Genomic DNA, 42059 nt, shown 5'->3' with positions numbered 1-42059 from the left:
CTCCCATTGAAGCTAGAAAAATCCCCTCATAAATATTGTCCAGTTTTATGTTGACAATCCAGTATTTATTATTGAATAAACAAAGCGGAGGAGCATCTTGTGCTATTCACAGTGGTCCCCTACGTGTGACAACAAAATCGCACGTAACTCCTCTATTTCGGTAATCACTGCTAGAGGGTGAGGCTCTTGAGGTACTTGATAATTCTTCTTATTTAACCATATAGCTTTCAACCCTTCTTGTATTGGAGCAGCAACATCATTTGTCCAAGAGTCGCCCACGACAAGTACCTGTTCTGGTGGTAAAGAAGTCATACTTAGAACATAATGATAAATTTCTGGGCTTGGTTTTTCATAGCCGATAACTTCGGATATGAACACATACTCTTTTGGAATGATACCCTTTAATCCGATTGCCTCCAATTTATCATTCTGCCACCCTTTGCTTCCATTCGTCAATACTCCTATTTGATAATAATTACTGAGATCCTTAATGGTTTTGTTTATCATCACATTAGGCTTCATATGCTTTTTACTTATTGATTGGTAGAACATTTCAAAGTTAATTGCCGTTTCTACATCCGTTGTTTTCCCCATTTGATCCATCGAATAGAGAAAACGTTTAGTCCGATATTCGTCAAAAGAAATTTGTTTGCTATCTAATTTCTTTACTAAGAATTGTTCTACATTATTAAAGACTTCAAATAAATCGTTAATATTTATTTCACTGGTGAAAAAATGATTTCCGAACGCTTCCTTAACACTATTTTCCCAATAGTCGTCAAAGTGTAAAAGTGTATCATCTAGATCAAACAAAACCAATTTAATTGGATACATAAACTCTCCCATCCATTATGTGATGATAAAGTTAATTATACTCTACGGAACCCTGACTCAGGCATTTTAGTTACACTCCTTTCCCTTTTTCAAAGTACAACCGAACATCTTCCTGAATATAATTTTTCCAACTATATCCTTCCACTCAGCTGCATGCAACACTTATTTTTAAACATTCTTTTAATTTGTTACTACTCTAACGAGTTGAAGTTACCGATGGATACTGTAGCTCAACTTTTTTGCCCGTCCCTCGGCATCTCAAAAGTACTGTCACTCACTATTCTCCTGCTCTTTAGTTTAATGAAATGAGCAGGCTGCAAGGCACCTGCTCATTAATAATTTATATTCAACTATAGTTATCCGTTAGCTTAACGAAAATGGCTTAGAAGTTGTAAAATATACTATCCCCAGATAAAAAAGGTAGACAGTGTTTAGAACATAATAGCGGCATCCGTTCACGAATCCAACGATGTACCTCTTCATTTTCCATATGAAAAGCATAATACCCCAAAATACCCGTTAACATAAATCCTTCCATTTTGGCAAAAACATCTGCAGGAACTTCGTTAACCCCATAATATCCCTTAACAAATTGTCTTCTATTTTTCGACGGTACCATTAAAGCCCCTGTTGAAACATCTAATAAATAATAGCCGAATCCGAATAACCCAAAATCAATGAAGCTAATTTCACCTTTACTAGTTACGATGATATTGCCCATGTTTAAGTCAGCATGGATGATTCCCCATGAGTCTGGTGACTTGCCTATACTTTCGAGGCGAGAGTTAATCAATCGGATCGTCTGCTCAACAATATGGAAATCTGACGGGAGAATTAATCCCAGCTCAACGCCGCGTTCAATTTGCGAAAGCATTTGATTATTCCGCTCAATGCCTTGATTAGGTCGAGTATTAAAATGGGCGCGATTATTATAATTACGAAAAAAGCGGTGAAGTTCAGCGAGTTGAGCCCCTAGGTTTGTAACAAATCCCTCGACCAATACGTCTTCCTTTTGCAGATCCTTTCCTTCTATCCATGTAAGTAATGAACTATTTATAGTCTTTCCATCGAGTTCTATTCTCGTAATGAACTCCCCGTAACAATTACGTACAGGCTTTTGAACTAAAAGATCTGTTTGGTTTGCTATTTCCTCTAACAGTTGTAACTCGCTTAATAAACCATTGTAGGTATGTTGAAGTCCTTCTATATTTACTGTAATTGATTGATGAATACGTAACAAATATGAGTTTCCTGTGACTAGATCGTTGACCTTATAAGTCCTATTTTCATTATGTCTAATAAATTTAATATCAGGTTGTTTAATTCCATATTTACAAAGAATCCCGATTAGAGTTTCTTCATTCATATAATGGGTTACCTTCCTTTGCACAATAATTATAGAAGATTTCATATTCGTTTATTTTATCTATTATCCTGCCCGTTAACTTCAATAAATCTAAAGAGGAGCTGCTGCATAGCAAACTCCTCCACTAACGTTATCCGTTAGCTTAATCAAATTTGGCCTGTTTTTCGTTAAGTAATCTTCTCTTATAACCTTCTGTAGTACATACCCTCCCTTGATCACTCCACCAAAGAAAGTCTTTCTTTTATAGTATTAGTAGGCGATACCCACACGTGATTTTATAAAATCGCTACTTTTTATCTGGCTATATGTAAATTCTGCTGTATCCGACACGGATATTTCAACACCACCTTCCGGCAAAAAATTACGGTCTACACGATATTTACCTACACTTTCTCCATCCGGCAAATACGTAGGACAGACAATAGTCCATTCGAGTGTTGATTGTTTTAGCATATCGTAAACTTTATGATGTTCTTTTGCTGCACGGACTGACTTACGCTTTGATTCACTTGACTGATAACGCAGTGAAAAAGACCTTGGTGCATCACAGATTGTCGCTCCTTTACAGGAAGCACTCATGGGAGATTAATCCTACTCTGGCTTTTGCACCAGCCTCTTTTCTAATTTAGCCGTAGAGAGGATGTTTTTAAGATGGAAGTCGTCATCGAACGAGCATGCGGTATGGATATATTCACAAGGACAACATTACAGCATGTATTCTAACGTCAAAGGGAAAGGAGATTCAAACGTTTTCAACGAAAACAGTGTTTCTATTACAACTCATCGATTGGATTAAACAACATGAATGTACTCACGTTGCCATGGAAAGTACAGGCGTATTTTGGAAGCCTATTGTCAACTTACTTGAAGCTGAAGGCATTGAATTTTTAGTGGTCAATGCCCAGCATATGAAAGCACTACCCGGACGCAAAACAGATGTCAAAGATTCGGAATGGATTGCCAAACTTCTTCGTCATGGACTCCTCAGAGCAAGTTTCATCCCAGACCGAAATCAACGGGAGCTTCGAGAACTCGTTCGGTACCGTCGAAGAAAGAGCCAGACAGCACAATCGAATTCAAAAAGTACTTGAAGGAGCAAATAATAAGCTTAGCTCTGTTGTGTCAGATATTATGGGCGTTTCTTCTCGTGATATGCTGCGTGCCATTGCAGATGGTGAAGATGATCCCGAAAAACTAGCAAACTTCGCTAGACGCACCATGAAGCGAAAAAAGGATGATCTTCAACTCGCTCTTCAAGGCTATGTAAACCCTCACCAACGCCTGATGATCAAGACCATTTTAACTCACATCGATTTCTTAAGTGAACAGATCGAGATGCTAGATCAAGAAGTCGCTGTAAGAGTAACCCCTTTCCATGACGACGTCGAACGTTTAGATTCGATTCCTGGTATAGCCACTCGAATGGCGGAACAAATCTTAGCTGAAATCGGGACGGATATTAAAAAGCAGTTTCCGAGCGCTGCGCATTTCTGTTCGTGGGCAGGACTCGTACCTGGACATAACGAAAATGCAGGAAAAAGGAAGTCTGCCAAAGCCAAGAATGGAAACAAATATCTGAAATCTGCCTTAGTTGAAGCAGCCCATTCTGTTGCAGCGTCAAAAAACTATCTCGGCACCCTGTATAGACGTACAGCAGCACGAAAAGGAAAAAAACGAGCAGCCATCCAAGTGGCTCATGCGATGTTGAGAACTGCCTTCTATCTTTTAACCCGCAAGGAAATGTACGTAGACTTAGGTGAAGATTATTTTGACAAACAAAAGCAACAATCTATTGTAAAATACGCAGTTCGACGACTAGAAAACTTAGGTTATTCTGTGACCATTTCAGAAGTCTCCTAATTCTTTTAAGAAATAAATATCTCTTTATTTCGGGCGCTCCACACTTTTTAAAAAATGAATGAGCCGCGTCTTCTTTACTATTGTCTTTTTCAGTGACTGCCGTTTTAATTTTCATGGGAGTTCAGCGAATGATCTGGTTAGGACCAGTTTCTTAATGTAGCTTCGGCAAGATTACCAAACTCCTGAATATCCGAAATATAATCAAATTCATTTTTTCCACCAAAAGTCCAAAGGCTATTTGTCATCCTTACAACAACTGCATTATGTTTGGGAATTACAGTACATGAACATCCCGATGCCCCGAGAATCTGAAAAGTTTGTTCCGGTAAACTTGGTCCAATTTCACAATTCTCCACATTTGAATTTTGAATCCACCAGAAGAAGCCAAGTTTGGGTAAATGAACTGGCAATGCGTCTGGGGTCTGAACCGAAGTAACAATATCGAAGACTTCTTTCGGAAGGAGTTGCTTTCCTTCATGCATTCCCTTGTTTAAATGCAAATTTCCCCAGTGAGCCAGTTCTCTCGCAGATACATAAAGATTACGATCGCTACCCTCATTAGATTCTAATCTCAAAGTAGGAAAACTGTGGGGATCATTAATATCGCATACCAGTGTTTCTTTTCCCTCTGTTCTCCATTCACTCTGTGTCAAATTCACAAGCGGCTTATTTGTTTGAGTCCTCATGGAAGAAAAATACACAGACAGGGTAATTTGCAAGATTTTGGCTAAATATTCAAAGGAGGCCAATTTATCTCAAAACCTTTCTCCTCATAAACTACGTCACTTTCTATTAACCTGGCTAAGAAAGCAGGGCATTGATGATGCACTTATTCAACCTTATTCCGGACATGAAATCAGAAAATCTTTGGAAGTATACTCAAAGTTGGCAATTACCGATGCTCAAAATGAGTATAACGAGGTTATTAATAAATTCCTAATTTAATCCATGCGTTTGCGGGTGGTGTCAGCTACGCTGGTACTACCCCTAATTGAAGTAAATAACTGCAGTTTTCTTAATGTAGGTCACATATATTCACTTCCTACTACTTATTTGTGATCCGCATTTACCCATGCTTTTCTGTATTCGGTATATATATTTATGTTAGCAATCTGCTATCGTCATGAACGATAGCGCCCATGCTGGGCGCACAAAGCAAAAAGCCCGAACCGGGTTCGGGCTTCTTCGAAATGCTCTTTAACGAAATGGACGGAATGCCATGCGGAGCTCATCGGAGAACAGCATCGGCACTTGCCACGCGGCAAAGTGTCCTCCCCTCGCGACCCGTTTGTAATAGAATAGCTTCGGGTACGCTTCCTTCGCCCAACTAAGAGGAGCCTGATAGAGCTCGTCGGGAAAGACGCTGATGGCGATCGGGATATTATTGACTCCTTTGACCGAAAAGAACGGGAGCTTGTTTTCCCAATAGAGGCGTGCCGCAGAGATAGCCGTGTTCGTCAACCAATAGAGCGTGATGTTATCGAGGAAATCGTCTCGCGAAATGCCCCCGGGGTGACCAAAGAAAGCTCCCGAAATGAGATCCAGGCTTTTCGCGTCATGGTCGAGATTGAATGCCGCGAGACCCGCCGGCGAATCCGCCAGCCCGGTCAGCGTTTGCGGGCGCTTCCCCATGATCTGGGAGTAACCGACATGCTGATAGAAGAAATCCAGCTGCATCCAGGCGTTCTTCTGATCTTGCGTCAAATCGGTGGGCATCGGATCCCCGTTAATGATCGCCGTTTCGTAGGCAGGAGGCACCGTTCCGGGCATGTTGCTGTGAATGGCGAACAACCCCGGAACCTGTTGCACCCCCATCATATCCGAGACGAGTGCGCCCCAATCGCCCCCTTGGGCCGCGTATTTCGTATAGCCTAACCGGTTCATCAGCACCGCCCAGGCCCGGGCGATTCGAGGAATATCCCAACCGGGCTTGGTCGGCTTGCTAGAGAATCCGTAACCCGGCAGTGAAGGAATTACGACGTGGAACGCGTCCGAGGCCGGCGCTCCGTACGCCGTCGGCCGGGTCAGCGGATCGATGACTTTCAGCAGTTCGACGATCGAGCCCGACCATCCGTGCGTCAGAATCATCGGGATCGCTCCCTCGTGACTCGACCGAACGTGAATGAATTGAATGTCCAAGCCATCGATTTCCGTAACGAATTGCGGGATGGCGTTCAGCCATGCTTCGAATTTGCGCCAATCGTATTCGGTTGCCCAATAGCGCGCGATAGTTTGAATCGTCTCAAGCGGCACGCCTTGCGACTTACCCGGCGCGGTTTCCTTGTCGGGCCATCTCGTTGCGGCGACTCGCCGGCGCAGGTCCATAAGCGCCGACTCCGGAGTGACTCCGGGTCGAAACGGTCGAACGGCGGTATTGTCTCTCATCGGTAATCTCCTTTTTTTCCAATGGTAGCCTTTCCCCCTATTGATACGATGGTAAAACCCGAATTATTCTCGATATCCGGATATAAGCCGATTAAGAAGTCTACGAGTTCACCACTTCATATTTTTAATTAAAGTTGAACTATCTTCCCTCCCCGATAGCATTCCTGTAGATGGATTAATTTCGTCTTTGTAAAAAGAAAAGCGCCTCGGTACGATGGGAGTACGCATCGGGTCATAGCATGAGTTACGGTAGGGTGAACAGCACCGGGAAGAACACTGCGAATGGTAGGTCAAATCAAATTGCTTATATTCTGGGTTTATAAAAAATTCAACTGGTTGTTTCAACTCCATATCAATCGAATGCTTAAAAGCCATTTCCGATTAGAGTAGAGTTCCAGAGTTTATCAGCAACACTACTAATCCTAAAATTAATAAAAAAATTGGCATCATCATTTGTTTTACATTGTCACTAATTTTTAAATGAGTAAAAATCGCCCCGATCATCGTTATAACAATTATTAAACTACCCCAAGCGGCTAATGTCCCATTCCAAATACCTGTAATAACCAAAATTCCTGAAATGACTTCTACTATTCCTGTGAATGTTCTAAACCAACCCGGATAACCATATTGCTTAAATCCTTCCACCATTTGTTTCGATCCGAACTTCATAAACCCAAACATTAAAAAACCTAATCCTAAAATAACTTGAAGAATAATTGATAAAATATTCATTACTTTCTCTCCTTATTTCTTAATTTTTTATCCTAAGCGTTAGATATCCTTGTTATAGCTTTTCTACGCGTCCCTCATTGTCGACTTCCCATCTTGCAACCTCTTCCCGAACTCGTGGTGCGACTTCCTTACCCAATAGTTCAATGGATTTCATAACATCCTCATGTGGCATGCTGCCGGCAGGTAAATGTAGGAAAAATCGTGAGAAACCTAAATGTTTTTGCATATAAATAATTTTGTTGGCCACCGTTTCGGGATCGCCTACGTAGAATGCGCCTTCTGGGCTGCATGAGTCATCGAATTGTGAACGGCTATAATGTCCCCAACCACGCTCTTTACTCATTGAATTAAACACTGCCTGAGTGGGAGGGAAATACTTTTCCATCGCTAGTGAGGTACTCTCCGCAACGAACCCGAGTGAGTGTACGGCTATCTTTAATTTCGATGCATCATGTCCTGCACGAGTAGCAGCGTTCTTATAGAGCGGCACGAGCGGAGCAAATTGTAAGGGGCTCCCGCCAATGATCGCCAAAACAAGAGGCAGTCCCAGTTCCCCTGCTCGTATGACCGATTGCGCATTACCCCCACTGCCAAGCCAAACCGGTAAAGGGTCCTGAACTGGACGCGGATACACACCCAGATTCGTAAGGGCAGGTCGATGCTTTCCTTTCCAGGATATCTTCTCCGAGTCCCTTAATTTTAATAATAGTTCCAATTTTTCCGCGTAAAGCTCATCATAGTCTTTTAAATCATAACCAAATAATGGAAATGCATCAACCATAGAGCCTCGACCCGCGATAATCTCAGCACGACCATTTGAAATACCATCGAGCGTGGCAAATTGCTGAAATAAACGTACTGGATCAACTGCAGAGAGCACGGTAACCGAACTGGTTAAGCGTATCCTTTTGGTCATGGACGCCGCTGCAGCCAGCACAACGACAGTAGCGGAATCCGCAAATTCCTTACGATGATGCTCACCGACCCCAAATATATCCAGCCCAACCTGATCGGCAAGGACGATTTCTTCAACAACCTCACGCAACCGCTCCGCATGACTTATTGTCTTGCCCGTTATAACATCCGGAGTTGTTTCAACAAATGTATCTATACCTATTTCCATTTTCAAATCCCCCTACATACAAAATTTAAGTAAAATCCTTTTTTCAAAAAGAATCTATCCATCATTATTGGTATTGCCTTCACAATTCTTGATACCATACCCAATTTTCTTCAGCACGTGAATAAGTTCGAGCTTCTCCCTGTCCGTTGCGAAGGACAAATTATCGGAGATCGTTTGAACATGCCTTGGGAAGATATTATCAAAGTAGCTTCGCCCTTCAGCAGTCAATGTCACATTCGCTTTTCGTCGATCACCAGGGATGGGGAGTCGTTCCACGAACCCCTTCTTCTCAAGCTTATCGACCACGTAGGTGATACTTCCGCTTGGAATCGAGAAGGTGTCGCTTATTTTCTGGATGGGCTGTGGTCCTTTATTATAGAGAAACTCCAAAATTTGAAAAGTCTCCCCACTGAGGCCATAGCTGACAATGTCACGTTCTAAGCTCCCGTATAACTCTTTCACCATGTTTCTTATTACGCGTATTAGTTTTAAATCAAGTTCCTTACCCTCAGCATCGCGTTCAGTCATTCTCCATCCCCCTTATCTAGCCTTATCAACCTCAGCTTTTCTCCTGAATCGCGTATGTTGATTTCTTCTTTTTGTTCGGATTAAACGATGGCAAATTCTTTATTCTTGAATGATGTTGGTTCTTGGCCGGATACCCAGATGGAACCACCTGTACCTCTAATCGACAATCCTGCAAGTATCCGGTTTGGCAGGTGAAGGACGAGCGAGCCTTCGCCCAATATCGGCTTTACGTTTACCCCATCCTGGCCTGTCTGAGGAAACTTCTCATTGCTTGAACAGTGAATAGGTCGCTCCAAATAAAATGGATAAAAACCGCAGATTCCCCCGACCGCAGCAATCGAGTCCACAGAAAAGATATCTTATTAATATTATTACTATAATTAGATATCCTAATATTAGTTATTATAATAATAGAGTTTATATCTGTCAACCTGTAAAGAAGGAGCATCTGCGAAGAGAACGTAAACCAAATTTGCCTAAACCAAGGGTTCCTACGCTCTCCTCGCAGCTGAGCATCTATCTGTGTAGTAGAAGCTTTTTCATGTCCAAGCATACCTTGTATAAATTCTAGTGGTGCACCGTTATCGAGCAATTGACAGGCATAGGTGTGACGGAATCGATGAGGATATACATTGGCACTCATTTTTCCGTGTTGTGCTAGCAAAGAGAATTCTTCAATCTCCACATTACCAATTTCGCGAATCAACATATTTAGTTGTAGGAAACTTGCTTTCATTGTATGCGTGCTGTATCCCAGGATACGTTTGTCAGCCTCATACAACAACCATAAGTCCTTTAAAACCCTCCCAAGTATAAGTTATCTCTAGCTTTGCTAGAACTGGGAGGGTTTAATTTTTGTTGCTTATTGTTGTGCTAGCGTACCCGTTAGCGGAATGACATTTCTTAATGGGGGCGTCAAATACAGTACCTACCACCGTGAGAAAAGTAAGACATGGCAAAAGGATATTTGAAGTTAAAGTCAGCCTGAACTACTTGCGTTTGAAAAAAACAATCCCGTGAAAAGCTCTGGAGCGAAGACGGATACGCCCTTGCGATTCGGCGTATGATCGAGCCAGAGCCTGTGTTTGGTGATATGAAGAATAACCGTGGTTTCAAAAGATTTCTGCTTCGATGCTTACTAAAAGTAAGTCTCGAAGTCGGGTGGCTTTCCCTCGCCCATAATCTGCTCAAGAAAGCAGCAGTAGACACCAAAAACAAAGGAGCTAAGCAGGTACAAGCCGCTTAGCTCCTTTTTCATCCCATATTTACCTTTTCCAACCAATGGATCTGTCCCGATCATCAACAATAGTTACTTTTGGGACAGCCTCTTTTTCGAGTCTATGATAGGCAGGAAATTACTTCTTCACTGCAATGATACGATCTTCGATTGTTGGATTTACTGTCTTCATGTTAATCAGTGATTCTTCCAATATGTCGTAGATTTGAATACCAGTATTGAATACGCCTGGCTGCTTCAAGGTTTCATAGCCGTCGCCGCCAGCGATAAGGTAGTCATTTGCCGCCACTTTGTACTTTTTGTTCGAATCAAGCTCTTTACCGCCAACTTTTACTTTAAGTACACGGGAACCTGCTGGCAGAGAAGGATCATAGGTAAAGGACATGCCACTGATTTGCGGGAAGCGTCCGCCGCCTTTTTCCACTTGACTTACACCATTCTCAAGAGAAGCTTTCAATTCTGTGCCTGTTACTTCTACCACTGCAAGTGTATTCGGGAAAGGGAATGCTGTTTGCAGTATTTTTTTCGTGATATCACCAGCTTGGATGTTGTCACGGATATCGCCGCCGCCTATAATGGCAACGTCAGCTTCATAACCCGCAATGCTTCGCGTGCGTTCACGCATGATATCCGCAGCCAGGTTACCCAGATTTGTTTCGCGAGAACGAACTTGCGTCCGCTCGCCATCCAAGTTCACTTCGGCTTTTGCGATCACAACGTTTAGCGCTCCTTCTACTTTTTTCGCAACTTCTTCTACCAATTTTTTTACTTCAGGATCTGCCACTACCGACTCGTCATATTCTTTCAAGCCGCCAGAGAATTGGACCAATTCACCATTATAGTAGAACAAATCTGCACGCCCCAAGGATTTACCATATTCCCAATCCTGTACAATGTAAGTACCATTCACCACTTCTGGTGTCTTAAGAGGTGTATGTGAGTGTCCGCCAATGATCAAATCGATACCTGAAACATTCTTCGCGATTTCACGGTCAACATCCACACCAACGTGGGAGACAACGATGATATGATCCGCTTGTTTTTTCAATTCAGGCACTAATTTTTTTGCAATTTCAACTGGATTTTTGAACGTTAGACCTACTACGTTGTTAGGGTGTGTAACAACTGGTGTTTCTTCGGTGACAAAACCAAGGAACGCAAACTTTTTGCCACTGACTTCAACAAAGTGTACTGGCTCTAGGAACTCAGAACCATCTTTGTTGAAAATGTTGGAGCTAATTATTGGATAGTCCATTTGATCACGTAAATGAAGCAATTGCTTCATGCCGTAATCAAAATCATGATTGCCCGCAGCCATGGTTTCATAAGCAAGGTGATTGAGGATCGGTAGAATCGATTCCCCTTGGAATGAGTTCGTATAGGTTGTGCCCTGGAATGTATCCCCGGCATCCAGAAGCATGAAATTCGTATTTTCTTTACGCCATTCGTTGATGAGTGTTGCCATTTTCGCATAGCCAAATTCTTTACCATCTTTATTCTCGACAATGTGACCATGTACGTCGTTCGTGTGACCAATTGTGATGTGTTTGGTAATGGAGCTACCAAGCGCCTCAATGAATTCGGATCGAGTTACCGTTTGACCACCAGACAACTTCAGCTCAACACCTAATTTACCAGCAATTTCAGCTACGCGGCTTGCTATTGGAGTTGCATTCGGTTTCAAAGCTTCTTCATTCGTAATGGCACCAGCTGTTAGACTTGCGTCAATGACTCCTGCTGCCCAGTGTTCACCCACAGATGCTTTCTTTACTTCCTTGCCATTGATCCTTGTAATTAAAACTACAGTTTCCGCTAATGTTACAGAACGTTTCAAGGCAAGATCTCCGCCTTGATCACCAACAACGATTGCTTTTTTTTGCATCCAGTCCGTATGTGTAACGGGTTGTAGCGGAGCGGCGTATACGCTGCCAACTGCGAGTGCCGAAGCGAGTACCCCAGCAGAAATCAGAACACCCAGTTTTTTCTTCATAATATTGAAATTCTCCTCTCGTTGATACGTTGTGGTTCAATATTTTACTCTTCACCGTATCCGTACCATAGAATAGCTGCCTTAATGGAATTCAGTTGATACATAATGGTCATAGACAAGTAAATCATTGCCGTTGGGCTGTTGCCTTGAACAATAATATAAATCTGCAGAGCTAAGTTAATAAAGTTAGCAAGAATCCAACCGATCCAAGAAATAGCTTTTCCTTCTACCATCAAATATTGGGAAATAACTTGGACTAAGAAAACCAAAACGTTAAGCACGATGACCCACATGGGTGCATCACCTGGCAGAATCGTACCGCCATAGAAGTAGAGAACAACAGAACCAACCAAGGCAATGATGACTGAAATATATAAATTGGACTTCGTTACTTTCGTGACTTGAATTTCTTTTTCCATCGTGAAGAAGCCTTTTAAGTACAGAACAGTACAATAGATACCTACGAAAACATTCCCTAACAAGCCAAATCTATAGTTATTAAACGTATCGAATAGAGCTCCAACTACACCCAAACCACTGGCAGTTTTCCCATATTGATTAGCGAAGAGCAACACGATCACCATACCTAGAATACCTCCAATAAAAGAGGTGACGAGAAGGAGATTAATGGTTCCGCTATAACTGTAATAAGTACTAGCAATCACCAAAGCGATCCCAAGAATGAGCCATAATCTGTCCCACGTTTTGCTTTTTAAAACTTTATTAATTCCTTGTTTCATGCACCTATTCATCCTCCGTTAGAACTGCTAATGCCAATTTAATAGACTGCAATTCTCCAATTTTCATTTGCGTTTCTCCTGAAACCAATTCATTGACTCCAAATGCCAGAGATTCCATATAAGGCACTATGTTATTGAGAATCGATAAGGTTTGAAGTCCTCTTAAACCGCCAACAACATAGAGGGTACTTGTTTCCATATCTGCACCTAAAACTTGTTTATGCGACCAGAAATCTTCTACTTCCATGTTGTTGTCCATATAAAAACCATCATGGCTTCTTGCGATTCCAGACTTCACTGGAATTTTAGTTTGCTTTATTGCTCGGATCAGAAGCTCACTTGATGGAATCGCCGGAAAAAACTTTGGAACGTATTTTTCAGTTAAGCCTTCATCACGAACAGCGCCCGTTACGACCATAATTTCACCAACCTTGAAGCTACGGTCCATCGCACCACAGCTTCCTGCACGAATCACTTTTTCGACGCCAATCGCTTTTAGCTCCTCCAAAGCAATGGCCATTGAAGGTGCTCCAATACCGGTCGATAGGACTAAAATCTTTTGCCCTTTAAAGGTACCGATCGCAGATTTGAACTCTCGATTGTATGTAATATCTTTTGGATTTTCCAAAACCGATTTCACAATATCTACTCGGGCTGGATCCCCTACCACTATCGCTTTTTTGATAGCCAACGATCCATCCAACTGAATATGGGGTTGCATTCCCATCATTTCCACTCCTTTGAACCCATCTCAATCAATAATCTGGGGTTCCGTATTTTGATAACTCCATCTTCCATTTCAATCAACTCTAAATCCTTCATCTCTTTTAAAACGCGATCGACACTGCGTGGGGTAGAACTAATCCTTTGTAAAAGCGTCTTTCTTTCTATATAATCGATCTTGCTTAAAGAACTTAACACCGCAACAACTTGACGTTTCGTGGAAAACAAACTATACGACTCGATTCTTTTGCTTAAATGATAGATTTGTTCACATAATGATTCTGTCAAATTTCTGGCAAAGCCTCGGTCTAATTCCATCCATTCCATAAAAGAATCCCGAGACAATTTTAATAACACCACATCACTTAATGACTGCACAGAAGAGCTAAAGGGAATTTTCTGAAGGAGCTCATGCTCGCCAATAAAATTTCCTGGTCCATAGATGTCCAACGTTATCTTTCGACCCGAATCACTTAAAATAAAAATGTCTATTTTCCCTTGAACAATGATGTAGAGTTCAGAATATATGGTTCCTTGCTCAAGATTAAACCTTCCTCTTGCGTACTCTTTAACTTTAAATTTCTTAAGAACCGAATATGGGCAGTGTTTTAGCAGCTCTTCAATTTCTGGAGAACTTTCTATAATCTCAATCAGCCTGTTCACACATCTCTTCCTTTCTTCAGTAGTGGCAAAGTAGGGACCCAGAAATTGATTTTCAAGTTCGTTCTACTTTTCACTAACATTGTATCAAGGAATACATGTGAATTAAACGACAATTATCTTCATTACGAATAAAAACGGAAGCGTTTTCATATTTTTAGGTAGACAAATGTCTACATTGTCGTGATTGCGAAACAATGGAGCGCCTTTTCAACCTCGTAATACATTCACCCTGTTCGTTTGCCGAAGAAATTATTTGGTTTGACCGCATAATCAAACAAAAAAACTTCGGATATCCATAATTAATTTTAATTGTTGCACCAAAACCGTCATTTCGATTGTAATATATAATTTCTTCTCTATGATCATGGATTGAGGTTATCGTATACGACCCAGACTTCTGTCCTTTAATAGCCATTAAAAAATGCACCCCCTAGATGTCATCGGAATAACCAAGGGGTTTTCCAATATCTAGGGGGTGCACATGATGAAGAGGTCATTGAAGAACTGGTGAGTTTGGTCTACGTGACTGTCCTCTTCCTTATTACGAGTTCCTTGCGGTAATCACCGGGTTTAACCTAAATACAATTTCAATATTATTGGCCTTGCTGGACTATTTGGATGCAATCATCTCGCGCGCAGCACGTGCGATGCTTTCCGCAAAAAGCGGCGTTTCGCGTCCGTTGTGATCCTCTACGATTTTTTGTCGGTCCTTCGCGACCTGTTCGAACGTTAGTCCTTGACTCTCGATGATGTTCAAAAAATCCTTGGTAGGATGTGATCTTACAGAATTCGTAAATTCTGTCTGATTGTCATTGACAGCCTTTACGCTAAGCTCCCATATGACTTGCATTTGTGTTTTTCCATTTGTAAGGAAGATGTCGGATGTAGAGACCATCCGGCAAAAATCTTTATTGACAACTTCTCCGACATAATGCTGTACAGCGAGACTTGTACCGATTGTCTCTACGTTGATGGACATTGGACGACCGTCTTCCGTTTTAGTAACGCCTACTGCAATATGGTCAGGGGGACAGCATCGTTGATATTCAGCGTCCGAAAGCGAAAATAGCCACTTCCCAATATCGACTTTTTCAACAGGAACGTTGATAACATGGTTACAGACTGATTGAGTTAGCGTAAGGTCTTGGCGTATCACGGGCATTCAAAAAGCCTCCTTCTTTTATTTAATTTTTCTTTATTATTCGACTACTTAGACGGGTTTATTCTAGAAAAATGAGAATATGATAGCGATTATTCTTACGGTATCAGAAGAATGATTGCTGCAATGATGTCATTCAGAATCGCAACTATTAAATCGATTCTTATGTTTGGCAAGAAGTACTTCTGTTGTGAGTATAGCATGGGCAAATGTAGGGCCGTTAATTTCATGCCGCATGCAGAGCCTCTTTTGTAAAAGAGGATGTCGCATCTTTTGCTAGCGTAGCATTGTAGCCGAGCTCCATTCCCAATTTTCAGGGCAGGTCGTTTTTCGTTACTAAGCAAGGCCTGTACGGCTGGCTTATTACTTCAACAGTTTCATAATTCGCTTTAAATTAACGGCGAATATAGCCATCGCTCCTTGGAGCTCAATACCTAATAGACCCGAGGAAGTGGTTACATCATACCCGTGTCTATGCTTGAGTTCACTATTCTTTGCTTCTAATTTGTAGCGTTCCTTTGCCTTCTTTTTGAAGTACTCACTTTCTTGAAACGCCATTTGTTCACAATGTTCTGCAGATTTAATACTCACCGAGTAGGTTTTACTTTTCGCTCCTTCCGTGTAGCATCCTTCTTTAAGCGGAACGGATATCGCTTACATTTTTCCACATCGAAATAATAGGTATGCGTTTGGTTGTTGTTAACCCCTTTTTTTCCTTGCCGCGCTTTTCGTACCGCCATATGCCCGGCCTTACACACGTACATGCCTGCATCTTTATTAAATTGAAACTCATCTTCTTTTTGCGAGCGCCATGTGTAATAAGGGGATTGAGTTTGGCGATAAGTTCAATTTCATTGTCTTTGGTGTAAACAATGTTGTCTTTCTCAGAGTAAGCTGTATCTCCAATTATGGATCTGACTTCCATACCTGTTGCCTTACTTTTTTCGATCAGCGTTTGCAACTGCTTACCGTCATTTTTTCGCCCGTCGTAACAATGGTTAACCCGTTCCTCCGTCATGGCAATATGGGTTTTGTAACCAAAGGAAACTTGGCTTTCAAGGATTCATCCGCCCTATAGTCCGTTTTTCTCAACTTTCGGGGTGTGCAGCAAATTCATATCTTTCAGCCGCAGCTTCCGGAACTTGGTTAGCGAACTGGCATCGATCACTGAATCTTCAGGTGCCATATCCAGAAAATATTTAAACGACAAGTCGTACTTCGAACGCTCGACATGTCCATGTCAGACAGCTCGAAAATCGCCTTTAAGAGCAAATACTTACTTAAACATTCGAATGGGGTCTATCGCATTTCGACCATTATCCAGGCAGTAACGTTCTTTCAGTTCTTCATAAACAAAAGAAACGTCCACAAGTTCGTCGCAGCATATTATCTTGGGGAATCACTAAGTTATACAGTTCTATATAGGGCTCAAAGCCAAGGATTGTTGTTGTTTAATCATCACATTCACCGACTCGGTTTAGTACCTTAATTATACAGAAAAAAGCATAACTCTCCTCAAATTTGAGAAGAAGGTATGCTTTTTTACATAATAAGGACTTTTTCAGTTGCCTCGACGATACCCGTGTCTGTCTCTTATATTCTATACTTACACCCACTGGGTCACTTGATCCGAAGTACGGCGTGTTTTCTCACGCGGTTCATTCAGCCGGTAGCCGAAGGCTACCATACAGGAGATTCCAAAATGCTCAGAGTCCATAATCCCCTCTGCAGCTAAAATCTCTTCGATCTTCTCCTTACTGAACCCTTCTATCGGGCAGGAGTCGATACCTATCTGTGCTGCGGCTGTCGTCATATTGCCCAAGGCAATATAAGACTGTCTACAGCCCCACTCAAACAGTGCACGGTCATTACCCTCAAGGGTGAAGTCATACTTTAAGAACTTTTCATACCTTCTCTCTCTTCCTTCTATAACGTCAGTCGGCAGTTTCTGAACATTTCGCATGAGATCCTGAATGTAATCGGAGTTGGCATGCAAATCCTGTGGCAATCTGGACAGAATCACTACAAAGTGACTGGAAGTCGGTAGCTGTTTTTGCCCTCCCCAAGTAAATGTCAGCAGCTTTTCCCGCATTTCAGGGTTTTGTATGACCACGAATTTCCACGGCTCATAGCCGAAAGAGCTTGGGGATAGCCGGCCTACTTCCAGAATAAAGTTAAAGTCTGCTTCGCTGATTTTTTTAGTATCGTCAAATACTTTCGTGGCATGTCTGTATTCTAAAGCCGACAAGATGGCATCCTTTGTAGATACTGTTGTTTCCATTGAATGATTCCTCTTTTCTGTTTAGTGAATTGACGGTTAACCGTTGACAGGACTAATATTAGAGGAAATATAACCCTTTTTGACAGTGTGTACATTGGGAAGTCTATCATCAGGTTCCGCCCAAAGTCGAAGTAGACTGACACCGATCATTATCGAGAAAGCTCTGTTTAACGAGATGTACGCTCAAAATCAGAAAAGCCATAGGAGTTGAATCTCTTTGACTCTTATGCTCATAATATCTAATGCACTTCACCTAGTGCAGCACGTGCGATACTTTCTGCGAAAAGAGGAGCCTCTCGTCTGTTGTGATCTTCCGATATTTTTTAACGGAACGCGGCCGCCTGCTCAAACATGAGTCCCTGACTCTCGAAAATACTCAATAAATGTTCCGACGGATGGGTTACCACGAAATTCGTAAATTTGGTTTGATTGGCGTTGACGGGTTTTACACAAGCTCCCATACGACTTGCATTTGTGTACTTCCGTTTGTAAGGAAGATGTCGGATGTAGAGACCATTCGGCAAAAATCTTAATTGACGACTTCTCCGACATAATGCTGTACAGCGAGACTTGTACCGATTGTCTCTACGTTGATGGACATTGGACGACCGTCTTCCGTTTTAGTAACGCCTACTGCAATATGGTCAGGGGGACAGCATCGTTGATATTCAGCGTCCGAAAGCGAAAATAGCCACTTCCCAATATCGACTTTTTCAACAGGAACGTCGATAACATGGCTACAGACTGATTGAGTTAGCGTAAGGTCTTGGCATATCCCGGACATTTGAAAACCTCCTTCTTTATTTTTAGGTCATCGCTATTATGAGGTCACTAGATGGGTTTATTCAAGACTATAGTTCAAATCTCGTCACACTCTCGGATGCTGAATAAGTTCTAGTTATATACTGGAGTAAAGACTGATTTAGTTCCTTTGCTCAACTCAATTGTCGGCAAGCTGCTCGATAGCTGCAATCCAGAAGGATCGTTATTATTCCAAATTTCCAACATGCTGACCTAAGTGAAGCTCGAAATCACCTGGTTTGCCAAGACCGCGTGCAAAAGCAGTCGACACTTTTTTCTGTGTGTTTGCTGACATCGCTCCCGTAAAAAAGGCTGTTCGAGATTCCAGCATTTCCGCAGTTTCAGGAACTCCGGTCCGATTAAGGAGTTTCTTCGCTTCATTTAGCGTCTGTTTATCAAATGACGATATTCTGCGAGCCAAGTTTTCCACAAAACTGTTTAATTCAGCATCAGGAATAACTCTGTTAATCCATCCATAACGTTCTGCTGTTTCAGCATCGAAATCATCGGCGCTAAGAACAATTTCAAGTGCCCGAGCACGTCCCACCAAACGAGCCAAAGCCTCATTGGCACCTCCCCCGGGTACGACGCCGACACCGACTTCAGGCTGTCCAAAGATTGCCTTCTCCTTACTTGCGAACCGCATATCGCAGGCCAACGCAAACTCGCTACCGATTCCCCGTGCCCGTCCTCGAATTTCAGCAATGGTAACAACCGAGGTTCTATATAATCGCGTGGCGAAATCAATCCAGGCCGGAAGCTCGATTTCCTTTGGTGTTTGTTGTTTTTCACCGGCTCGGGCCATATCGAAGTGTGCAATGAAATATTCAGGATCGGCGCTATCGAAAACAACGACCTTCAAATCAGGGTCTGTCTCGATTTGATTCATGAGTGTTAATAATTCAAAGATGGTATCAGGATCAATGAGATTTATAGGCGGATTATGAAAAGTAATTCGCCAAAAAGCAGGTGTTTTTTGATTGACTGTAAATTGGTTGTATGTGTGCATGCTCACTTCTCCATTTTTCTATTTATAGTTCTGTATCAACTTCTCATTCTCGTCTTAGGTGCTTCTTGCCTCATTGTCAGGCAAGGAGGCTGCTCGGTTATTCGACAGCAAATACCGAAACAGTAAAAATAACGAGCAAATACTTACTGCTATCAAGACGGCATACACAGTTTCATATGCATGGACGAGTGAATCTTTTTTTTGATAGTCCAGCAGCATGCCGCAAAATGCAACGGAAAACGAACCGCCGAAAAACTGAATGAGTTGCATGAAACCCATGCCGGAACCAATCAAGTTGGAAGGCAAAATGCGAGATGTTTCATTATTTAATGATGATAACGATGCAGAAGCCGCAGGCGAGAAGAATAAATACCCAAACAAGATTACGGCCGGCGATGTGCCTAGCATCGCCCAAAATACAATCAAAACCAAGGTTAAAATGACATGTCCTAGAATGAGAACGCGGATATTACCGTACCGATCAATCCAACGCCCGACAAAGCGCGTTAGAAAGGCAGATAAAACAGCTCCAGGCGCAATTATTAGACCGATGATCAGTGGTGAATCTCTGAATAGATTGGCAAGTACCAGCGGCATAATAAACAAATTTCCGAGATTCAGCATCAGGATACTGAAGCCGACAAGAAGGAGTTTCCGATACTTCGGTTCTGCAAAGAGTTTCGGGTTGATGAAAGATTCATTTTTTCGATTTAGATGCCAGATATGGGCAGCGACCGATAGGATTCCGACTGCTAGCCAGAAGAATGATCTCTGTGTGACGGCAGTTAGGATCGCCACAGCGTTGACAATGGTCAGGACGGCACCCAGCATATCAAACCGGAATGGCTTTGGCTGCTCTTTGGGAAGCAGCCGCAGTAAAACCGGAAGAATCACAAGCACAAGGACCGTGAAGCCGAATAACCCGTTCCAGCCGATATACTCCGTGATCAGCCCTCCGACGATCGGCCCCAGACCGAATGCCATGGCAGCTCCTGCCGAAATCATAGAGATTGCTCGGCCTCGTCTTTCATAAGGAATATACCGGCTGGCGATAACAAGACCGAGTCCCGCCGTCACACCTGCGCCGGCAGACTGCGCAATTCTAGCAAACAATAGTGCTTGAAAATTCGTAACAAAGATGCCGAAGACAGATGCGAGACCCAATATTATTAGTCCAACCGTCAATAGTCTTCGGATCGGCAGTACGTCGGAAAGCCTACTGTAGATCATGGTCGATAAGGCATAACCAATCGAGTAGCTTGAAATAATCCATGAACCGAGTGACGCCGAAACGTCAATATCCCGAATAATGCTCGGAATAGAGACATTAAACATCGTCGTGTTCATTAGCACAATAAACAGCCCGAAAGTCCATACCGGCATTACAACTTTGTCATTCATGTTGAGACACTTCCTTATCTATTCCTACACTTTGGTTTGTACATTATCCGCCGTTTTTTTTTGTTAATTCTTGAAAAGCCAGTAATTTTATAGTTTGGCAAGAAGTTCTTCCGTTGTGAGTATTGCATGGGCAAATGTAGGACCGTTAATTTCATGTGCCGCATGTAACGCCTCTTTTGTAAAAGCCGAAGTCGCATCTTTGACGAGCGTAACATTGTAGCCGAGTTCCATGCCGAATCTCGCGGTTGCTTCGATGCAAGTATTGGCTAACATGCCGACAACGATAATTTTTTGCACACCATGCATCTTTAGCTGATGATCCAGATCTGTGTTCGCGAATCCACTGCTGCCCCAATGCTCTTTAATAATCACATCGCCTTGTTGAGGCTGGAAATCTTGATGGAATTCCCCTCCCCATGAATCTTTAGCAAACACCTGACCTTGTTTTGCTTTAAGTTGATAAGGCGTCGGATGCAGCCAAGTATCAAAATCATTCTGCTCAGATCTGTGATGAGGCACATAAAAAACGCGAATGCCGGCCTTACGAGCAGCTTCAACGGTCTCTTTTAAATGTTTGATCATGTTTACGGATTCCGATACTTCTTTCGTACGAGGATAGAGCTTGCCCTCCTCTGACAAAAAATCATTATACGGATCAACCAATAGAAGTCCTGTCGTTGTTTTATCATACACTTTTGTCATGAGTATGCACTCCTTTTTGTAGTTATCAATAGTATTTAATCACTTAATGGTGTATAGGCGCTCCTAGCGAGTTGATGAAAACTCTCCATCAACGACGGTTTCTGTTTCCTAGCTGTAGCGAATCATCCAAAAGCCAGCCATTAGGTGGCAGTTTTGTACCGTCGAAAAAACTTAGGTTATGTTTACCTTGAGCACAAATTATTTCAAATCTGCCGAAGGTTTAACTGCATTAGACACCTCCCGTTTATGCCTTATCCTTCTCATTTCAATAATGTGAATGTTTCCCTGTCAGTTATCTTTTTATCCATTACATGAAGGCCAATTAATGTATTATTTTAAATAACTTGCAAGCTGATCAGCGTCAAGCGTTTTAGCAAACTCTCCTGCTTACTTTCCTTTCACTATCAAAATATGGTTTATTCCTTCTACACGCGCCCTGCGATAATCGGCCATCATCATGTCCAAGTAGTTTTGGAAGATAATGTATCGGCCATGCAACACTGCATTTTAAAGAAATTCATTTGTCATACCCTGCATGACGCAATTATTGACCACGATTTAGATCATGTTATTTTCCCATGCTCCTCTAATTTCCACATCGGTTGACTTCGCGGCTCGTTCCAGATCTTCGATTTCATTATTTGTCAACTTGACCTCAATGGCAGAAACAGCGCTGTTGACATGCGATGATTTCGTCACCCCAATAATCGGTACCGTTCCTTTGGCGATTGCCCATGCAATAGCAATTTCAGCAGGTTCGACGTGGTGCCGGAAGCCGATTTCTTTCATTAACTCTATAAAGCTTTCAAGCTTTACAAGTACCTCTTTATGAAAGGCGTCTCCTCTTCGCGTTCCCGCCTTAAAAGGATTTTGAGCATGGTATTTTCCAGTTAATGCCCCTTGCTCCAAGACCATATAGGAGAAGAAGAGCAAATCATTGGCTTTGCAATACTCAATTATGCCTGCTTCCTCTGAGTTACGGTAGAGCAGGCTGTAATGATTTTGAACAGCTGAGAGCTGTAGCCCTTCTTGAGCTAAAATGTCCACCGCGAGTTTAATTTCTTCCAAATTATGATTGGATACGCCTGCGTATTTGACTTTTCCGCTTTTCATCAACGGGATCAGTTTGGAAGTCCAACGCTGAACGTCTTTCGGATTGTGGATCCAATAAATATGGACTTGATCTGTTTCAAGGCGCTGTAAACTTCCTGCGAGAGACTCTTCAACAGCATCGTCTGACTGATCACTCAGGGGTGTGAATTTCGTTGAGATCAGGACGTCATCCCTCCCGTGAATAAATTTTCCAAGAATCGATTCCGAAGCGCCCATTCCATAAACCGCGGCTGTGTCCCAAAGATTCAATCCAGCATTCATTGCCGCATTAAATATGGGCTTTAAATCCTCGGATATCAGATCATTACCAAAAACTGCGTCCCCTCCGTTGGCTCCGGTTCCCCAAGACCAGGTACCGAGAGCAACAGCCGGGATATGGGTATTTTTTAGCCGGACGGTTTTCATGGTACATCTCTCCTTTTAAAGTAAGGTCATGCGCGCAAAACGATCTCTATCATTGATTAACCCCAGCAATCAAAGCGATGGCCAAATTCCATACTTGAAGATGCTAGGAAGGGTACAACATTACGATTTTTCATTCATGTTAGTATTGTCATATCCGAAGCTACATCATCTATTGGTTTTCTCTATACGCTCTTATATGGCTGCAAGAAGTTCTTCTGTTGTTAAAATGGCATGTGCAAATGTTGGGCCATTAATTTCATGCGCCGCATGCATCGCCTCTTTACTGAAAGCAGCTGTTGCATCTTTAACCAGGGTGACATGGTAACCAAGCTCCATGCCAAAGCGGGCAGTTGCTTCGATGCACGTATTGGCTAACATACCAACAACAATAATGTTTTGTACACCATGCATTTTAAGCTGATGATCCAAGTCAGTGTTCGCGAACCCGCTGCTGGCCCAATGCTCTTTAATAATCACATCGTTCTTCTGAGGTTGAAAATCTGGATGAAATTCTCCACCCCATGAACCTTTAGCAAATACCTGTCTTTGTTTCGTAAGAAGCTGATACGGAGTTGGATGTATCCAATTTTGGAAATCATCTGGTTCAGATCTATGATGAGGAACAAAAAAGACTTGAATGCCAGCTTCCCGGACAGCATTAAGGATTTCTTTTAAATGTTCAAGCAAGTTTACGGAGTCTGCTACTTCTTTAGCACGTGAGAAACTCTTGCCATCCGGTGATAAGAAATCATTATAAGGGTCAACCAAAAGCAGCCCTGTTGTTGTTTGATGGTATGTCTTCGTCATGAATATGCATTCCCTTCCGTTTTCTTAGATTAATTTGAATGATTGTTTAATAATCAACCGTACTCATTGATATTGTTCGCAAATATAACCCATAACACTCATCGTTATAAAATCATAAAAATATCATCATTTTAATACAGACATATTCATTTCAATAATTTGACGTAATTTTTCCCTGTCTGTTATAGTTTTGACCATAACACGAAGTCCTATCAGTGCATTGTTAAAATATTGAGAAAGCCATTCCGCGTTGAGTGTCTTGGAAAGTTCACCCGATTGTTGACCTTCTATGATAAGGTCACGTATTAACTGTTCCGTATAGTCCCAGGACTGATGAACACACTCTCTTGCCTCTGAATCATGTTTGGCCAACTCAACCGCGGTATTCACTATGAAGCAGCCCATAGGAGACTCCTCCCCCGGATGAATTGCCCTTTCAAACAGCATTCGGATTGCTTCTTTGGCAGAAAGACCAGCTATGCGAAGTTTATACGATTGCTCGAGCCTTCCACTATAGCGTTTCAATGCTTGGATATACAAGGATTTCTTATCGCCAAAGGTATCATACATGCTCCCTTTATGAACCCCCATATGTGATACTAGTTCCTGAATGGATGTTTTCTCAAACCCTTGGTCCCAGAATAACAGCATGCCTTTAAGCAAAACGGCATCTTCATCAAACTCCTTTGTCCTGACCATCCATAACCCTTCTTTCAAAGAAAATTCAGCAAATAAAGAACGACCGGTCAAGAATAATTTGGAACGAACGTTCTTAAAGGTGTGTGTCCTTCCAGAAACAACTTTAGCACATTAAGAACGATCGGTCAATAATAAATTTGAACGTTCGTTCTTGAATGAGTGTTGTCCTCCTTTAGATCGTACGAATCTTCGAAATACCCGAGCCGTTCAGCAATCGCTGGCGGCTTGACTAATAACTGGGCTCACGCTCCCGGCCGTTGACAAGCCGTGATTTCTCATGTTGCAAAAATCTTTGAGTCTATGCCAGACCAGACGTCCGTTTTCAATTGAATGGACCCAGCGCCGACGCTTTCGAAGAACCCCAGGAAATTAATTAAAGAGCATAGCTTGTGAGTTGAGTGGTCAGTCGTAGGCCGATCCCATCTTCAAGCAATATAAAGCGAACAGTAGCCAAATAGTCCTTTGCAAACTTAGTGCTCAAGAAGGCAAAGGGCTATTCGCTATCGATTACTACTTTCGACTTAAAATACAGCTGGCTTGTTAGTATCTTAAACTGATTAAGGGAAATCAGCCACAGACTCAGGACCCCTAATTATTTCTCGAGGCTGATAAAAAAATATGGGCTCTTCCAGATAGAGACCCGGTTCCTTAATCAATTAAAAAAACGATATTTTTGCAATCATTTCAGGCTTTGCAAACCGTGCACAGAAATTAACTTACCACGTTCGTAATGACTTCGATATTACCGCGGGTTGCTCGGGAATAAGGGCAAACATCGTGCGCTTCCTCGACGATTTGTTTCGCGACGCTCGTTTCTACACCCTTAATAGAGATGTCCATAAATACTGACAAGACCAAGTCATCGTTTACATCCTTGCCAATCGTAACACGCGACGTTATTTTTGTGCCTTCCGATTTGATTTTCTTTTTTCTCAGAACAACGCCCATCGCACCTTCAAAACATGCGGCAAATCCGGCTGCAAACAGTTGCTCCGGGTTGGTTCCATGTCCGCCAGGTCCTCCTAATTCCTGGGGAACTTTTAGGTCCATATCAAGGGCACCATCGCTGGATACCACTTTGCCTGCCCTTCCGCCTTCTACTAATACGGTAGCTGTGTACAATTTCTTTTCCATTTTAATCATTTTCGCAGCTCTCCTTTGCAATATAGGACCTTACATTATTTTCGGGCAAACCTTTGTTTCCTATGCAACATGATCATATTGCATGTCATTAAGAAAGCAAGATCGGCCGTTAACGACTTCTCTGTTCCAACCGGCCCGCTTAAAATCGCACCTTTGGAGACCGCCGACGTCTATCGGCTCGGCTGAGGGTCATACCGATTTGATACAGTAAAAGCCACTCTAGTTTCTCCACACGTCCGTCACTTCCATCCATACGCATAAAGTAAAGTCAATTAACGAAAACTATAACGAAATTTACTTCCGACAGGAAAGTGAGGAATGTTGCCTTAATGACAAAAACCTACGATAAAGGAATTACAGGCTTATTATTGGTTGACCCCTATAATGATTTCTTATCTACGGAAGGTAAAGCTTATCCTCGTCACAAAGAAATATCGGAATCCGTAAACCTGCTCGAACATCTAAAAGCGATCGTTGATAGGGTTCGAAAAGTCGGCATCCGTGTTTTTTTTGTTCCCCATCACCGATCTGAACCGGATGATTTCGATACTTGGTTGTATCCAAATCCCAATCAGGTCAGAGCCAAAAAATCACAAATATTTGCAAAAGGTACTTGGGGTGGGGAATTTCATCCTGACTTTCAACCTCAAAAGGGCGACGTGATTATCAAAGAACATTGGTCTAGCAGCGGATTTGCGAACACAGACTTGGATCATCAGCTGAAAATGCACGGGTTACAAAAGGTTATCATTATCGGTTTGTTAGCCAATACCTGCATCGAAGCGACTGCACGCTTCGGCTCGGAGTTGGGTTACCATGTTACTCTGGTTAAAGATGCTACAGCGGCTTATAGCAAAGAGGCTATGCACTCGGCGCATGAAGTTAATGGGCCTACGTTTGCTCACGTTATTGTAACAACGGAAGAACTTCTTGCTCAACTGTAAACAATTCGACGAAGTACTGCGCACTCCATAATGATCAGGCAGGACTTACGAAGCTGGCAACGTGGATAAAGGAGTTTAGCCTCATTCCTGTAAGATCAGACATGTCGTCGTTGTCAAATCCACAATCATGTCAACAAGACGAAAGAATTGGAAGACAACCCTCAAACGAAGAGTGACATTACTTTAAAGTAGGAGGCTTACTTATGTCCAAGATTCGCGAAGACCTAACTCTCGCAAAATCGAGCTTTAGTCACATCATCGACGTTCCGGTAGAAAAAGTCGATATCGGACAATGGATATTTTCCCTTTCCGAAACCGAATATCAACGTTGCTGTCCCCCGGACCATATTGCGGTAGGAACAACCAAGACGGAAGACGGACGTCCAATGTCGATAAACGTGGAGAAAATCGGCACCAGTCTCTCGATCCAGCATTATATTGGAGAGGTCGTCGAAAAACACAAATGCCGGATGGTCTCCACGACCGATATCTTTATTTCGAACGAGCAACGAACCCAAATGAAAGTGATTTGGGAGCTTAGCGTAAAACCCGTCAACGCCGATCAAACCGAATTTACGAATTCCGTGGTAACCCATCCGTCAGAACATTTATTGAGTATTTTCGAGAATCAGGGACTCACGTTTGAGCAGGCATCCGTTTCCCGTCAAAAAATATCGGAAGATCACAACAGACGAGAGGCGCCTCTTTTTGCAGAAAGTATCGCACGCGCTGCACGTGTGGAAGTGCATTAGATATTAGGAGCATAAGAGCCAAGGGATTCAACTCCCATGGCTTTTCTGATTTTCAACGTGCTTTCCGTTAGAAAGAGCCTTCTCGACTGGTAACTCCGTCGGGAATGAGATAAAGTTCTTGTCATTTGGTTTTAACAAGAACTTTATCCATTTCCGCCAAAAAACCATCGTCAGTGGAATTTGACGATGGTTTTTTGGGGCTTTTATTAAATAGTTAATTCTCTAACGATTAAGGTGACTTCGCTGGTATTATAGGAATTATTTATTTGGGCGTTTTCCCATCCTTAGGCTCTTTTGTCTTTTGGAATCAAGGGATTAAGCTGCTTGGGGCAGGTATTGCAGGAATATGAAGGGACCGATCAATTTGAAACCATTGATGGGGCTTCTTTTTTCAAAATTGCATAAAAATACATCATTCAAGAGATAATATGGAAAACTTACTGGAGTTGTGTGAAGATGAATGCTACGCTGAATTCGGTTTCCTACCCTCAAGAAATAATTAGCAACAATATAGCGGAGAACGAAGCGTTGCTTCGGCATGTTTTTAAAGACTGTTTCGATGTCGTCTTTCAACGGGTTGATTTGTCTGATGAATGTTCAATTCTCATGGTTTATGTCGACGGAATGATCGACAAGAATGTATTCAAATCAACGTTATTCCAATCATGGCTTGTGGAAAAAACCGGGGTAGGCAAGGAGGAAAAAGTCGACTATCCGACTCTGAAAGATCATTTTGCAGCAATACGGCCAATCCAAAATGAAAATCGTTTACAGGTAATCATCGAATCCGTCTTGCGAGCCTATCTGGCTGTCTTCGTCGATGGTCAACCGAAAGCAATTCTCCTGGAAACGTCTGACTGGGAACACCGGGGAGTCGAAGAGCCGGCCTCCGAGATAACCATACGTGGACCTAGAGAGAGCTTTACCGAGATGCTTCAAACGAATACGAGCTTAATTCGCCGAAGAATTCAAACGCCAAAACTAAAGCTTGAATCCGTCGTCCTCGGCACTATTTCCAAAACGAGAGTCGCTATCGTCTACGTGGAAGGACAAGCACCTCGAGACTTAGTCGAACTCATCAAACATCGAATATCCGGTATTCGAATGGACATGGTGTTGGATTCCGGCTACATTGAAGAATTCATCGAAGACAATTCATTCACCCCTTTCCCTCAAGTCATGAATACCGAGCGTCCAGATATTGTAGCCGCTAACCTCGTTGAAGGAAAAGTCGCTATATTAACAGACGGAACACCTCAAGCCCTTATCGTACCGATGACGTTCTGGATGACATTTCAAGCTGCCGAGGATTATTTCGAACGATTTTTATATTCCACTCTGATTAGATGGACCCGTTTCATTCTGTTCTCTATTTCCTTATACCTTCCTTCGATGTACGTGGCGATTACGACGTTCCATCCGTCGCTGCTTCCAACGAACTTCTTGCTAAGCATCACGTCGGCTCGCGAAGGCGTTCCTTTCCCGGCCGTCGTCGAGGCACTGTTGATGGAGTTTCTGTTCGAAGGCTTACGCGAGGCTGGAATTCGCTTGCCAAGAGCCGCCGGCTCAGCTGTCAGCATTGTCGGCGCCTTAGTTATCGGGGAAGCCGCAGTCCAAGCGGGAATCGTTTCCGCTCCAATGGTCATCATTGTCTCTCTAACTGGGATAGCATCGTTTGCGATTCCCCGTTACAACATGGGTATCGCCTTCCGAATTCTTCGTTTTCCAATCCTTATTATTTCAGGAGCGCTTGGCTTATTCGGAATCACCATGATGAGCATCATTATCTTGATCCACTTGGTCAGGTTAGAGTCGTTCGGAATCCCTTATTTAACACCGATTGCTCCTTTTCAACCCAACCAAATCAAAGATGTTCTCATACGCGCTCCCTGGTGGAAAATGATTTCTCATAAAGCCTTAATTATTGGAAAACCTAGGCGGAGGTAATATGCGAATCAAAAAAACTGGCTTGCTATTCGCGGCCATCCTTCTTCTACTTCCGTTAACTGGATGTTGGGATCGGCGCGAATTGAACGACCGATTATTTGATTTGGGTTCTGGTATCGATAGTCTCGATGACGGAAAAATATTGCTAATCGGACAATTCATGATTCCGCTAGAATCCAAAGGAACTGGTGCCGGAGAGAAAAAATCCTATTTCATCGAGACGGGGACCGGGAAGACCCTACCTGAAAGTATCTTTGATTTGCAGGTAAAGTTATCGCGAAATATAACCCGTGGTCACCGGCGTAACATCTATTTTGGAGAAGACACGGCAAAGGCAGGTATCTCTGATATCATGGACTCGATCACCAGGGACCCCGATAGCCGGCTCAAAACAGATATTTGGGTCGTGAAGGGGAAGAACGCCCTTGATTTTATGCAAATGTCTTATCCGCTCGAAAAAATGCCTGTCATCGCTACTTCAAAAATTAGAGAGAACATCGGCAAGCAAATCGGCAATTCGCTTCTTGAGTTTTTAATCGAGTCAAACGCTGAAGGGAGCGGTCCTACGCTTCCTGCCATCGATATCCAATACGATCCGAAACTCAAAAAAAACACATTTAGTATTTACGGCCGGGCAATTCTTAACCATAAGCAGCAATTAGTCGGCTATTTCGATGCGATGGAATCTGCTTATCGGTTATGGGTAGTTAAAGAAACAAACCGCATGCCGATAACAGTGCCCATGTCGTCAAACAGAAAAGAAACGTTCAGTGTCGAAATCCAACAAACGAGATGCAAGGTACACACTGAAGTTGAGGGCGACCGGGTAGAAATTGACGTCAAATTAAATGGCAACGCTACTATACAAGAGAGCAATACGACGTTGGAACTTCGAAATAACGAAAATCTGCGAAAATACGAAGAGAAGTTGAACAGCCATATCGAAAAGGCCATGTTGAGTATGATTCAAAAAGCGCAAAAGCAGTTTCATATTGATGTGTTCCATTTCGGAAGAGCGATCAGCCGACAGCACCCTAGAGAGTGGAAAGATCTGAGCTCCCGATGGGAGCAAGAGTTTACAGATGCACAAATTACCGTTCATTCACGCGTGAAGATAAAGCGAATTGGACTCCAAGGGCCACCTCCATATATCCAATAAACAGTTAAGGAGCTAGAGATGAAGCTGACGAAATATCAATATTTTTGGCTATTACTTTCGATGGAAATCACAACATTGCTGCTAACACCCAGCATTACATTCAAAGAAGCTAAACAAGGCGCACCAGTGGCCATGCTTTTCGCTGGTGCGGCATCCATGCTGGTTGCCTATATCGCGATTAAGTTAAGCCTTCTCTATCCAGAGGAAACGTTTGTAGAATACGTCCCCAAAATCATAGGCAAATGGTTGGGCAAAACGATCATCTTCGCGTATCTGCTTCTTTGGATTTTCACAGCCGGCATAATCTTGCGACAATATGCGGATTTTGTTCATTCCGCCTTATTTATGGCTACTCCATTTTGGCTCGTCGTCCTATTCATGGCGTTTGTTATGGTATACGCAGTGTATGGAGGTCTCCATATCGTCGGACGCTGCAGTGAAGTCATCGGACCTCTCATCATCTTTAACATAACATTGTTCAAGATCCTAACCATCGTTAATTATCGCCCAGAACGTATTCTTCCACTCCTACCTATTGAGGGCATTATGCCGGTGTTAAAAGGTAGCACGTTGGCTGCTTCTTACTTGAGCGAATCGTTTATGATTGTGATGCTGGTCGCCTTCCTTACAGATAAAAAAAAGGCATTGTCCTCCGGACTGTGGGGTGTGGGAATCGCCGCGGTCATCCTTATTACCGGTGTTATCGACGTGCTGCTTATAATGGACAATACCGTTCCAGCCAAGCTCCTGTATCCCATTTATTACATCACTCAATACATTTCCATCATGGGATTCATTCAAAACCTCGATATTTTGTTGGTCGTTGGTACGATCTTTAGTTTTTTCATCAAACTATGCCTCTACATGTTCATGACAAGCTATGGAGCGGCTCAGTTGTTTCATATCAGGAAATGGCAGTCCTTGATTTGGATCGTCGGCATCTTGATCATAGCTGTCGCCCTATTTCCAAGAAGTGTGGACGAGTCTCAAATAAATTACCCTCAATTCTGGAGAAATATCGTCTTCCCCATTTTTCTATTCGGAATTCCACTATTGCTATGGATGATCGGGAGCACTCGAAATCGGATGAAAAGATCCGACCAGTTGGAAGATCCGAAAAGTTAATTTTGTCACACTAGTGTTGCATTAATTCTATCTGAATGTCCATAATCTTCTGTTTTTTAAGTCTCTGAGAACAAAAAAACCTTTACAATGGATGGCAAGTAGTTCCTGTCCATAATCCATCGAAAGGCTTCAGCACATAGATTTGTTGGCTACCGATATTAACGATTTCTACTGGCGCTATAGATTAAACTTCCAGGGATCGGGCAACATGGCACCTTCGACTGATCCAGCTCGCGCAGCTCCCGATCGCGTTCAGAACATCTAGCCCCTCCGGCTTATAGTATGTAACAGCTCCATGTATTACTATCGGGATGAATAGTTACTTGTTACTTGACAAGTACACAAGGTTTGTATATTTATACATAACACTAAAAAAGGCCCGAAATTTTATTCTAACGAATTTTGCAACAAAAAGCCTTTTTCGCTCCAAAGTCTAAGAAAACTAAGAAAATCCATCGAATTCTGAAACAACAATAACATAGCTATGGGAATTTGCGGACTCCGTTTTACTTTCTTTATTATTCAATGACGTAACAGCCATCGCCGTAATAGAATTATGTCAGATCGGATTTTTAATTCCAAAAAATCAAACATGGTCGCAAGGTAAGTTTTCCATTCTGATTTATTAATATATTTTTTCTTTTATGGAAGTTTCTTGCATGAAAAAAGCTCATTCCGTTGAGAATAAGCTTTTTCTCAATTAACCCCAAACGGGAATTCTGCTATTTTTTGAGTATCGGTCTGCGTAAGAGTATGCCTCATAGGAATCTGGTTTTATAACAGGTAGCCACCCTAAGGATTCAACACGATCGACCATTTCCGAAACATAGAGCGCCGTCCTGCTGACAGCTTTATCATGGCCTGCATCAATATGAATAAAATTATCAAGAGCAGCACCATGGTATACGAAAGGAAGGAGAATGTCCTCCAGCTGACTTCTCTTTTGGTCATCGAAGTAGCATGCAATTTCTTCACTTAAGCTGGTCTCTTTTGAGAGCTTATCGCGTACTGACATAATTTCACGAGGGATAATAACTTGCTGGTAGCATGCCCTTGCCCCTCTGTTTTCGCGCCGTATGATAATACCTGTGATTATCTTGGTGAGTCCACGACGGACATGTCCGTCCGTACCAATGATCAGATTGTAGGTTGCTTGCGGCTCCCTTCTCATGAAGGACTCATACGTGAGAAGACGGTGTCGATCTCTATTCTTCGTTAGGCCCTGTTCGTAAAACAATCGCTATACGTCCCTTTGAATCTTTTGATCAAAGTACGCACCTGCTTTCAATTTAGAAAGTTATCCCTACATCCATTAGCTTACATCAGTTAGTTGCCAGTAATTCTATTGCCCGTTACCAAAAGCAAGGATCCCTGCTCATTCATAATTGTGCCTTTTATTGAACAAACGTTCTCAGTTAGTTGGATAATGAGGCGTTAATACGCCAGAACAATTCATGAGAATTTATTTTTTCATTGTTCCACAGTAATTTGGAGGCATGATAGATCTTTTTTTTTAATTTAAATTTAATTGTTCAAAAAACAATTAACCTCATTTAAAGATCCAGCTACTAGAATAACGAGAAAAAAAACAATAACTAAACGCATCTTTAAGCTTGATTTTTCCATAGACATAATACCCCTCCAATTTCAAAGTCACCAGTCTATCCCAATCTCCTATTTCTACATAAAGACCGGTCGTCACTATTTTGCAAGTCTTGATTGTAAACCGGCGAATTGGACGAGTCGGTAACATAATAGGCATCTGCATCTTTTAATTACATTTCAATCTTAAAGTTTTCATAGTAAAACTCACTCTTTACGAACTTTTCTATCGCTTCCAATCTGGTTTTCACTTCAAGTTTTAAGTAAATACGCTTTATTATCCACTGACCGTTTACTTACAGAAATTGTTTCTGCAACTTTATCATGAGTACACGCTTTTACAATCATGTTCATGATAAGAATCTCTTCATTAGTCATGTCACCCGTATGATTACTCGTGTTTAATGAAAATTGTCTAAAAATTGAAATGGGTATCATCGATTGATTATCCAATACACATTCCACCATGTTTTGAATGTTTTAGCATTGTATTCTTTAGATAGTATACTGTCTACCTCCAACTTTACTAAACCATTGAATAGTTTCGTAATATCCTCCCCTGTGAATATGACAATTTGGGTTGCAGGGTAATTCCATTTGATATGTTCGATAATTTCCATATCTTTTAATCCAGGTGCAAAATAATCTAGAATAACTAGATCGGGCTCATGTTCGACTATTTTTCCCTTACATTGTTTGACGTCTAATGCTATATCCATAAATAATACATCTTCAATTTCTTCCAACACAGACTTAGTAGCTTCAGCAACAAATAAATGTTGGTCAACGTCCAACGTTTTCAATTTTTTATCTCTATTCATTCACTAATCACCTCCATCCTCAAATTGTTTGTTAATTTGCGTGGAATTGATCTATAATCAATCAATCAGGAGGTATGTTTTGTATAGACTCATCCAGTTCATGTGTATAAAAAAGCGCGTGCTAGTTTAAAGTTTCTAAGTATCCCCTGATTTGAGTCGGAGTTTTGCGAATTTGTTGTGCAAATGGGCCAGCTTCTCCCCTTTTTGAATACTAGTAGACTGGGTATGCCTTTAACTTCGTACTTTCCCACAACACTTTCAAACTATTCAGTTTCAACAGCGAAGAATTGCTTGTCCGAGTGTTCGGTCACAATATCCCCGATAATGCTTTTCTTAAAGTAGCATGTGTGAATGTCCAAAAACAGCAACCTAAGGTAGCCTTTGAACTGCTGTTTTTAGATTACTCTGTTAATTATTTCAACACCTTCAGCATAGCGGTGATAATACCCACATGATTGACGATATGCAACACCGTTGAGACGATTAGCTCTCCAATAGTCTCAGCTTTCAGAAAGTTCTCCTTTACGGGGACTTCCAACTTATCCTTCAACGATTCACGGATCCGGTTGTGTTGTTCATTCAACTGATCGATTAATAGATCCCACGCAGGCGGTTCTTCCTGCCAATCTGTGGGTTTCGTACCATTGGCGAAAAAAGTTTGGTAGTTTGCTGAAAGGGTTTCATTTTGATCAGAAAGACCGTATACATGGAACTCAGTGACCGTTAGAACATGCCCGATCTGCCAATGAAGGTTGTTTTTAAAACCTTCGGGTACGATATTGCGTTTGTTCGCTGGACATCTCTCTACCAATTCAAGCAACTCACCAAGGTGTGTGTCTAATTTTTCGAATACAAATGCTTCTCTCATACTTCTCAATCCTCCATTAAATTATTGAGTATGGACTTCCGGCAACACGAAAACCATATCTTCTCCTATTTGTAGTTTACATTTTTCTCGTAAAGATTAGGATGCAATATGATAATCAGTTTCTATGAAATGATATTCTCTTTCCGAGAGCTGATGGCGTCTATGTTCGTAAATTTGTGTTCTTAGTAAACTAAAAAAAGCCCGCGGATTAATTACGCAGACTTTAATCAGATAAGGGATGACAATAACGACTTTCAGTTTTTCCTTCAACGACTGGCGGATCGGTTAAATCACATATTCGCATAATGAAACCATAACTTTTTGCTGGGGTTCAGGCACGTTCCTTATACTGTTCATCGACGACTTCATAAAGCTTCGCCTGCTCCAAATAATGCTTGGGAACTTGGAGGGTTACGGTGACAACTCCCGGGTGGCGGCCGATCTCAATCGAGCCGGTAATCGTGGCGCGGTTCATAATCTCGGGCACCGTTAAGTTAAACAACCTTGCAGCGCGGGCGAGCCCGTTATCAGTAGCTGCATTCAAGTTTGGAGCCGTTCCGATTATGGACAACGGAAGCGAGGTTTCAATCTCATTCAAGCCCCACTTGGCCGCGAGATTCTCGGCAATGCGCTTCTCTGTAGCGGACAGCGGCTTGGCCGTGTAGGGTAAATCCTCCACGTTCGGCAGCAGAATCGGCCCTTCAAGCTTAACGTTCTTCAGCACCTTGACCTGCAGGTGGACGATCCCCGCAACGTCGGCCGTATGACCCGCAATTTCTCCATCGCCTTGCAACGCATGCATATCACCCAGATAAACACCGCCGCCTGGGACTTTGACCGGGCAGATTAGTGTTGCACCTGCACGAACACGGCTGATATCCATGTGCCCATCCGTACAATGCTCGTCCAGTTCCTCTTGGGTCACGGCATACGAATGCGGCGCCCCGATCAGGAACGAGCCGAAATCGCCGGCATTGTGCGAATCGGGTAACGCCTTGGAAGGCGTAGTACCGAGTTGGCCCAGAAACGGCCGCATGCGTGCGACGACGCCGACCAGGTCATGCGGAGCAAATGTCACAATTGGATTCTGCACGGACGCATCCGGTGTTCGCATATAATGGCGGCCTTCATGCGCAATTTGTTCGGCTGCTTCCTTCGGCAAGGTGACTCCAACTTGACCAGCTTCATCGAACGTAATGGTATAACCATTCGTAAAAACAAAAGGAGTGATATCGACACCACAGTTGGCACAGCGGATCGCTTCTTGACCGATGCCTTTAATGACCGTGTCTGGGTTCAGCGTGCTGCACTCGGGACATCTCACGGCTACAAAAGGATCGCCAAGGAAACGGCCTTCAACCGGCTTGTCGTTCCCCGATGAAGTTGCGATAGAGGTTACGTCGATTGATTTGATTCGAATAACAATGGCATCGCCTATTTCCGCTCCTTCCACAAAGATCGGCTTAGTAACCTCATGCCCGCCTTTCAGGCAAGGCGTAATCATTGGACCCCAACAGCCAGGTGCCGTATTAGCCACGATATGACCGCCATCCTTGACAGGGCCAAGCATTTCTTTGTCCGGGTCCAAAATCCCATCCGTAAAGGTATTGACGAACAACGTTTCAACAGCTTGCTTCATAATTGATTATCTCCCTTTATATTAGTATTTGATATATTAGTATTTGATTCATGGAATCACAATCGTTATGGTTGTTCCTTTTCCTATGCAGGATTGTATGGTAATACCATATTCCTTACCGTAGTATAGCTTTAAACGTCCATCCACGTTGTTGATGCCGACACCGCCTAATTTGGGCAGGGAAGACGACTGCCCGTTGCCGGAGGCTTGCCCCCGTTTGTTTGGATCGAAGCCGACGCCGTCATCCTTCACAACAAACTTGATGTTCCCATCTTCCGTTCTGTTACAAGTAATCTGCAGTGAACCCGGTCCTTCTTTTTCTCGAATGCCGTGATAAATCGCATTTTCAACGAGAGGCTGCAGGATAATTTTGGGGATCACCTTTTCGGAGAGAGCTGGATCAAAATAAGTATGATAATGAAGTTTTTCGCCATAGCGTTCCTTCTGAATAATTAGATATTGGGAAATGTGGTTGATTTCATTTTCGATCGTCGTTAATTCACTTCCACCACTTAACGATAACTGGAAAAATTTAGCCAAAGCTTTTGTTGTAGAAATGACTCGTTCGCTATCGTCAAATTCCGCCATCCAGACGATCGTATCGAGTGTATTATACAAAAAATGAGGATTGATCTGACTGTGCAATACGCTCAATTCATAGGCGTGCAGCGTTTTTTCCTTTGCAGCGATTTCCTGCATCAATCGCTGCAGCTCTGACACCATCGTATTGAAATGCTGGGCAAGCCCTTGAATCTCCGTCACTCCGGTTTCCGGGACGCTCACTTCTAGCGAGCCTGTTTTCATCTTCTGCATCGCCTGTTCTAACCGGTTGATCGGACGAGTAATACTTTTGGCTATCAAGGGGGATACCCCTATGATCAGTAGTAGCAGTCCCAACCCAACAACCGCAAAGGAACGAAGTAGTTGGTTACGGATTTGCTGTAGTCCATCCAGGGAATTGACACCGACCAATGTCCAATCGGAATTTGGCAGCTTCGTTCTGTACACAAGCAAATTTTGCGACTTATCCAAGCCTTCCTTCGATACGCTGATCTCTTTCAATTCAGCTTGCTTGGCCGGATCGTTAAAATAGTCAGGATTTTTATGATAAACGAGCTCACCTCTACTATTTATGATAAATGCATACCCATTTATTCCAAGCTGCAGCTCGTTCAAATAATCCTCGATGCCTTTATACTGAATGTCCAATAGGACAACACCGAGATTACTATTGTTCGTATCTTTAATTTCCTGACTCATCGAAATAACCCAGTTATTTGTGTCCATCGAAAACTTCTGCATCCGAGCTGATGTCAGCTCCGGGTTGGTGCTATTAATCGCTGCGATATACCAAGGCTCGTTCATCATATCTGAAGAACGCTGCATGTTCAGGTCCTTCTCGTTGGACAGCACGTACCCATCCTTGCCGATGATCACCACGGATTTAATGTAGGCATCAGAGAGCAGCACATTATTAATCATTAACTCTACTTCTTCTTTCCCTTCTTTGGTCGGCGATGAGAGTGTTTTGATCGTCTGGGGACTGCGAGCAAGCATAGACGACAATACCTTAAGCCGATCGACATACATTTCAACATAGGTGCCGCTCTTAGATATCTCTGTCTTGGATTCTTGAACAGAGGCTTCCAGCACTACACGAGAAATTTCGACATATAGAACAGAGCCGATGGTTCCGATAGTTAAAAAACTGATCACCATATAAATCCATGAAATTCGGAATTGTAGGGAACGGAGAAATGCCATCACGAATTTTTAATCCTTTCCCGGTATTGCAGGGGGGATAGCCCGAACTTCTTTTTGAATGCTGCGCTAAAATAATTTGGGTTATCGAAGCCTACAGCCGTCGAGATTTCATATATTTTCATATCGGACATCAGGAGCTGAATCTTTGAACGTTCCAAGCGGGTCGCCACCAAGTAATCTTGGAAGGATACATTAAACAACCTTTTGAATAAGACACTCATGTATCCTGGACTAAACCCTTTTTGGGCGGCCAACATGGCGAGCGAAAAATCCGGATTCGCCGTATTATCCTCGATGATTTGGGCTATAGATGCTTTGTTGCCGGGTTCGTCTGTGAGTTGTAATGTCGTTTTGTAATCTGAAACCACGTGCTGCAGCTCCGATTGCTGTTGTTCATTTTTAAGTTTTTCCACTATTTTTCTTAGTACTTCATATACATCATTTTTTGATACGGGTTTTAGAACATAGTCATCGATTCCGATCTTTAAAGCGGAAACCGCATAATCGTAATAGTCATATCCCGTAATGATGGCGATCTTGGCGTTTGGTTTCAGCTCCTTGGCTTTTCTGGCAAAATCCAAGCCGTTCATCTTTGGAATATTAATGTCCAGCAGGACGATGTCCGGACGATGGGCTTGAAAGAGATCAAGCCCCTCTTCACCATTGCCCGCTTCCATGATTTCAGTAATGTTCAGCTCTTCGAAAGGCACAAACCATTTGATGCCCTTCCTCACCAATTCTTCATCTTCCACGATAAGCAAAGTGTACATAAGTCACCCCTTCCGATTTATTCAACGGTTGCTCGCAAATATCCATAACCTGCCTGCTGCATGTCGTCCAGCGGGACAAATCGGATAGAGGCGCTGTCGATGCAAAATCTTTTGCCGCCTTTATCTTTAGGTCCGTCGTCGAACACATGGCCAAGATGAATTTTTCCTACGCGGCTCTTAACCATCGTGCGAACCAAATGAAAGCTTCTATCTTCTTCATATGTCACCACTTTGGGATCAATGGGTTTCGTAAAGCTGGGCCACCCGCAGCCAGCATCGTATTTATCACGACTGGAGAACAAGGGCTCGCCTGTTGTAACATCGACGTAGATTCCTGGATTAAATGTGTTCCAGTAATCGTTTGAGTAGGCCCTTTCCTCCTCTCCGAGAACTGTCACTTTGTACTGGATATCTGTTAATTTCTTTTTTAGCTCTTCGTCGCTGGGCCGGGAATACATCGTAGAATCCACTTCAATCGGTTTATCCAGAATGGTGAGATCAATATGACAGTACCCATTCGGGTTTTTCTCTAAATAATTCTGATGATATTCCTCTGCCAAGTAGTAATTCGTTAACGGCAGCACTTCGGTTACGATCTTTTTTGAATATTTTTTCTGTTGTCTGGCTACCACTTCGTTAATAATGGAGAGGTCACTGTCATTTACATAGTAAATTCCCGACCGATAATTGATACCTGCATCGTTCCCCTGTTTGTTCACACTTGTCGGGTTTATAACTTTAAAGAAATCGGTCAGCAAATCGGTCAACTGAATTCGCGCAGGGTCATACTTCACCTGAACTGTTTCGGCAAAACCTCGATCTCCGCGAGTCACTTCTTCGTAGGTTGGGTTTTCACCTGTTCCGTTAGCATAGCCTGAGGTTACGTCCTGTACGCCATATATGCGCGACATGTAGGCTTCCAATCCCCAAAAGCAGCCTCCAGCCAAATAGATCGTTTGCAGATCACTGTGCGAGTAATCTATCTTGGCATTCGGGTTTTCTGATCTTGTAGTTGTAGGTCCCTTCTCGGCAGCCATCGTCAAGCCCTCCTTCAGATTACCGCAAGCTGCGACGAACAACAATAGCAGCAATGAACTTGCATAAAAAAGTCGCCTCATGATATTCCCTCCTCTTTTTTATGGGTACTCAAGAAATCTCTTTGAATGTATTGATTATGATATCATTGGAGTTATGACCCGGCGTGGTTTTAACCAAAACGCCATCAGAGCCGATGTATAGCGAGGTCGGATATCCTCTTATCCCAAGCTTCTGAGCATATTTTCCGCCTTCATCGAGTAGTACGGTTAGATTATTGCCCGTTTGCTCAGACTGAAGCCCCTTAAACCATTGCGTGAAATCATCTGTTGATTGTTCGCCTTTAAAATTGGGACTGACGATCGTGATCACCTTGAAATCATTATTCTGACCCGCTAAAGTATTCAATTCATCAATCCCGCTCAAGCAAACTGGACACCAGGAAGCCCAATATTTCACGTATACTTTTTTGCCGGCAAGACTGGCCATTGCAACCTGCTTCCCATCCAAATCTTTTAACTCAAACATAGGAACGACTTGCCCTTTATTCAACGCTGTCTGCGACACAGGCTTATTCCCGCAAGCTGCAAGGAGCAGCACGGAAAACAGTGCCAGTATTATTACTGCCCACTTTCTATTGATCATCATAATCAGCCCCCTATCGTATAGTCCAGCTATTGAAACATGCTTGTAATAGTGTTCAGTTTATCCATCATGAGAAGCAAACCCATGATTATAAGCAGGAATCCGGAAATCACTTTCAACATACGTAAGTGCTTATTGATCGCCTTCAGCCGCCTTAACAATAGACCCGAAAAGAGCGAAAGGAACATAAAGGGAATCGCTAAACCAAGCGCGTAAATTAGCATCAACCATCCGCCCTGTGCCGATGAGCCTTCACTGGCAGACAGGCTAAGCACAGCTGCGAGGATCGGTCCGATACAAGGCGTCCAACCGAAGCTGAACGTGAATCCGAGCAAAAATGCTGCAGCAAAGCCCCTTTTTCCCTTGATTTCGATCGTCAATTTTTTCTCGCGCTCCATAAAAATCAGCTTAAATATTCCCGTTTGATAGATCCCGAATAAAACAACAATAATCCCACAAATGACGATAAACCAGGAGCTGTTTACAACACTCCCTAATGCTCCGGCACCGAAACCGAGAAGCCCAAAGACGGTGGAGACTCCAAGTATAAAGAACACGGTATTTCCGATTAAGTTCGTTTGAACCCGAACCTTTCCAACTGCCGAATGACTTCCCTCAGCAACGCCGCCAAGATGGGCTACATATACAGGCAATAATGGCAAAATACACGGCGAGAAAAAGGAGAGCAAACCTGCCAATAATACACTTCCCGCAAATACATGCTCCGTCAACACAAGAACCACCTCTTTTCATATTCATAGTTTACATTTTTTTCTTTAAAATGAATATGCAATCTAATGATCAGTTTCTATGAAATGATAACCTCTTTCCAGGGGCTCTTGACAACTTTGGCATATTTGTGTATCTCGACGACATGTTTTCCGACAAATCCTCAACAAAAAACGGCATCTCTGCCGTTGTAAAGACGTTGGTTATGAAATAAACCGTTATTAAAAACCTGGTATTTAAAATGAAAAATCGATTGTATAGGATACCATCCTACTCAATCGATTTTTGAAATGTCCGAAGAAAATAAAGTTATAGACTGGATTTGTTGGTCCTACGCGGATTTCTGAATTGATAAACCGTCAGGCTCCGAATAATAAGTATTAGACTGGCTTCGATATAAAACCAGCGGCAGTCTAGGACTGGAAAATAAAGTCCTAGACTGCCGCTGGTTTATTGAACTAACGTTTCCGTTAGTTTAATGCTTAAGCGTTTTCAAGTACTCTCGAGTAAAGGTAGCAAATTTTTTTCAAGTATCTGTTCTGTTACTAATATTCA

At 42.6% G+C, this 42059-nt stretch carries 38 protein-coding genes and 4 pseudogenes; 8 read left to right on the top strand and 34 right to left on the bottom strand.

Features of this window, described 5'->3' with window-relative positions; all coding sequences use genetic code 11:
• Window positions 1–102: 102 nt before the first annotated feature.
• From OB236_RS14240 to OB236_RS14230, 3 genes and pseudogenes are all read right to left on the bottom strand, one after another.
• Window positions 103–834 carry an HAD family hydrolase gene (locus OB236_RS14240; RefSeq protein ID WP_262684595.1) on the bottom strand — a complete coding sequence of 244 codons (732 nt, stop codon included), beginning with the start codon at window positions 832–834 and terminating at the stop codon, window positions 103–105.
• A gap of 382 nt (window positions 835–1216) precedes the next feature.
• A complete protein-coding gene (locus OB236_RS14235; protein ID WP_262684593.1) occupies window positions 1217–2200 on the bottom strand; it encodes a phosphotransferase enzyme family protein in 984 nt (327 codons plus the stop codon).
• A 249-nt stretch (window positions 2201–2449) separates the two neighbouring features.
• A pseudogene (locus OB236_RS14230) lies at window positions 2450–2725 on the bottom strand (NAD(P)-dependent oxidoreductase); the annotation flags it as partial.
• A 126-nt stretch (window positions 2726–2851) separates the two neighbouring features.
• Between OB236_RS14230 and OB236_RS14225 the strand changes: the two are divergent.
• Window positions 2852–4060 (top strand): annotated as a pseudogene (locus OB236_RS14225) (IS110 family RNA-guided transposase).
• A gap of 137 nt (window positions 4061–4197) precedes the next feature.
• Here OB236_RS14225 and OB236_RS14220 read toward each other — a convergent pair.
• Window positions 4198–4809 carry a hypothetical protein gene (locus OB236_RS14220; RefSeq protein WP_262684600.1) on the bottom strand — a complete coding sequence of 204 codons (612 nt, stop codon included), beginning with the start codon at window positions 4807–4809 and terminating at the stop codon, window positions 4198–4200.
• Here OB236_RS14220 and OB236_RS14215 point away from each other — a divergent pair.
• A complete protein-coding gene (locus OB236_RS14215; RefSeq protein WP_262684592.1) occupies window positions 4745–5005 on the top strand; it encodes a site-specific integrase in 261 nt (86 codons plus the stop codon). The genes OB236_RS14220 and OB236_RS14215 overlap by 65 nt on opposite strands.
• Window positions 5006–5257: 252 nt before the next feature.
• On the opposite strand, the gene OB236_RS14210 is transcribed toward OB236_RS14215, so the two are convergent.
• The 6 genes from OB236_RS14210 to OB236_RS14185 form a co-directional block, all read right to left on the bottom strand.
• Window positions 5258–6445, bottom strand: coding sequence for an epoxide hydrolase family protein (locus OB236_RS14210; protein WP_262684591.1), 1188 nt, complete (start codon window positions 6443–6445; stop codon window positions 5258–5260).
• A gap of 381 nt (window positions 6446–6826) precedes the next feature.
• Window positions 6827–7180 carry a DoxX family protein gene (locus OB236_RS14205; protein ID WP_262684590.1) on the bottom strand — a complete coding sequence of 118 codons (354 nt, stop codon included), beginning with the start codon at window positions 7178–7180 and terminating at the stop codon, window positions 6827–6829.
• 52 nt (window positions 7181–7232) lie between these two features.
• Entirely contained in the window at window positions 7233–8303 is a 1071-nt protein-coding gene (locus OB236_RS14200) for an LLM class flavin-dependent oxidoreductase (protein WP_262684589.1), read from the bottom strand.
• A gap of 54 nt (window positions 8304–8357) precedes the next feature.
• Window positions 8358–8831 (bottom strand): MarR family winged helix-turn-helix transcriptional regulator, encoded by a 474-nt coding sequence (locus tag OB236_RS14195; RefSeq protein WP_262684588.1) that lies wholly within the window; start codon window positions 8829–8831, stop codon window positions 8358–8360.
• A gap of 80 nt (window positions 8832–8911) precedes the next feature.
• Window positions 8912–9178 carry a hypothetical protein gene (locus OB236_RS14190; RefSeq protein ID WP_262684599.1) on the bottom strand — a complete coding sequence of 89 codons (267 nt, stop codon included), beginning with the start codon at window positions 9176–9178 and terminating at the stop codon, window positions 8912–8914.
• Window positions 9064–9540, bottom strand: a complete 477-nt coding sequence (locus OB236_RS14185) for a tyrosine-type recombinase/integrase (protein ID WP_262684598.1) — start codon at window positions 9538–9540, stop codon at window positions 9064–9066. The genes OB236_RS14190 and OB236_RS14185 overlap by 115 nt, the downstream gene beginning before the upstream one ends.
• A gap of 260 nt (window positions 9541–9800) precedes the next feature.
• On the opposite strand from OB236_RS14185, the pseudogene OB236_RS40325 reads away from it, so the two are divergent.
• Window positions 9801–10077, top strand: a pseudogene (locus OB236_RS40325) (transposase); the annotation flags it as partial.
• A 109-nt stretch (window positions 10078–10186) separates the two neighbouring features.
• Here the strand turns inward: OB236_RS40325 and OB236_RS14175 are convergent.
• The 15 genes and pseudogenes from OB236_RS14175 to OB236_RS14105 form a co-directional block, all read right to left on the bottom strand.
• Window positions 10187–12058, bottom strand: a complete 1872-nt coding sequence (locus OB236_RS14175; RefSeq protein WP_262684587.1) for a bifunctional metallophosphatase/5'-nucleotidase — start codon at window positions 12056–12058, stop codon at window positions 10187–10189.
• Between the two features lie 44 nt (window positions 12059–12102).
• Window positions 12103–12798 (bottom strand): nicotinamide mononucleotide transporter family protein, encoded by a 696-nt coding sequence (locus OB236_RS14170; RefSeq protein WP_262684586.1) that lies wholly within the window; start codon window positions 12796–12798, stop codon window positions 12103–12105.
• Window positions 12799–12802: 4 nt separating this feature from the next.
• A complete protein-coding gene (locus tag OB236_RS14165) occupies window positions 12803–13525 on the bottom strand; it encodes a nucleoside phosphorylase (protein WP_262684585.1) in 723 nt (240 codons plus the stop codon).
• Window positions 13525–14184 (bottom strand): Crp/Fnr family transcriptional regulator, encoded by a 660-nt coding sequence (locus OB236_RS14160; protein WP_262684584.1) that lies wholly within the window; start codon window positions 14182–14184, stop codon window positions 13525–13527. Before OB236_RS14160 ends, OB236_RS14165 begins: the two co-directional genes overlap by 1 nt.
• A gap of 610 nt (window positions 14185–14794) precedes the next feature.
• Window positions 14795–15346: a hypothetical protein gene (locus OB236_RS14155; protein ID WP_262684583.1), complete on the bottom strand. Its 552-nt coding sequence runs from the start codon at window positions 15344–15346 to the stop codon at window positions 14795–14797.
• A 360-nt stretch (window positions 15347–15706) separates the two neighbouring features.
• Window positions 15707–16802 (bottom strand): annotated as a pseudogene (locus OB236_RS14150) (transposase).
• A gap of 147 nt (window positions 16803–16949) precedes the next feature.
• The gene (locus OB236_RS14145) at window positions 16950–17624 is read right to left on the bottom strand and encodes an NAD(P)H-dependent oxidoreductase (protein WP_262684582.1); all 675 of its coding nucleotides are present in this window, start codon (window positions 17622–17624) and stop codon (window positions 16950–16952) included.
• Window positions 17625–18153: 529 nt separating this feature from the next.
• Window positions 18154–18408 (bottom strand): hypothetical protein, encoded by a 255-nt coding sequence (locus tag OB236_RS14140; RefSeq protein ID WP_262684581.1) that lies wholly within the window; start codon window positions 18406–18408, stop codon window positions 18154–18156.
• 204 nt (window positions 18409–18612) lie between these two features.
• Window positions 18613–19434: an enoyl-CoA hydratase/isomerase family protein gene (locus OB236_RS14135; RefSeq protein WP_262684580.1), complete on the bottom strand. Its 822-nt coding sequence runs from the start codon at window positions 19432–19434 to the stop codon at window positions 18613–18615.
• A 54-nt stretch (window positions 19435–19488) separates the two neighbouring features.
• Entirely contained in the window at window positions 19489–20835 is a 1347-nt protein-coding gene (locus OB236_RS14130; RefSeq protein WP_262684579.1) for an MFS transporter, read from the bottom strand.
• An 87-nt stretch (window positions 20836–20922) separates the two neighbouring features.
• A complete protein-coding gene (locus tag OB236_RS14125) occupies window positions 20923–21537 on the bottom strand; it encodes an isochorismatase family cysteine hydrolase (protein WP_262684578.1) in 615 nt (204 codons plus the stop codon).
• Window positions 21538–22095: 558 nt separating this feature from the next.
• Window positions 22096–23055: an aldo/keto reductase gene (locus tag OB236_RS14120; protein WP_262684577.1), complete on the bottom strand. Its 960-nt coding sequence runs from the start codon at window positions 23053–23055 to the stop codon at window positions 22096–22098.
• A 192-nt stretch (window positions 23056–23247) separates the two neighbouring features.
• Window positions 23248–23862 carry an isochorismatase family cysteine hydrolase gene (locus OB236_RS14115; RefSeq protein ID WP_262684576.1) on the bottom strand — a complete coding sequence of 205 codons (615 nt, stop codon included), beginning with the start codon at window positions 23860–23862 and terminating at the stop codon, window positions 23248–23250.
• Window positions 23863–23988: 126 nt separating this feature from the next.
• A complete protein-coding gene (locus tag OB236_RS14110) occupies window positions 23989–24579 on the bottom strand; it encodes a TetR/AcrR family transcriptional regulator (protein ID WP_262684575.1) in 591 nt (196 codons plus the stop codon).
• A gap of 693 nt (window positions 24580–25272) precedes the next feature.
• Window positions 25273–25704, bottom strand: a complete 432-nt coding sequence (locus OB236_RS14105; RefSeq protein ID WP_262684574.1) for an organic hydroperoxide resistance protein — start codon at window positions 25702–25704, stop codon at window positions 25273–25275.
• Window positions 25705–26033: 329 nt separating this feature from the next.
• On the opposite strand from OB236_RS14105, the gene OB236_RS14100 reads away from it, so the two are divergent.
• The 5 genes from OB236_RS14100 (at window position 26034) to OB236_RS14080 (ending at window position 31631) form a co-directional block, all read left to right on the top strand.
• On the top strand, window positions 26034–26648 hold the full coding sequence (locus OB236_RS14100) for an isochorismatase family cysteine hydrolase (RefSeq protein WP_262684573.1): 615 nt from the start codon (window positions 26034–26036) through the stop codon (window positions 26646–26648).
• 203 nt (window positions 26649–26851) lie between these two features.
• Window positions 26852–27400, top strand: a complete 549-nt coding sequence (locus tag OB236_RS14095; RefSeq protein WP_262684571.1) for a hypothetical protein — start codon at window positions 26852–26854, stop codon at window positions 27398–27400.
• 456 nt (window positions 27401–27856) lie between these two features.
• Window positions 27857–29347 (top strand): spore germination protein, encoded by a 1491-nt coding sequence (locus OB236_RS14090; protein ID WP_262684570.1) that lies wholly within the window; start codon window positions 27857–27859, stop codon window positions 29345–29347.
• Between the two features lies 1 nt (window position 29348).
• Entirely contained in the window at window positions 29349–30506 is a 1158-nt protein-coding gene (locus OB236_RS14085; protein WP_262684569.1) for a Ger(x)C family spore germination protein, read from the top strand.
• 18 nt (window positions 30507–30524) lie between these two features.
• Window positions 30525–31631: a GerAB/ArcD/ProY family transporter gene (locus OB236_RS14080; RefSeq protein WP_262684568.1), complete on the top strand. Its 1107-nt coding sequence runs from the start codon at window positions 30525–30527 to the stop codon at window positions 31629–31631.
• Between the two features lie 700 nt (window positions 31632–32331).
• Here the strand turns inward: OB236_RS14080 and OB236_RS14075 are convergent.
• The 9 genes from OB236_RS14075 to OB236_RS14035 form a co-directional block, all read right to left on the bottom strand.
• Window positions 32332–32802 carry a ribonuclease H-like YkuK family protein gene (locus OB236_RS14075; protein ID WP_262684567.1) on the bottom strand — a complete coding sequence of 157 codons (471 nt, stop codon included), beginning with the start codon at window positions 32800–32802 and terminating at the stop codon, window positions 32332–32334.
• Window positions 32803–33667: 865 nt separating this feature from the next.
• A complete protein-coding gene (locus tag OB236_RS14070; RefSeq protein WP_262684566.1) occupies window positions 33668–34054 on the bottom strand; it encodes a response regulator in 387 nt (128 codons plus the stop codon).
• A gap of 412 nt (window positions 34055–34466) precedes the next feature.
• On the bottom strand, window positions 34467–34922 hold the full coding sequence (locus OB236_RS14065; RefSeq protein WP_262684565.1) for a DinB family protein: 456 nt from the start codon (window positions 34920–34922) through the stop codon (window positions 34467–34469).
• Window positions 34923–35253: 331 nt separating this feature from the next.
• Window positions 35254–36561 carry an acetamidase/formamidase family protein gene (locus OB236_RS14060; RefSeq protein WP_262684564.1) on the bottom strand — a complete coding sequence of 436 codons (1308 nt, stop codon included), beginning with the start codon at window positions 36559–36561 and terminating at the stop codon, window positions 35254–35256.
• A 48-nt stretch (window positions 36562–36609) separates the two neighbouring features.
• Window positions 36610–38325, bottom strand: a complete 1716-nt coding sequence (locus OB236_RS14055; RefSeq protein WP_262684597.1) for a sensor histidine kinase — start codon at window positions 38323–38325, stop codon at window positions 36610–36612.
• Window positions 38325–39077 carry a response regulator transcription factor gene (locus OB236_RS14050; protein WP_262684563.1) on the bottom strand — a complete coding sequence of 251 codons (753 nt, stop codon included), beginning with the start codon at window positions 39075–39077 and terminating at the stop codon, window positions 38325–38327. The genes OB236_RS14055 and OB236_RS14050 overlap by 1 nt, the downstream gene beginning before the upstream one ends.
• Before the next feature lie 35 nt (window positions 39078–39112).
• Window positions 39113–40213 carry a peptide-methionine (S)-S-oxide reductase MsrA gene (msrA, locus tag OB236_RS14045; protein WP_262684562.1) on the bottom strand — a complete coding sequence of 367 codons (1101 nt, stop codon included), beginning with the start codon at window positions 40211–40213 and terminating at the stop codon, window positions 39113–39115.
• A 28-nt stretch (window positions 40214–40241) separates the two neighbouring features.
• Window positions 40242–40778 carry a redoxin family protein gene (locus OB236_RS14040; RefSeq protein WP_262684561.1) on the bottom strand — a complete coding sequence of 179 codons (537 nt, stop codon included), beginning with the start codon at window positions 40776–40778 and terminating at the stop codon, window positions 40242–40244.
• A 26-nt stretch (window positions 40779–40804) separates the two neighbouring features.
• Window positions 40805–41509, bottom strand: a complete 705-nt coding sequence (locus OB236_RS14035) for a cytochrome c biogenesis CcdA family protein (protein WP_262684560.1) — start codon at window positions 41507–41509, stop codon at window positions 40805–40807.
• Between the last annotated feature and the right edge of the window lie 550 nt (window positions 41510–42059).

This window comes from Paenibacillus baimaensis (assembly GCF_025567575.1).
Note: the sequence above shows the minus strand (reverse complement) of the source record. Positions and strands in the feature narration are given on the sequence as shown.

Excerpts from the sequence above, each read along its gene's own strand:
- OB236_RS14240 (WP_262684595.1), bottom strand. The coding sequence starts at position 834 with ATGTATCCAATTAAATTGGTTTTGTTTGATCTAGATGATACACTTTTA.
- OB236_RS14235 (WP_262684593.1), bottom strand. The coding sequence starts at position 2,200 with ATGAATGAAGAAACTCTAATCGGGATTCTTTGTAAATATGGAATTAAA.
- OB236_RS14215 (WP_262684592.1), top strand. The coding sequence starts at position 4,745 with ATGGAAGAAAAATACACAGACAGGGTAATTTGCAAGATTTTGGCTAAA.
- OB236_RS14210 (WP_262684591.1), bottom strand. The coding sequence starts at position 6,445 with ATGAGAGACAATACCGCCGTTCGACCGTTTCGACCCGGAGTCACTCCG.
- OB236_RS14205 (WP_262684590.1), bottom strand. The coding sequence starts at position 7,180 with ATGAATATTTTATCAATTATTCTTCAAGTTATTTTAGGATTAGGTTTT.
- OB236_RS14200 (WP_262684589.1), bottom strand. The coding sequence starts at position 8,303 with ATGGAAATAGGTATAGATACATTTGTTGAAACAACTCCGGATGTTATA.
- OB236_RS14195 (WP_262684588.1), bottom strand. The coding sequence starts at position 8,831 with ATGACTGAACGCGATGCTGAGGGTAAGGAACTTGATTTAAAACTAATA.
- OB236_RS14185 (WP_262684598.1), bottom strand. The coding sequence starts at position 9,540 with ATGTTGATTCGCGAAATTGGTAATGTGGAGATTGAAGAATTCTCTTTG.
- OB236_RS14175 (WP_262684587.1), bottom strand. The coding sequence starts at position 12,058 with ATGAAGAAAAAACTGGGTGTTCTGATTTCTGCTGGGGTACTCGCTTCG.
- OB236_RS14170 (WP_262684586.1), bottom strand. The coding sequence starts at position 12,798 with ATGAAACAAGGAATTAATAAAGTTTTAAAAAGCAAAACGTGGGACAGA.
- OB236_RS14165 (WP_262684585.1), bottom strand. The coding sequence starts at position 13,525 with ATGGGAATGCAACCCCATATTCAGTTGGATGGATCGTTGGCTATCAAA.
- OB236_RS14155 (WP_262684583.1), bottom strand. The coding sequence starts at position 15,346 with ATGCCCGTGATACGCCAAGACCTTACGCTAACTCAATCAGTCTGTAAC.
- OB236_RS14145 (WP_262684582.1), bottom strand. The coding sequence starts at position 17,624 with ATGGAAACAACAGTATCTACAAAGGATGCCATCTTGTCGGCTTTAGAA.
- OB236_RS14140 (WP_262684581.1), bottom strand. The coding sequence starts at position 18,408 with ATGTCCGGGATATGCCAAGACCTTACGCTAACTCAATCAGTCTGTAGC.
- OB236_RS14135 (WP_262684580.1), bottom strand. The coding sequence starts at position 19,434 with ATGCACACATACAACCAATTTACAGTCAATCAAAAAACACCTGCTTTT.
- OB236_RS14130 (WP_262684579.1), bottom strand. The coding sequence starts at position 20,835 with ATGAATGACAAAGTTGTAATGCCGGTATGGACTTTCGGGCTGTTTATT.
- OB236_RS14125 (WP_262684578.1), bottom strand. The coding sequence starts at position 21,537 with ATGACAAAAGTGTATGATAAAACAACGACAGGACTTCTATTGGTTGAT.
- OB236_RS14120 (WP_262684577.1), bottom strand. The coding sequence starts at position 23,055 with ATGAAAACCGTCCGGCTAAAAAATACCCATATCCCGGCTGTTGCTCTC.
- OB236_RS14115 (WP_262684576.1), bottom strand. The coding sequence starts at position 23,862 with ATGACGAAGACATACCATCAAACAACAACAGGGCTGCTTTTGGTTGAC.
- OB236_RS14105 (WP_262684574.1), bottom strand. The coding sequence starts at position 25,704 with ATGATTAAAATGGAAAAGAAATTGTACACAGCTACCGTATTAGTAGAA.
- OB236_RS14100 (WP_262684573.1), top strand. The coding sequence starts at position 26,034 with ATGACAAAAACCTACGATAAAGGAATTACAGGCTTATTATTGGTTGAC.
- OB236_RS14095 (WP_262684571.1), top strand. The coding sequence starts at position 26,852 with ATGTCCAAGATTCGCGAAGACCTAACTCTCGCAAAATCGAGCTTTAGT.
- OB236_RS14090 (WP_262684570.1), top strand. The coding sequence starts at position 27,857 with ATGAATGCTACGCTGAATTCGGTTTCCTACCCTCAAGAAATAATTAGC.
- OB236_RS14085 (WP_262684569.1), top strand. The coding sequence starts at position 29,349 with ATGCGAATCAAAAAAACTGGCTTGCTATTCGCGGCCATCCTTCTTCTA.
- OB236_RS14080 (WP_262684568.1), top strand. The coding sequence starts at position 30,525 with ATGAAGCTGACGAAATATCAATATTTTTGGCTATTACTTTCGATGGAA.
- OB236_RS14075 (WP_262684567.1), bottom strand. The coding sequence starts at position 32,802 with ATGAGAAGGGAGCCGCAAGCAACCTACAATCTGATCATTGGTACGGAC.
- OB236_RS14070 (WP_262684566.1), bottom strand. The coding sequence starts at position 34,054 with ATGAATAGAGATAAAAAATTGAAAACGTTGGACGTTGACCAACATTTA.
- OB236_RS14065 (WP_262684565.1), bottom strand. The coding sequence starts at position 34,922 with ATGAGAGAAGCATTTGTATTCGAAAAATTAGACACACACCTTGGTGAG.
- OB236_RS14060 (WP_262684564.1), bottom strand. The coding sequence starts at position 36,561 with ATGAAGCAAGCTGTTGAAACGTTGTTCGTCAATACCTTTACGGATGGG.
- OB236_RS14055 (WP_262684597.1), bottom strand. The coding sequence starts at position 38,325 with ATGGCATTTCTCCGTTCCCTACAATTCCGAATTTCATGGATTTATATG.
- msrA (WP_262684562.1), bottom strand. The coding sequence starts at position 40,213 with ATGAGGCGACTTTTTTATGCAAGTTCATTGCTGCTATTGTTGTTCGTC.
- OB236_RS14040 (WP_262684561.1), bottom strand. The coding sequence starts at position 40,778 with ATGATGATCAATAGAAAGTGGGCAGTAATAATACTGGCACTGTTTTCC.